The organism is Bradyrhizobium sp. 138 (genome assembly GCF_023074075.1).
GTDB lineage: Bacteria > Pseudomonadota > Alphaproteobacteria > Rhizobiales > Xanthobacteraceae > Bradyrhizobium.
The window spans coordinates 1-57197 of the sequence record NZ_JADPKT010000063.1 but is presented as its reverse complement, the minus strand read 5'-3'; the positions used below and the strand labels follow the sequence as shown (position 1 = coordinate 57197).

The window sequence follows — 57197 nt, the reverse complement described above, 5'->3', positions numbered from 1 at the left end:
TTGGCGCGCGGAATTCGAGCCGGTCGGTCGCGGTGACTTTTGCGCCGAGCTGTTCCAAAGCCAGCACATGCGTATCCAGACGACGGCGGCCGATGACGTCGCCGCCGGGGGGCGGCAGCATCACTTCGCCGCAGCGGGCGAGTAGGGGGCCCGCCAGCAGGATCGAGGCGCGGATGCGCACGCACAATTCAGGATCGAGGTCGGCGGCACGGATGCTCTTGGCGTGGATATGCAGCGTGTTGCGCTCGGTCCATTCGGCCGATGCGCCGACCGAGCGGATCAGCTCGACCAGCGTCTCGGTGTCGCGGATCCGCGGCACGTTCTGAAGCGTCACCGGATGTGAGGTGAGCAGCGCGGCGGCGATGATCGGCAGCGCCGAATTCTTGTTGCCGGACGGCTCGATCGAGCCCGAGAGCCGGTGACCGCCCTCGACGATGTATTGGATGGGCGCCACTTGATTCTCGCTGTCCTGTTGGGTGGGGCTGTTTCGGAGCGGAAACTACAGAGAATTGAGCGCGGGAGCAATTGCGCTGGCGGTGTCCGCCCGTCGGTCTGGAGCTTGTGGCAGGCGGCAGCCCTTAGAACAAGCCGATGATGTTCCCCACCACGTAGAGGATCGCGATCAGGATCAGCGCGCCGATCATGACGAAGGAGATTTCGATCGCGATGGCGCCGGTGCCGAGCGCGGCGGCGACGGCCGCCAGCAGCCGTTCTTCCCTGAAGATCAGCGAGAGGACCGAGAACAGGATGGCGAGCAGGCCGAGCGAGATCGCGGTGACCGACGCGGTTTCGCTCCAGCTTCGTCCCGCCGATTTCTCGACCTTCGGAGCCTGATACTCCACGCCCTTCACCTTGGCGATGACGCGGTCCTTGATGCGATGTCCGGTGTCGACGATCACCTTATCCGCCGGCGGCGGAGGAAACACGATCGGCACGACCCAATGCGGCAGCACCGCCGCCATCAGTGCCAGCACACCGACAATGCTGCCGATGATGCCGAGGCGGCGGGAAGGCACGGTGGAACTGGGCGTTGCAGAGGCGGTCATGGCGAAAGGGCTTCCCGGCCGGAATGGGCCAACGGGGTCATGCCACTTCGTCGCGATGACGGAAGGCAAGGTTCAGGGGCTGCGGCGGGCAAGCGAGACAGGAGACCGGGCTTTCAATCGCGGAACAAATTGATTGCGCCGCCCTCGCCTTTGACCTCGAAATACATGAGATCGATGTAGATCGCAGCTGCAAGAACCAGCGCTCGCTCATCTTCTGTCAGGCCGCGTTCCAAATACTCCACCAGAAAGTTGTCGCGGTCGGTGAACAGTTCGGCGCCGAGGCCGGACCATTTTTTCGCGACCCGCGCGTGCTCTCGTCCTCCGCGCATGAACGGAAAGGTCCACACGCGCCAAAACGGTGAAGTGACTTCGAGCACCACTCTTCCCTGCGCATCGTGCACATGGAAGATCTTGGTGAAAATCGAAAACTGGCGCTCGATGGTTCCTATCAGGCGACCGTCGCGCGAACGCAGCTCCAGACATTGAAAGAACCAGCGGAAGGGATGAATCCCCCGCATGACAGGCTGTCGCGCGTTGTCGAAAAAATGCACCTCAAAGGAGCGCCAATGTCCAAAGGCCTGGCGCCCCAGGAAACCGAGAATTCCCTTTTGCTGCTCGGCCGCATAGAGCAGATCGCGGCCATTTTCATCGCGGATGCGATACTTGTTGCGGGTTTCGAGACCGAAGATTTCGGCCAGTTCGAAGACCTGCTGCACGTACATTTGGCGCTGCTCGGCTAACATCGGCAACATTTGGCTGGGTCCTGTTCCGTGCTCCTCGCGCTGAGTGGAATTCGCGCCGGCAACGCCGCAGGCGGCACGTGGGTCATGCCAATTCGTCGCGGGGGCGGGCGGCTAGGTTCAGGATGGCGTCTTCTGCATCCGTCATGGCCGGGCTTGTCCCGGGCGTCCACGTTCTTTTTTCCGCGGAACAAGGCGTGGGTGGCCGGGTCAAGCCCGGCCATGACGCTGTTGAAGCGGGAAGCGCTAGATATCGATCGTCGCGCTCAGGGAGTGTTCCTGGATGAAGTCGCGGCGCGGCTCGACCACGTCGCCCATCAGCTTGGTGAAGATGTCGTCGGCCTCGTCGACCTCCTTGACCTTCACCTGCAGCAGCGAACGCACATCGGTATCCAGCGTCGTCTCCCAGAGCTGCTCCGGGTTCATCTCGCCGAGACCTTTGTAGCGTTGCAGCGAGATGCCCTTGCGGCCGGCTTCGGTCACCGCCTCGAACAGGTCGACCGGCCCATGGACCATGTGCTCGGTATCCTTCCGCCGCAGCTTGCCGGAGCGGGCATAGACGTCCTGGAGTTTCGTCGTGTACTCGTCGAGCTTTCGGGCTTCGGCCGATCCCAGGAAGGCGTCGTCGATCACAGCGGTTTCCTTGACGCCGCGCACGGTGCGCTCGAACTGGAAGCCCTGGCCTTCCACGTAGTGTCCGATCCAGCCGCGCTCGACCTCCTCGGCCTGATTGTCCAGCCGGCTCGCGATGTACTGTGCGGCGGCAGCGGCCTTCTCGGGATCGCCGTAGATCGATTTGTTCAGCACGCCGGTGATGGCGGCCTGCTCGATCACCTTGCGGTTATAGCGGCTGTGCAGATTGCGCAAAATGCTGCGAACCACGCGCGCGTCGTCGACCAGTGAGCGCAGGTCGCGGCCGGTGCGGTCACCGCCGGTGCCGGGAATGTAGACGCAGTCGTCGAGGCCGGCGTCGATCAGATAATCTTCCAGCGCCCGCTCGTCCTTCAGATACTGCTCGGACTTGCCGCGCGAGACTTTATAGAGCGGCGGCTGGGCGATATAGAGATAGCCGCCGTCGATGATGTCGCGCATCTGCCGGTAGAAGAAGGTCAGGAGCAGCGTGCGGATGTGGGCACCGTCGACGTCGGCGTCGGTCATCACGATGATCTTGTGATAGCGCAGCTTCTCGATCGAGAACTCGTCGCTGATGCCTGTGCCGAGCGCGGTGATCAAGGTGCCGATCTGCTCGCTGCCCAGCATCTTGTCGGGACGAACGCGTTCGACGTTGAGGATCTTGCCGCGCAGCGGCAGCACGGCCTGGAATTCGCGGTTGCGGCCCTGCTTGGCGCTGCCGCCTGCCGAGTCGCCCTCGACGATGAAGAGTTCGGACTTGGCCGGATCCTTTTCCTGGCAGTCGGCGAGCTTGCCCGGCAGCGAGGAGACCGAGAGCGGGCTCTTGCGCGTCAGCTCGCGCGCTTTTCGCGCGGCTTCGCGGGCGGCGGCGGCCTGGATCACCTTGCCGACGATCATCTTGGCTTCGCTCGGATGCTCCTCGAACCAGGCCTGGAGCGCCTCGTTGAGGACGTTCTCGACCACGGGGCGCACTTCCGAGGACACCAGCTTGTCCTTGGTCTGCGACGAGAATTTCGGATCGGGCACCTTCACCGACAGCACGGCGGTGAGACCCTCGCGGCAGTCGTCGCCGGTCAGCGCGATCTTTTCCTTTTTCGCGTTGGCCTCGGCATAGCCGTTGACCTGGCGCGTGAGCGCGCCACGGAAGCCGGCGAGATGGGTGCCGCCGTCACGCTGCGGGATGTTGTTGGTGAAGCACAGCACGTTCTCGTGGTAGCTGTCGTTCCACCACAGCGCGGCCTCGACGCCGATGCCGTTGGCCTCAGAGCGCACCATGATCGGCGCCGGCACGATCGCCTTCTTGTTGCGGTCGAGATATTTGACGAATTCCTCGACGCCGCCGGAATAGTGCATCTCCTCGCGCTTCTCGACCGCGTGACGCATGTCGGAGAGGGCGATGTTGACGCCGGAATTGAGGAAGGCGAGCTCGCGCAGGCGATGCTCGAGCGTCGCGAAATCATATTCGATGTTCTTGAAGGTCTCGCTCGAGGCCAGGAACGTGACTTCGGTGCCGCGCTTGCCCGGCGCATCGCCGACGACCTTGAGCGGTGCCACGGCATCGCCATGGGCGAACTCGATATAGTGCTCCTTGTTGTCGCGCCAGATGCGCAAGCCGAGCTTGCTCGACAGCGCGTTGACGACGGAAACGCCGACGCCGTGCAGGCCGCCGGAGACCTTGTAGGAGTTCTGGTCGAATTTTCCGCCGGCATGGAGCTGGGTCATGATGACCTCGGCCGCCGAGATGCCTTCGCCCTTGTGGATGTCGACGGGGATGCCGCGGCCGTCGTCGCGCACGGTGACGGAATTGTCGGCGTTGAGCACGACATCGACGCGCGTGGCGTGGCCCGCGAGCGCCTCGTCGATCGCGTTGTCGACGACCTCGTAGACCATGTGGTGCAGGCCGGAGCCGTCGTCGGTGTCGCCGATATACATGCCCGGGCGCTTGCGGACAGCGTCGAGACCCTTGAGCACGCGGATCGATTCCGCACCGTATTCGCTCGGATTGGAGGGCTCGTTTTCGGCAGCTTGCTGCCGAGCAGGTTCTGTCATGAGAGGCCTTCGAAATGTCGCCCGAATCAGCGGCGCAAAAGGCGCTGATTTGCAGGCTATTTGTGCCATGAAAGAGGGTTTGCGCCTAGCGCAAAGTATCTTCCGGCAACCCATTGGGAAGATGGGTGTTTTTGACCGATTTTCAAGGTCCGCGAAGGCCGATTCTGGGCGGTGCAAAAAGCGCGATTCGTGGCCCCGTTTTGGACCTCGAAGGCGTGGATTTTGCGGGCCGTTGGAGGGGCGTTCCGGGCTCCCTTGTGCCGCATTCACAGCTCGTCGTCATGCCCGGGACAAGCCCCGGCCATGACGATGCGGAGAAGCTGGGGGCGTAGCGCTAGTACATCTGAAGCGGCAGCACGTCTCCGCTCGGGCCCACCAACAGGCCCCAGGCCTCGCCAGCGGCGACGGTCAGGGCCTCGGTGCGGGCGGGCTGCCCGGGCAGGCGCAGCGCGTACTGGTACTTGCCCGGCGGCAGATCGAGCATCGGGCCTTTTGGCGATCGCGGGCCGCCGGCGCCGGCCGCGATCTTCACCGTCTGCTTGTTGATCGTCAGCGAGGCCTCGTTCGGTCCCATATTTCCGAGCATGAGCTTCGCCTGTCCCGCCTTCGGCATGATGTCGGCCTTTGCCGCCGCATCGGAATTCTTCTGCGCCAGATTGACCGTGGTCTCGCCCTTGGCGCGGCCGAGCTTGAGCACGGCCGGGCCTTGCGGCGAGGTGAAGTCGATTTGTGCGCGATCTGCGGATACCGCCGCGCCGTCGGTCTTTTCCTGCCAGCCGAGCTTGGGCAGCTCCGCACGATAGAAGGCGAGGACATCGTCGAGCGGCGCCGGAATGCTGGCGGTCAGCTCGCGGCGGAGCGGCGCCTCGCCGCCGGGGATCTTCGTGGTGGCAAACGATTTCGACGAACGCTGCGTCGGCACCGGCAGTTGCGAGTCAGAATCTGGCTTGAGCGGCTCGGAGGATCTGGCCTGTACTTCCACTTCCGCAGCGGCCGCAGGCTTGGCCGCTTCCGTCACCAGGCCCGATCCGTCGGCGCGGACATTCACCTTCGGACCCATCTGCATCACGGTCATCGAGATCGACTTGCCGCCCTTGGCGAACGCCATCACCGCCATGTTGGGCTGGTTGATGACGGAGGGTTGCTCCTTCCAGCCCGAGCTCTTCAGCGCCGTGCGATAGAAGCTGCTGAGCGCCTTCACGCTCGACGCCGAGGAGAATTCCAGTCGGCCGTCGCCACCTTCGAACTTCACGCCCTCGGCGTTTTCGGGCAGCGGCACCGGCGTCTTGCTGCCGGCGAGTGCGTTGAGCGGCGCGTCCGACAGGGAGGCGGCCTGCGACTTGCGTCTGGCCTCATCGGCGGCAATGAGCTGCTGAGCCGCACCCAAGGCATCGCCCAGGAACCTGTCGTCGGCCTCCTTCTTCGCCTTGGCGCGCGCGGCAAGCGCTGAGTCCTTCACCTGCGCGGTCAGGCTGATCATGGTGAAATCATATTTGCGACCGAGCCGCAGTACGCCGGTCTCTTCCGCCGAGGAGATCTTGATTGCGACTTCGTCACCGGGCGCGAGCGGCGCGCTGCCGTCCTCCTGCCAGCCGCGCGCGGCAAGCTCGCGATGATAGAAGGCGAGAACGGCGGGCAGCTCGGCGATCGCGGCGGCGCTGATCTCGCGCTTGTTGGAGCTTGCGCTGCCGAGGCCTCGCGCCGATTTGGTCGGCCTGGGCCGTGGCAGGCCGGCCATGTCATCATCGGCCTCGAGCTCTTGGGGCAGCGCGAACGGCGCCACCTTGATCTCGACATTGGTGCGGCCGTCGTCGCGGCGCATCAAGGTCAGCATCACCGGCTTCTGGTACATGTGTGAGGTGTCGCGCTCGGGGTGGTCGTAGAACGCGCGCACGCCGTTCGGGACGGTCTCGCCGAGATCGGCGTTCGGCCAGCGCGATGCCGTCTCAGGCGTGAGCTTGCGCCATCCCATCGCCGTCATGTCCTTCGCAAAGAACTCCGCGGTCGCATCGAGCGCGTCGGGCGCAATGCAGCCGAGATAGGGGCGGGTCTCGTCGAACACGAGATCGGTCGCGCCGTCCGGAAAGGGCACGTTCGCATAGATCCGGTTCGGCGTGTAGAACACGGCGGATTGATCGGGGCGCCCGCGCGCCTGGGTAAAAGAGACGCGCAGCCCATGCCGTCCCTTCTTGAAGGTCAGCGCGGCGCTCTTCTCGTCCAGCGGATACACATAGGGCACCCAGCCGTCGGCGCTCAGCAGCTTCTTCGTGGCGTCCGACGCGACGGCAAGGGCGGTCGGCACGGTGTAGATGACGCGATAGGTGTCGGGGTGCGAGGTATCCTCCACCGCGCCGTCCAGCCGCGGCAGGGTATGGACGTCGACGAAGCTTTCGTCCGCCGCGCCCGCGGGGCGCGATGTGCTCACCATTGCGAGAATGCCGCAGGCAAGCAGCAGCCATCTTGCCGGGACTTGCGCCCCGCGCCGGATCATCGGCATCGTCAAACTCCTGGATGTCGCGCGGGTCGTCCTGCCCTCGCGCAATGGCAGGCTGCGGCGCCGTCAGCGCGCGGCCTCAGACGAGAAGTCGCGGTGGGAACCGGAGAGGTTCAATGGGGCGCGCCCCGCGGCGCCAAAGCCTGAGCTGGGCGAGGCTCAGTACAGCTGCAGCGGCGGCCATGCATCACCATCGCGCCCGACCGTGAGCTCCCAGGTATCGCCGGCTGCGACGGTGAGGGTGTTGGTGGTGGCCAGACGGCCCGCCACGCTCAGTCCGTAGGAGTATTTGCCGGGCACGAGGTCCAGCGCGACCGCGTTAGTGCCGGCGACGCGCGGGATGGTTTGCTCGTTGATCTCGAGCACGGCTTCCTTGTCGCCGATGTTGCTGAACACCAGCTTCGCCTGGCCCGGCTCGGGCAGCACGTTCGCTTTGGTTGCGGTGTCCGCGTTCTTCTGCACGAGATGGACCGAGGTGCCGGAATCCTTGCGGTCGAGTTTCAACGCGGCCGGCCCCAGCGGCGAGACGAAGGCGAGCTGGACGTGGTCGGCGCCGATCACCGCGTCATCACGCTGTTCCTGCCAGCCGAGCTTTCGAAGCTCGGTGCGATAGAACGCGAGGACGTCGTTGAGCGCTGCGGGCACGGTGGCTTCCAGCCTGACTCGGAGCGGCGCTTCGACGCCCCGCATCAGCGTGGTGTGGATTCCTCTATAGGTGTAGCGGGTCGGTGCGGGCAGCCTGGCATCGGAATCCAGCGTGAGCGTCGTCGGAAACAGGTGCGGCAGCGAGGCGCCGGCGCTGGCCGCGAGCAGGCACATCGCAAGCAGGACGAGGCCGTACGCAAACATCCGCCATCGTGCCGGGGCTCGCGCCCCATGCCTCGCCGTCGTCATGCTCATGCTCCAAGAATATCGCGCGTGTCCGAGTTCGGCGCGATGGCCGCTGCCAGCGGCCTCAAGCAGCTAGTCGCTGACGGAACCGAGCGGGTTCAACCCGTCGGCCTATCGTCGGGCTGAGATCTGTCCGCTCTCGACGTCAAAGACTTCGCCGCCTGCGCCGATCTCGGCGAACGCAGCCGGGTCCGCGCCGGTCAGCCAGACCTGCGCGCCGAGCTTCTTCAGCTCGTCGAACAGCGCGGCGCGCCTGCTGGGATCGAGATGCGCGACGACCTCGTCGAGCAGCAGCAGCGGCACGATGCCGGTCATTTCCGCCACCAGCGTCGCATGCGCCAGCACGAGGCCGATCAAGAGCGCCTTCTGCTCGCCGGTGGAGGCATCGCGCGCCGGCATGTTCTTGGGTGCATAGACGACCTGGAGGTCGGTGAGATGCGGGCCCTCGGTGGTGCGGCCGGCGATGGCATCGCGCGGGCGGTTGTCGCGCAGGATCTGGCGGTAGCGGTCCTCGACCGATGTCGCGGTCTCCTGCAGCAGCGCGTTCTCCATCCAGCCGTCGAGCGCGATCTGCGCCGAGGGAAAGGCGGAGGCCTGCGCGCGCGCATTGAGCATGCCGGTCAGCCTCGCTGCGGTCTGGCCGCGCGTTGCCGCGACCGCAACCGCGAGCTCCGCGGTCTCGCGTTCGATCGCGTCACACCAATGGTCGTCGTAATTGCGGGTTTCGAGCAGGCGGTTGCGCGAGCGCAGCGAGCGTTCCAGCGCGGAGATGCGGCTGGAATGATCGCTGTCGATGGCGAGCACCAGGCGGTCGAAGAAGCGCCGCCGCTCGGACGCCGCGCCCATGAACAGCCCGTCCATCGCCGGCGTCAGCCAGACCATGCGGATGTGGTCGCCGAAGGATGCGGCTGACCCCACCGGCTCGCGGTCGATGCGGCAGCGCCGGCTTACCGCGCTGTCGGGCCGCGGCGCATCGATGCCGGTGCCCAGCGTCGCCAGCCCCAGCGCGCCCTCGACCTGTGCCGACACCGCCCAGGAGCCGTCGCCCTGGTTGTCGGCGACGTCTTCCAGCGTCGCGCGCCGCAAGCCCCGTCCCGGCGACAGAAACGAGATCGCCTCGATGCAATTGGTCTTGCCGGCCCCATTCGGCCCGACCAGCGCCACCATGTCGGCCGCCGTCTCGAGCCCCGCCGCCCGATAATTGCGAAAATGCGTCAGCGTCAGGCGATGAATGCGGGAGGGGGTCATGTTCTATTCATCATGGGCGCGCGCTCCCTCCGGGAGCATGCCGTAGGGTGGGCGAAGGCGCGCTCTGTGCGCGCCGTGCCCACGCCTCGCCGCGATCCGGGCCGCTGCATGGTGGGCACGCTTTCGCCTTCGCTCTTCGAGCTACGGCGCAGGCTTTGCCCACCCTACGGCTGCGATGGTTGGTCGAGAGAGCGTCCCTCACACCCGCATCGGCATCAGCACGTACAGCGCGCTCTTGTCGTCGCGGTCTTGCACCAGGGTCGGCGAGCCGGGGTCGGCGAGCTTGAGCGTTGCGACGTCGCCTTCGATCTGGGCGGCGATGTCGAGCAAATAGCGGGAGTTGAAGCCGATATCGAGGGCGTCGGAGGCGTATTCGACTTCCAGTTCTTCGGTCGCGCTGCCGGAATCCGGATTGGTCACCGACAGCACCAGCTTGCCCGGCGCCAGCGACAGTTTTACCGCGCGCCCGCGTTCGCTGGAGATGGTGGAAACGCGGTCGACCGCGTTCTCGAAATCCTTCTTGTCGACGACGAGCTCCTTGTCGTTGCCTTGCGGGATGACGCGGCCGTAGTCGGGGAAGGTGCCGTCGATCAGCTTTGAGGTCAGCACGACGTTGCCGATCGTGAAGCGGATTTTGGCTTGCGACAGCTCGATCGTCATCTCGGCGTCGGTGTCCTCGATCAGGCGCTGCACCTCGCCGACGGTCTTGCGCGGCACGATCACGCCGGGCATGCCCTCGGCGCCCTTGGGCTGCACCAGATCGAGCTGGGCGAGGCGGTGGCCGTCGGTGGCGACGCCGCGCAGGGTGGCGGCCTTGGCGGTGCCGGCGGCGTGCAGATAGATGCCGTTGAGATAATAGCGCGTCTCTTCGGTCGAGATCGCGAACTGGGTGCGGTCGATCAGCCGCTTGACGTCCTTGGCGGCGAGCGAGAAGGAATGCGACATGTCGCCGGCGGCGAGATCCGGGAAATCGTTCTCCGGCAGGGTCTGCAGCGTGAAGCGCGAGCGGCCGGCGCGGATCGCGAGCACGGCGCGGTCGCCGTCGGCCTCCAGCACGATCTGCGAACCATCCGGCAGCTTGCGCACGATGTCGTAGAACATATGCGCCGGCACCGTGGTGGAGCCCGCGGTCGCGGTTTCCGCCGGCAGCGTCTCGGTGACCTCGAGATCGAGGTCGGTCGCCTTCAGCGACAATTTCGCGTTCTCGGCGCGGACCAGCACGTTGCCGAGGATCGGAATCGTGTTGCGGCGCTCGACCACGCGGTGGACATGGCCCAGCGACTTCAGGAGTTGCGCGCGTTCGACCGTAACCTTCATTGCACTACTCGCCCGATCCCCAAGGAAACACAACGTTTGAGAAGGCCGGACGGCGGGACGCGCGCCACGGCACCGAAGACCCCGGAAAGCCGGATCATCCAGCCGATATGACCAAAGCTGTCAGGGTCGCGCAAGGTGGCTTGGATGGCCCCCGGATTCAAGAGATCGGAGCCAGTTCCCCACGATTTACCGCCCAAAAACCAGGGCCGCCGCCAAGGCAAACGAAGTCCGCCGCCCAGGCGAGGCCGGGGCGGCGGGAATGGCAGGAGCGCCTTAGGCGTTTATTCCTGAAGCTGGCGCTTCAGCGACTCCACTTCCTCGGAGAGCGCAGTGTCCTTGGAGACCAGGGCCTCGATCTTGCGCACGGCGTGCAGCACCGTGGTGTGGTCGCGTCCGCCGAAGCGGCGGCCGATCTCGGGGAGCGAGCGCAGCGTCAGCGTCTTGGCGAGATACATCGCCACCTGGCGCGGGCGGACCACGTTGGCGGTGCGGCGCGAGGAGAGGAGGTCGGAGCGGCTGACATTATACTGCCGCGCCACCACGCGCTGGATGTCCTCGATCTTGATCCGCTTCGGCTCCTGCGGCCGGACCAGGTCGCGCACCTCATGCTCGGCCATTTCCAGCGTGACCGGCCGGTTGTTGAGTTTCGAGTGCGCAAGCAGACGGTTGATCGCGCCTTCGAGGTCGCGGCCGTTGTGGGTGATGGCGCGCGCCAGATAATGCAGCACCTCCTCGGGCACCTCGAACGTCGCATGATGGGCGCGGGCCGCCGCGACACGCGACTTGAGAATGCCGTGGCGCAGCTCTTCGCCGAGCGAGCCCATCTCGACCACGAGGCCGCCGGCGAGCCGGGAGCGGACGCGGTCATCGAGGCTTTCGAGGTCGGACGGCGGCCGGTCGGCCGCGATCACGACCTGGCGGCCGGCATCGATCAGCGCGTTCAGCGTGTGACAGAACTCGGCCTGGGTCGACTTGCCCTGCAGGAACTGGAGATCGTCGATCACCAGCACGTCGATGCCGCGCAGCGCCTCCTTGAAGGCCAGCGCCGTCTGCGTCTTCAGCGCGGCGACGAAGCCGTACATGAATTTTTCCGCCGTGAGATACAGCACCTTGCGCTCGTTGCCGGAATTGCCGGCCCAGGTCACCGCCTGGAGCAGGTGCGTCTTGCCGAGCCCGACGCCGGCATGGATGTAGAGCGGGTTGAACATCACGGGGTCGCCGCGACGACCCTCGGCAACCTGGCGCGCGGCCGCATGCGCCAGCGTGTTGGAGCGGCCGACGACGAAGCTCGCGAAGGTCAGGCGCGGATCGAGCGGCGAGCCGCCGAGCGCATCGTGATTGGCCGAGACCGGCGCGGTCGCGGTGGAGCGCAGCTCCAGCGTGGGTGCGCGGCGCGTCTCGACCGGTGCCGGGGCTTCCTTCTGCACCACCGGGCGCACCGCGGAGCGGACCGTGAGGTCGATGCGATGCACTTCCGGCATCTCGGCCTGCCAGCACGACAGCACGCGCTCGGCATAATGGGCCTGGATCCAGCTCTTCAGGAAGCGGGTCGGCACCGAGAGCCGCACGCTCTCGTCCTGCACGCCTTCCAGATCCATGCGCGCAAACCAGCTCGTGTAGACGTCCTCGCCAACACTCGAGCGCAGCCGACCCTTCACGCGTGACCAGCGATCCTGTTCCATTGTCATCGTCAGAAAACTTCTCTTGAGAGATATAGTTGCGTTGTGAGCGCCATGCAGGGTTTCCTGCAGGACCCCTCAGCAGGGTCCCTGGAATGGCGCGACCTCAAAGCGAGTCCATCGTCAGGCATGGCTCAACCGTCCGGCGGGAACGCCGCGTCAGATCAGCGATGTCAGAGATGGAGGGGTCGCGAGGTCAGCGCGTACTCGGCGCTCGGTCACACGCGGAAGGCTGGTGATCAGACAGATCTGGGACGGCATCGTTGGAATGCGAAACGTGCTTCAATACCGCGTTGAGTCCGTAAGACATGATACCTCCCCATCCTGCCGTGATCGCTCACGACAAGGTCCTGCGTGTCTTGACGACAGCCGCGCCGTACTCCTGCGCGGATGCCTGCCGATGTACTGGTCGTCCGCTCGACTTCGCCGCCTTTTGCGTGCCGGGGTAGCGTTGCGATGTCTCTCATATGCGCGTTGCACGACGCGGGAAGATCCCGCTTGGAGACATTCAGACAAAGAGCTACCATTCCCATATTGCTATGGGTTGTGAACCGACATCGCTTGTTGAAGCGTCGCCTACGTGCACACCGCCGCCGATTTGCACGCTCGCCCCGTTTCCTAAACCGCGCTGGTCTGAAGATCGTGGGCGCCGCTGACGACTAAGGAATACACTATGCAGAAAGACTCGCAACGAAATTGATTCACACTTGAGGCACCAAAAAACTTGACCTCGGTTAACGCCGCGGACGAGTTGTTCACAGGCTCCGAAGCAAGTTTTTGGATTCGTGCACAGAATCGAGAACGCCACGCCTCATGTGACAATTCTCAGCCACCGCCAAAATTTTTTAACAAATTCGTCACGCACCCGACGCGCGGGTGAATTTTCCAAACGCTTGCGATCACTATGTCGATAAGTGATTAGCGAGACATCGTTTTTTGAGTCTCATTTTACAGGGTAACTCCCGCCCGGTGTGCATTCCTGTGAATCTACGGTGTGTAGAACTTTCGTCGCCCGCGGATTCAATTCGAGTGCGCAGCGCAGGGGTTTTTTGCAACGCGGTGATAGCTCCCGCTGCGGCAAAACATCGGCAGGTAGAACTACGGAACGAAGCATAGCGCAGGCGGAGCAAACCTTCCAATCGCAGATCGACTGCGGCGTGACCGCGTGCGTGAATATGACAGGCAACAAAAAAGCCCGGCGCGATGCCGGGCTGTTTGACGCGTGCAATGTTCGATCGATCAGTCGACCGACCGGTCCGCCGTTATTTGGCAAGCTTACTTGGCGAGCTTGGCGATCTGCGCGGTGAGACGCGAGACTTTGCGGCTGGCATTGTTCTTGTGAATGATGTTGCGCTGGGCGGCACGCATCAAGGCGGGCTCGGCATTCGCCAGCGCCTTCACGGCAGCGGCGCGGTCGCCGGTCGCGATGGCTTCTTCGACGTTACGCACGGCACCGCGCATCTGGGTGCGGCGCGACTTGTTGACGGCGGTGCGGCGGGCGATCTTGCGCGTCGCTTTCTTGGCGGAAGTGGTATTGGCCATGGTCTCAATATCCTTTGCGGGTACCGGTCGCGTCTTGGTCGGGTAGCGCCGGCTTGCTTGACCGCGTAATCGACGCTCGGATTTAGGGTGTTCGGTTGCTGGGCTGTCCCCGGAACATGAGGCCTCAAAGAGCCTCTAAGCTCAATGGGTCTGCAACTGCTCAAAGAACAGCGGCGGCAGGATTGCGCCCGCCGCCAGTTGGCGCCCTTATAGAGAGGGTCTTGCGCACCGTCAACGCTTTCCGGGCTGGAAAAGCGGCCCCGGGGCGCTCCAGGGAGCACGGTAACGCCCTGAAGAGGTTGAATTTCTGCCGTCTCCCGGTTATTGGCTGGCGGCGTTTTGTCGGGTCCTCCGATCGGACGACCATATAAGGTGGGGCATGATCCGCGGCTTTTTCCGACTGATTGGGCTGTTGCTGCTCGCCGGCGGGTTCATCTTCATGGTCTATGACGGCGCCCGCTGGGTGGCCGACCAGACCTTGCGGTTCACCCGGTTCGGCCAGTTCTGGAACGACATCAATCAGGCCAGCCAATTGGCCTTCCGCACCTGGGTCGAGGCCAAGGCGCCCTGGCTCTGGACCTCGGTGATCCGCCTGCTGCTGGATCAGCCTGTCTTTGCCGTCCTCGGCATTCTCGGCATCCTGCTGATGATCCTGTTCCGGCCGCGGAAACCGCTGATCGGCTATTCCCGGGATTGATCTTCAATTCCCGCCGGGAGCGCTGCGGAGGCGCACGGCGTAACAACGCTGCCGACGCCCACGTAGAGCCCTATGTTCCCACCTGATCGCGAGCACGCCGCTTGAGCATCTGGCTCAGGCGACGGACAGCTCGCCTCCGGAGATCCATCATGTTGTTCATGCGCAAGTCCACCGCTTTGCCGAGCGCAACTGAGGCGCTGCCCGGCCGTGCGCAAGCCATTCCGACCGCGACAACCCATTTCGTCAACGGCAGCAGGCTCAAGCCGCCTTATCCCGCCGGTCTCGAGCAGGCCGTGTTCGGGCTCGGCTGTTTCTGGGGCGCCGAGCGCAAATTCTGGGAGCTCGGCGATGGCATCCATACGACTGCTGTCGGCTATGCCGGCGGTCACACGCCGAACCCGACCTATGAAGAGACCTGTTCGGGCCGCACTGGCCACACCGAAGTGGTGCTGGTCGTGTTCGATCCGAGCAAGATCTCCTACCAGGCGCTGTTGAAGACGTTCTGGGAGAGCCACAACCCGACGCAGGGCATGCGTCAGGGCAACGATTTCGGCACGCAGTACCGAAGCGCGATCTACACGTTCAGCGATGCGCAGAAGAAAGCGGCCGACGAGTCGAAGGCACTCTATCAAAAGGCGCTCGCAGCCAGAGGCCTCGGTGCCATCACCACCGAGGTCGCGCCATCAGGCGAATTCTATTTCGCCGAGGATTACCATCAGCAATATCTGGCGAAGAATCCCGCCGGCTATTGTGGCCTCGGCGGCACCGGCGTGTCCTGCCCGATCGGTGTCGGCGTGAGCGGGTAGGCCAGCCACGAAGGTGGTGCACCTCTCCCGCTTGCAGGCGGGAGAGGTCGCTACGCTCGAAGAGCGTGGCGGGTGAGGGTTCTCTCCCCTGAGAGACAGTCCCATCGCGGAGACACCCTCTCCCCAACCCTCTCCCGCAAGCGGGAGAGGGAGCGCACCGCGCTCACGGCGGTCGTCGCGTTGGCCCTCGCAACGCTTTATTAACCATAATCGGTGCATCACTGGAGCCGTCTCGTTTCGAGGGATAGGTCCGGTGCCAGTTGCACGCGCGTTTCGATCGTCGATCTCGGCAGTGGTCTTGGCAGCGTCCGCCGCGCTTGCCCTTGGCGGCTGCATGCAGACTGCCGGCCCCGTCGCGATGGTGCAGCCGCGCGCCGATCTCGACTCCATGGCCTATGGCCAGCCCTATCGCGCACCGCAGCCGGTTGTCGTGGCCGATGGCGGCGGCGCCATTGGCGCGCTGCGCAATTCCTTTGCCGCTTCGCCTGCGCCCATGCCGGTCGGCTATGCCGCGCCGATGGCGGCGCCGGCGCGCTATGACGCCTCCTACCATCTCGATGCCGGCGACAAGCTTCGCGTCGTGGTCTACGGCCAGGAAGGCCTCACCAACAGTTACGCCATTGACGCCGGCGGCTCCATCACGATGCCGCTGATCGGCGCAGTGCCGGCACGCGGCCGCACCACGGCGGGCCTTGCCGGCGAGATCGCCGCGCGCCTGCGCAACGGCTACATCCGCGAACCCTCGGTCGCCGTCGAGATCGAGGCCTATCGCCCGTTCTTCATTCTCGGCGAAGTCACGGCCCCCGGCCAGTATCCCTACGTGCCGAACATGACGGTCGAAAGCGCGGTCGCGATCGCCGGCGGCTTCTCGCCGCGCGCCAAGCGCGACGTGGTCACCATCACGCACACCGAGAATGGCGGCTCCATGCGCGCCGTAGTGCCGCTTGGCACCCCCTTGAACCCCGGTGACACTGTGTTCGTCGCCGAGCGCTGGTTCTAGCTCAGCGTCTGAAATCCAGCCGTCCGTTCGGAAAACATCCGTCGATCCTGTCAGCGTCGACCACGAGCCCGACCCAGGGACATGTGATCGCCGGCGTGGTCAGGTTGATGTATTTCCCGACTAGGCGCCCGGCGCCGTCACGCGCGGCGTCGATCAGCCCGTGGCGACGACCGTCGTCCCAGTCGAAACGCAGATAGACCCGGCTCCCTGCAATGCGGACCTCCGCGCGCCCCTGCTTCCACGTCTCCGGCGTATCGCCCGCAATGGTCGGATCGGCGCCGCCATTCCAGCGGCTCGCCCAGAGACCCTCGATCGGATCTGATGGTGCTGCGATCGCTGCCCACGCCACCGCATTGCCGTCTGCCGCATCGCCGGCCAGCATGGCAGTCGCGGCATAGTCCACCACGTCGGAATCATCGGGCGCGGGCACGTCCATGGTTCCGAACGGATTGCGGATGACGAGGTGCGTGATGGGTTGCTGCATGGCGATGTCCCGGCGTGAGTTGGCTTGATCGGCCAGCTCTATCGCCGGGCGACAAGATGCAGCCACCCGATTTCTGCTTTGAGCGAGCAGGCGCTACTTCGCCAGATGTTTCGCGAAGAACTCCATGCTGCGCGGCCAGGCGATGTCAGCGCTGGCCTTGTCGTAGCTCGCCCGCTCGTCGCAATGAAAGCCGTGCTGCGCGCCCGGATAGACGAAGACCTCCACGTCCGGCCGCTTCGCCTTGATGGTCTCGACGTCGGTCAAGGGGATGCCGGCATCCTTCTCGCCGAAATGCAATTGCGTCGGCACTTTTGGCGTCTCGTCGGCAAAGCGCACGACGGCGCCGCCGTAGTAACCGATTGCGGCCTTCAGGCCGGTCAATCGCGTCGCCGCGACGAAGGCGACGCTGCCCCCTAAGCAAAAGCCGATGATGCCGACCGGGCCGACGCCTTGGACCGCGTCGATCGCCGCCTGCGTGTCGCGCAGCATCGCGGTCCAATCCGGACTGGCGACGAATTTGCGTGCCTCAGCGACCTCGTCGGGCGAATAGCCCGACTGGAAGCCCGGCGCGGTACGGTCGAAGATCGCCGGCGCGATCGCGGCATAGCCTTCGCCGGCGAGGCGGTCGCAAACCGAGCGGATGTGGTGATTGACGCCAAAGATCTCCTGGATCACCACCACCGCGCCCTTCGGCGTGCCTGCGGGGTCAGCGCGATAGGCGCCTAGCTGGAAATTGTCGGATGCCGTCAGTTTGATGTCTTGTCCCACGCGGGTTGTCCTTCTTGGTTGTCAATCCGAATTTCGTGCTCTCTCTCCTCATCCTGAGGAGCGCGTCAGCGCGTCTCGAAGGATGAAGGCCGAGATGCGGCAGCGGGGCCTTTCATCCTTCGAGACGCTTGCTGCGCAAGCTCCTCAGGATGAGGGGCAGCACCTATTCCCACATCCAGTTCTCGCCGTAATCCTCCTTCCATCCTGCCAGCTGTCCGTGGCGGAATTGCAGGAACAGGCGGTGGCGGTAGGGGATCAAGCCGCTGCCGCCGATGTTGCGCAAAGCGAGATAGATTTCGTTGCCGGGGCGCCCGCGCACATATTGCAGCTTCTGCCCGAGGGCGCGGGCGGTCTGCTCCGCATCCATGCCGAAGGCGAGCGGAATGTTATTCGACAAGGTCGCGACGAAAGGCTGGCGCGACGGCACCGCGCCGAATGGTTCGGCCTGCGCAGATATCGACAGCAACATCGTGGCCGCAGCCAGCATCATCAGCTTCATCGCCTACGTCCTTGCCTGATCGATCTATGCCGGCAAGTTCTTCAGGAAAGGCTCGACGGCGTCAACAAAAGCCTTGGGCTGATCGATGTTGACGGCGTGACCGGCGGCGGGGATCACGATTTTTTGTGCGCCGGGGATTTTTGCGGCCATGTAATCGGACGCCGCGAGGAACGGCGTGTCGTCGGCGCCGACCACGATCAGGCAGGGCACCTTGATGTCGGGAAGCAGCTCGATCACGCGGGCGTCGCGCTGGGTCAGCATGCCGCGCGCGGCGAGCGCCAGTCCCTTGGCGTTGCGATGGCTGGCGGCGGCGCGCTCACGCGTTGCCGATTTCAGGACGTCGAGGCCTTCGCGGTCGAGCCGGTCGGCGGTGGCCAGCGCCCGCGCATTCCAGGCCTCGCGCGCGTCGTCCTTCCTGAAGCCCGGGCCGGTGTCGATGATCAGCAGCGCGCGGGCGCGCTCTGGATAGGTCCGATAGAACGCGAGCGACATGTAGCCGCCGAGCGACAGCCCGCCGATGATGGCGCGCTTCGCTCCGACGGCGTCGAGGATCGCCGCCATGTCGCCCACCGTGAGCGCTTCGCTGTAGGCGTCCGCATCATCGGGATAATCGGACTGCCCGTGGCCGCGCATGTCCCACAGGATCAGCTTGTGCTCCTTCGCCAGCGCATCGACCTGGCCATGCCACATCGCCGACGTCGATGAGTAGCCATGCGTGAGCAGCAATGGCGGCCCGTCGCCATGAACATCGTAGTAGATATTGACGCCGTCCCGATTGATCCTCGGCATTGCTTCCGCCCTTTCTTTTTCTTGTTCACTCTAGCGACGATGACGGTGCGCCCTCTCTCCGTGCAGAAGGGACGTTGGCAGCGAGCTTGCTTCACCTCACTTCCTCATAGTCTAGCCTGCCAAGTTACCTGGAAGAAACTGCCTCGTGGCGGTGGCGCTCGATGTTGCGTCCAGTCGCTGCGCCGGCGCCGTTGGCGCGGCGCACAACGAGCGAGTGCAGAGCTGACTTGTTTCGACTCATTCCAAATTGCATTTGCCACGGCAACCAAACCCGATCATTCTCGCGGGCAAGGCGGGCGCCGGCCCGGTGGGCGTCCGCCATTCAAGTTGCCGCCGTAAGCGGCTTCATGCACCGGCAGGGGAAGACGCCTATGCCAACACTCACCATCAACGGGCGGAGTCTGTCCGTGGATGCGGCGAACGACACGCCGCTCCTCTGGGCGATCCGCGAGCAATTGCAGATGACCGGCACCAAGTTCGGCTGTGGTGCCGGGCTGTGCGGTGCGTGCACCGTGCATGTCAACGGCGAAGCCGTGCGCTCGTGCCAGACCATGCTCAGTGACGTCGCCGGCAAGAAGATCACCACCATCGAAGGCCTCTCCGCCAAGGGCGATCATCCCTTGCAGAAGGCGTGGATCGCCGAGCAGGTGCCGCAATGCGGCTATTGCCAGTCCGGGCAGATCATGCAGGCGGCCTCGCTGCTGTCGAAGAATCCCAATCCGACCAAGGAAGAAGTGGTCGCGCATATGGACGGCAATCTCTGCCGCTGCATGACCTATTCGCGGATCCAGAAGGCGATCATGCGCGCCGCATCCGAGATGCGCACCGCGTCGGCCACCTCCACCGAACGGAGGCCCACATGAACGAGCACGTCAAGAACGTCACCCCCGCGACGGCCTATCTCAGCCGCCGCTCCTTCCTCGTCGGCACCGCCGCGACCGGCCTCGTGCTAGGCTATGCCGGCGTCCCCGGCATCGGCGAAGCGCTCGCTGCGCCCTCGAATTTCGAGCCGAGCGTGTGGTACGCGATTTCGCCCGACGGTCTCGTCACCGTGACCTGCGGCAAGGCCGACATGGGCCAGCATATCGCCTCCACCATGGCGCAGATCGTAGCCGAGGAACTCGGCGCGAAATGGAGCGACATGCGCGTCAATCTCGCCTCCAACGATCCGAAGTTCAACGATCCCGTTCTGGGCGCGCAGATCACCGGCGGCAGCTGGTCGACCATGATGAACTTCGATGCCATGAGCCGGGCGGGCGCCGCGGGCCGCATGGCTCTGACGGAAGGCGCGGCCGCCGCGATGGGCGTGCCGGCGTCCGAGCTTACGGTGCGCGATTCCATGATCGTGCATCCGAAGTCGAAGAAGCAGATGTCGTTTGCCGACGTGGTCAAGAGCGGCAAGGCGACGAAAACCTTCACGCCGGACGAGCTGAAGGCGATCAAGCTGAAGACGCCGGATCAATACACCATGATCGGCGTCTCGGTGCCGCAACTCGACATTCCCTCCAAGACCAACGGCACGGCCAAATACGGCATCGACGTGATGCTGCCGGGCATGGCCTATGGCGCGGTGGTCACGCCGCCGGTGCGCTTCGGGGCCACGGTGAAGTCGGTCGACGACAGCGCCGCCAAGAAGGTGCCGGGCTTCATCAAGGCCGTCACCCTCGACGACAAGACGGGCACGACGTCCGGCTGGGTCGTTGCGGTCGCCAGCACCTATGCCAACGCCAAGAAGGCGGCGCAGGCGCTCAAGATCGCTTACGACGGCGGCCCGAACGCGAAGGTCTCGAGCGAGTCGCTGCTCGACGAGGCCAAGCGGCTTCAGAAGCTGGAGGATTCCGGTCAGTTCTTCGTCAAGGACGGCGATCCCGCAGCGGCCCTTGGCTCCGCGGCCAAGGTGGTAGAAGCGGAATACACCACCAGCATCAACATCCATGCGCCGCTGGAGCCGATGAACGCCACTGCGGAGTTCAAGGGCGACATCCTGCACATCTATTCCGGCAACCAGTTCGCAACGCGCTCCGGCGCGATTGCAGCGGGCGCAGCCGGGATCGATCCGAAGTTCGTGGTCATGCACCAGATGTGGCTTGGCGGCGGCTTCGGTCGGCGTCTCGATGCTGACATGATGATTCCCGCGGTGCAGGCGGCGAAGGCGGTCGGCAAGCCGGTCAAGGTGATCTACACGCGCGAGAACGACATGACGATGGATTTCTCGCGTCCGCTCACCTACCAGAAAGTGAAGGCCGGCGTGGACGGTGACGGCAAGCTGGTCGCGCTCAGCCACGACGTGGTCTCGGCCTGGCCGACCGCGCGCTGGGGAATCCCTGATTTCCTGACGCCCTCGGTCGACAAGAAGGGGCCGCTCGACAGCTTCACGGTCAATGGCGCGGACTTCTTCTACACCGTGCCCAACCATTATGTGCGCGCGATCAAGAACGAGCTCGCGCACAACGCGACGCCGTCCGGCCAGCTGCGTTCGGTGGCGCCGGGCTGGACCTTCTGGGCGGTCGAAAGCATGATCGACGAGATCGCGGCTGCCACGGGCAAGGATCCCGCGCAGTTCCGCATCTCGTTGCTCGACGGCGCCGGCAAGAACGACGGCGGCGCGCAGCGCCTGCGCAACACGCTGCTCGCCGCGATGGGACTGTCGGGCTATGGCACCAGGCAATTGCCGAAAGGCGAGGGCATGGGCGTTGCCTGCGTGTCGTCGCAGGAGCGCGCGACCGCGAGCTGGACGGCATGCGTCGCCCATGTCGCGGTGGCGCCGTCAGGCGCGGTCACCGTGAAGAAGCTCACGGTCGCAACCGACGTCGGCACCCAGGTGCATCCCGACAACATCCGGGCCCAGGTTGAGGGCGCGGCGCTGTGGGGCCTGTCGCTGGCGATGTACGAGAAGGCGACGCTGAAGGACGGTGGCATCGAGCAGACCAATTTCGACAGCTACACGCCCTTGCGCATGAGCCAGACGCCGGAGGTCGCGATCGCCGTGATCGCCAATGGCGAGAAGGCCACCGGCGTCGGTGAGCCCGCGGTGACGGTGGTCGCCCCCGCCATCGGCAATGCCATCTTCAACGCCAGCGGCGCCCGCGTGCGGGCACTGCCGATCACGGCGGAGGCCGTGAAGGCGAGCATGAAGGCGTAAGCCGAGCCGCGATTGCCGAATGAGATGATCCGCCGGAGGGCAGCCTCCGGCGGATTTGTTTTGAGGTTTGGTCGAGGTCGTCATGCCCGGGACAAAGTCCGGCCATGACGAAGAAAATTCCCCTTATTCATCAATGCCTGCTCTACTGTGCATGGGGTTGTTTTCGCGTTTTCGAAGTTCCGCCCCGGAACCCGAATCCCTAAAATTGCACCCAATCCCCGAAGGTTCCATTGAGCACGCCTCTTAAGGGCCAGAGAACCTGATCCGGCTTAGGCTGTGGCCAAATCCAGTCCCATGCTTTGGGGTAGTCATGAACGCGCTAGCCAAAACCGCCGCCAAACGCCGGCTTCTGCTCGCCTCCGACCGAAGCGATGAGAGCACCGAGCTAGCCAGCATTTTGAAGGCGGTCGGCGAGGTCTCGACGGTGTCGACCGAGGCGATCCCCGCACAGCCAGCGCGCGATCTCTCCGGCCTCGTGGTCGATATCAATTTGCGCTCGCCCGAGAGCGTGCAGCGGGTGCGCAACAAGCTGCGCGGCGATGCCTATCGGTCGATGCCGCGGCTGTTCGTGCTGGCGGACGCCCTGCATCACGGCACCATGCAGGCCTGGGCGCTGGGCGCCACGGATACCATTTCGCGGCCGCTTCAGGCCGACGCCATCCTTCAGCGCATCCGCGCCGCCTTCCCTGACACCGCCGCCTATGACGCGACCGACCGCGGCAAGACGCTCAACCGCGGGGTCGATGCGGCGCATGCGGTGCTGAAGAAGATGTTCGAGAAGCTGCCGCTCGGCGTGCCCTTGACCTTCGACGATGTCATCGCCGCGGAAAGCAAGATCCTGAAGGCGATCAAGCACTCCTCGCTGCGCGAATGGCTCACTACGGTGGGCTGCCACCATGTCGGCAGCTATCGTCACTGCCTGTTCGTCACCGGTTTCGCCGTCGCCTTCGCGCAACATCTCGGCATGCGCGAGGACGACCAGCGCCGCCTGACCCGCGCCGCGCTGCTGCATGACGTCGGCAAGGCCTTCGTTCCCTCGGCGCTGCTCGACAAGCCGGGCAAGCTCACCGACGAGGAGATGGCCGAGGTCCGCCAGCATCCGCGCCGCGGCTATGACGCGCTCGCAGCCCAAGGCGGCTTCCCGCCGGAGATGCTCGACGTCGTCTTGCATCACCATGAATTCCTCGACGGCAGCGGCTATCCCAACGGCCTGTCGTCGAACCAGGTCAGCGACATCGTGCGGGTGACGACGATCGTCGACATCTACGCCGCGCTGGTCGAGAAACGCGCTTACCGCATGCCCTTCACGCATTCCCGTGCGTTCGGGATGATGGAAAGCATGGGCGGCAAGCTCGATCAGCAGCTGTTGCAGGCCTTCCGCCCGGTGGCGCTGGGATCGTTCTGATTACGGTGCCGTAGGGTGGATTAGCCGAAGGCGTAATCCACCAACTTCGTTCGGCGATTGCAGAAGCATGGTGGGTTACGCCTGCGGCTAACCCACCCTACGCGCTTCCTCACCCCACCATCTTCCTCAACTCCGCCTTCGCGACCTTCTCCAGCGTCGAGCGCGGCATGTCGTCGACGAACCGGATCTCGCGCGGCACCTTGAAGTCGGCAAGGCTGTTGCGGCAGGCGGCCATCACGCGATCATGCAGGTCGGGCGCAGCGCCCGCGACGCCGCCCTGCGGGATGATGAAGACGACAGGCACCTCGTCCAGCATCGGATGCTTCTTCGCCACGACGGCCGCCTCGCGCACGCCCGGCACCACCGCGATCACCTGCTCGATCTCGGAGGCCGCGACGTTCTCGCCGCCGACCTTCAGCATGTCCTTGGCGCGGTCGCCGAACCTGATGGTGCCGTTCGCGAGACGCTCGACGCGATCGCCGGTCAGGAAGAAGCCGTGCCCGTCAAAACTCTCGCGCGTCGCCTTTTCGTTATGCAGATATTCGGCGAACAGCGACAGGCCGGGGATGCCCTTGATCGCGAGATTGCCGGTGCCGCCGACTTCCGTCGGCCGGCCGTCGTCGTCGGTGATGCGGATGACGTATTCCGGCGCGGCGCGGCCGATCGACATCGGGATGTTGGGTTGGTCGACCTCGCCGATGATGCCGTGGGTGATGGTCTCGGTCATGCCCCACCAGCCGATCATCTTGACACCGAACGCGGCAAAGGCCGGCGGCTCGTTGATCGCGGTGCCCCACAGGCGAAACTTGTGGTCTTTCGGGATCTCCTGCTCGAGCAGCGCCTTCATGCAGAACGGTATCGTCGAGGTCCAGGTCGCGCCGTGCTCGCGCGCGACGCCCCAGAACCGGCTCGCGGAGAAGCGCGGCTGGATCACGCAGCTGGCGCCGACCCACAGCGTCGCCAGCATGGAATAGGCGAGCGCGTTGGTATGGAATAGCGGCAAGTAAGCCTGGTGCACGTCGCCTTCATGCAGGTCCTCGTGCGCGGCGTTGATCTTGGCGCCCCACAGCGCGTTGGCATGGGTCCACAGCACCGCCTTCGGCCGCGAGGTCGTGCCGGAGGTGTACTGCACGCTGCACGGCGCGAGCGGGTCGGTGGGGCGGCAGGGACGATTGGCGCTGTCGGCGAACAGGGATTCAAAGCTGTCGCCGCGCGAGACAGCTTGTGCTGGCGCTGTACCCGCATCATGCGAGGTTACCGCCATCCAGCTTATGTTGCGGCAGTTCTGCGCGACGGCTTCCGCATAAGCCGGCTGCGTGATCGCGGCGACTGCGCCGCAATGATCGGCAAAATACGCGATCTCGGCCGGCGCCGATCGGGTGTTGGTGGTGACCGCGATGGCCCCTAACTCGACGCAGGCAAACCAGGCCAGCATCGCCTCGATGCAATTGTCGAGATGAATGAGCACATATTCGCCCGGCTTGATGCCGCGTCGCGCCAGCCCCGCCGCGAGCGCGCCGACCCGCTCGTGAAATTCGCCATAGCTCCAGCGCCGCGCCGGCGCATCGAACGGCGCCCAGATCAGGAACGGATGATCACGCCGGACCTCGGCGCGCATCTTGAGCAACCAGGGCACGTCGAGCCCGTCGAATGGGCCGACGATTCCGGCTGAGGTCTGTTGAAGTGGCATGGCGTCTCCCCCGTGCAGCCTGCATCTTGCCGGCGGCTGTCTTTGGATGATTGCGTCTTCCTGCCATCGGACGGCGCGGGGCGCAAATCGGGGGGCAGTCCGCGCTGTCTCCCCGTCATTGCGAGGAGCCCTTGCGACGAAGCAATCCAGACTGCCACCGCAGAGACCGTCTGGATTGTTTCGCTGCGCTCGCAATGACGGTCTCCGGAGCGGGCAGCGGTGGCCCTATTGGCCGCCGTCCGCATACGACGAAATCTCGATCAAACTGCCATCCGGATCCCGGCAATAGACCGAGCGCAGCGTTCCGCGGGCGCCCTGCCTCGGGCCTGGCCCTTGCTCGATCGCGACGCCGTGGGCCTGCAAATGCGCCACCACCTCGTCGGGCGCAGCGGAGGTGAGGAAGCACAAATCGTCGCTGCCGGCGGTCTGGTGGTCCGCGGTGAACCACTCCACCTTGTCGGCATCGCGTTGCCGGACGTTGATCCTCTGGTTACCGAATTCAAGGAAAGTCCGCGGCGCTTTGCCGCCGCCGGGATCGAACACCTTGACTTCCATGCCGAGAATCCTGCGGTACCACTCCGCGGTGGCCGCGACGTCGGCGACGTTGATCACGAGATGATCGAGGGCGTGGACCTTGACCGGCATGCCTTATCCTTTCGTCGCGATGCGCCAGCCGCACTTTCCGCCTGCAGCAAGCTTTGTTACAACCCGCCCGGCGCCAGCTTCAAGACATCTGGCTTCAAGAACAACACGTTGGGAGAACCCTTGAGATGATCACTCGCCGTACCGCGCTGGGCCTGCTCGCCGCCAGTCCGCTTGCAGCCACCCCGCTGTCGAAGGCCTTTGCCGCCGATTATCCGGCCCGGCCCGTGAAATGGGTGGTCGGCTATCCGCCCGGCGGCGCCACGGACATCCTGGCGCGACTGATCGGCCAGCGGCTCTCGGAAAAGCTCGGCCAGCAATTCGTGATCGAGAACAAGCCGGGTGCCGGCAACAATATCGCCACCGAATCGGTCATCAATGCCGAGCCCGACGGCTACACGCTGCAGCTGATCAACCCGGCCAACTACATCAACGCCTCGCTCTACAAGAATCTCAAGTTCAACTTCGTGCAGGACATCGCGCCGGTCGCCTCGTTCCAGCGCGTGCCAAACGTGATGACCGTCAACAAGGACGTGCCGGCCAAGAACGTCGCCGAGTTCATCGAATACGTGAAGGCCAATCCCGGCAAGGTCAACATGGCCTCGTCCGGCAACGGCACCTCGGTGCATCTGTCCGGCGAGATGTTCATGGCCATGACCGGCTGCAAGATGCAGCACGTGCCCTATCGCGGCGCGGCGCCCGCGATCACCGATATGCTCGGCGGCCAGGTGCAGGTGATCTTCGACAACATGCCCTCGATCATCCAGCATATCCGCTCCGGCTCGCTTCGCGCCATCGGGGTCACCACCACGGAACGTTCGCCGCAGCTGCCCGACGTGCAGCCGGTCGCCGACACCGTCAAGGGCTATGAGGCCAGCGCATTGTTCGGCATGGGCGCGCCGAAGAACACGCCGAAGGAGATCATCGCCAAGCTCAACGCCGAGGTCGCCGCGGTGCTGAAGGAGCCCGACATGACCAAGCGCCTGGTCGAGCTCGGCGGCGAGCCGCGGGTGCAGACGCCCGAGGCGTTCGGCGAGGAGATCAAGGCCGAGACCGAAAAATGGAGGAAGGTCGTCGAGTTCGCCGGCCTGAAGGTCGAGTAGCGATCTTGTGATCGTGAGGATAGGAGCCCTGCCGTCTGGCAGGGCTTTTTTCTTGCGTGCTTTGTTTCGTTGACCTGGAATAAGACGCGCGCTGCGGACGGCTTCGCCACCGTCGCGCTCTACTGATCGCGCTTCATACTGATCGCAACCTGATCACGCAGTCGTGCGGACCTGCGCCCGCGGGTCCGGGCTTGACGCCTTTCCACGCGCGGCTATACTAAACCATATGGTTAAGTATAAGGACGAGACGCTGGACCGGACCTTTGCCGCGCTATCCGACCCGACGCGGCGTGCCCTGCTGGCACGTCTCGGTGAGCAGGATGGCCTGTCGGTGAGCGACCTGGCCGCGCCGTTTCCGGTCTCGCTGCCGGCGATCATGAAGCATCTCGACGTGCTCACGGATGCGGGCCTGATCGTGCGGGAGAAAACCGGGCGCACGGTCGCCTGCCGGATCACCGCGCAGCCGATGGAGCAGGCGATGAACTGGCTCAATCGCTATGCGCAGTTCTGGTCTCACAATCTCGATCGTCTCGCCGCTTTCGTGGAGGAAGAGAAATGGCCAACGCAGCCGCCAACGCCGCCGAACGCGCGGCAGAACGTCCAAGCCTCACGCTCACGCGCCGGCTCCGCGCGCCGCCGGAAAAGGTCTACGCCGCCTGGACGCAAGCCGCGCAGCTAGCGCAATGGTTCGGGCCGCCGAACATGAAGCCGGCGACGCTTCAAGCCGAGCTCGACGTCCGCGTCGGCGGCCATTATCGCATCAGCTTCACCCGTGACGACGGTGAATATTTCGAGGCCGGCGGCCTTTATCGCGAGGTGGTGCCGAACGAGCTTCTGGTCTTCACCTGGGCCTGGCATTCGACGCCGGAACGCGAATCGCTGGTGACGATCTCGCTGAAGCCGGACGGTGTCGGCACCTTGATGATCTTCCATCACGCCCAGTTCTTCGACGAGACCGCACGCGACAACCACCAGCGCGGCTGGAGCTCGTTCCTCGACAAGCTCGATGCTTTCGTCGCCTGACACCAAGGAGATAGCCATGCAGCAACATCAGATCGTCTCGCGCGAGCAATGGATCGTCGCGCGCAAGGCCCATCTGGCGCGCGAGAAGGAGCTCACGGCGGCCCGTGAGCGCCTCGCCGAGGAGCGCCGCGCCTTGCCCTGGGTCAAGGTCGACAAGGCTTACGAATTTGACGGGCCGAATGGCAGGATGTCGCTCGGCGACCTGTTCAAAGGCCGTCCGCAGCTCGTCGTCCAGCATGTGATGTTCGCACCCGACTGGGACGCGGCCTGCAAGAGCTGCTCGTTCTGGGCCGACGGGTTCGAGCGCATGGTGCCGCACCTGGCCGCGCGCGACACCACCATGGTCGCGGTGTCGCTGGCACCGAGCGCAAAGCTCGAGCGCTTCAAGAAGCGGATGGGCTGGAGCTTCGATTGGGTCTCCTCAGGCAGCAACGACTTCAACCGCGACTACGGTGTGACGTTCTCGCAGGAAGAGATCGAGGCCGGAAAGCCGATGTACAATTTCGGCACCACGCCCATCTACGGCCCCGAATTGCCTGGCATCAGCGTGTTCTACCGCGGCGAGGCCGGCGAGATCTTCCACACCTATTCCTGCTTCGCCCGCGGCCTCGACATGATGAACGCCGCCTATCAATATCTCGACCTCACGCCGCTCGGCCGTCACGAGGAGGGCCTGCCCTATCCGATGGACTGGGTCCGCCTGCGCGATCAATACGAGCCGCAGGCGGCGAAGGCAGCGTGCTGTCACGGATGAGGAGGCATGCGGCCAGCCATATCACTACCGCTTCGCATCCGCCTGTTCCGTGCCGGTGCACGAGATCAGCATCGTGTAGGCGCGGGCGTTAGCGGCGATGTCGGTGGTCTTCAATTCACCCTTGGGCTCCGCGGTCTGGTAGGGCACCACGGAATTGTCGAGGAAGTCGCGCAGCGCGCCGGTCTTGATGGCGAAGTTGATGTTCTCGGTCAGCTGCCCGGTCTCTTTGATCATTCTGAGTGCGTTGAGCTTGGCAACGATGACGCCTGCGACTTGGCCGGACATGTCGAACAACGGGCCTCCACTGTTGCCCGCTTGAACAGCCGCGCTGATCTGCAAACGCCCCGTGTGATTGCGGAAGCCGCTGAGTGAACTGACGATACCCGTCGTCACGGTCAGGTCGGAGGAGAGATAGCCGTGCAGCGGGAAGCCGATCGCCACCACGGAATCGCCGGAGTGCATCGAGCGGTCCCGGATCTTCGCGAAATCCTTGAATGCTGTTTTCGCCGGCGCTTGCAGCAGCGCGAGATCGTTTGTCGCATCGCTGGAGACAACCCGCAGCACCATCGAGGCCTCACCGGCGAGATTGCCCTTGATATCCCCGGTGCAGCTGTCGATCACATGACTGTTGGTGACGATATGTCCATTGGGACTGACCACAAAGCCCGTGCCGGTGAAGGTCCCGGTTCGTCCCGGCTTGGTGGGAGGCGCACCTTGCTTGTCGCCGGCCACTGCAGGCTTCGTTGCAGCCTTGGCGAAGTCGCCGGCCTTGTCGAGCCCGTCGGCTTTCACCTTGCTCACGCAATTGGCCAGTGCGGCGATGACCGGCCCGGTCGATGTCAGATCGAAATTCAGAACGGCGCGGCCGGCCGTCGCCACCATCAGGCTCGCCTTCTGAAACGTACGCACGACATTGAGCGGCATGATGGCCGTGAGCATGTTGGACTGATACGCCGTGGCGTACAGCCTGGCTTGCTCCTGCCCGTCAAAGGTGACGTCGATCGCGGCGTTCTCGCCCTTGTTGAAGCGGTAGCTGGGATTCGCAAAGGCGAGCGACCAGGTGCCGGCTGCATTTTGGCTCACGACGAGGATGACGCCGTTCGCATAGGGCGTCGTCGCCGCGCAATGGGAGAAGGCGCCCGTCTGGTCATTGCTGAAGGCGCCGCCGATCCAGTTGCCGACATTGACGCTGCCGAACGGTCCCGCCGCATGCGCGGCTCCGGCGATACCCACCTGCAACAAAGACGCGACGATCAATGATTTAAGCCACATACCAGCCCCCGGACGCTTTTGGTTGCATCTTATCTGCGGGAACAGGCGCCGCGCAACCGACAGTTGTTCGCTCCGATCGGAATCCTGGCGATGGCTTTCAGGCTTGCGTTTACTTTGCAGTCCGGTATACTTTGCGATACAAAGTGACGGGGCAGGCAGTCCCCGGCGAGCATGGGCGGAGCGGCGTTGCCAATGCGTGATCTCGACAAGGCACTGGCCGACATCGTGACGATTCGCAGCCAGATTGCGGCCGGCACGGCGTTCCGTGGCTACGGCCCGGCGACGATGGCCGCGACCGGCGCCGTCGCGCTCATCACCGCGATCCTGCAATATTGGCTGCTCGGCGATCCCACCAATGAGCCGCTCGGCTTCTTCTTCGGCTGGTTCATCGCCGCCGCGCTGTCCGGCCTGGTCATCGGGATCGAGATGCGCGCGCGATCGCGCCGTCATCATTCGGGTCTGGCAGACGCCATGATCCACCAGGCGGTCGAGCAGTTCCTGCCCGCAGGCGTTGCCGGCGTGTTGCTCGCGGTGGTGATGTGGAAGTTCGCGGGCGAGACGCTGTGGCTGCTCCCGGGCCTGTGGCAGATCCTGGTGTCGCTCGGCATTTTCGCCTCAATTCGTTCGCTGCCGCGCACCGTCGCGTTCGCCGGCGCCTGGTATTTCGTGTCCGGCTTTTCGGTGGTGGTGCTCGCGAGCCAGACCCACACGCTGTCGCCATGGACCATGGGCCTGCCCTTCGTGATCGGGCAATCGATGATGGCGGGCATTCTGTATGTCGCATCCGGAGACCATGATGTCGAAGACTGACAGCGCACCCTTCTCCTACGAAGGGCTGGACCGCGTAATCCACGAGAAGGCGAGGCTCGGGCTTCTGACCTCGCTGATGGCGCACCCCAAGGGGCTGGCCTTCGCCGATCTCAAGCAGCTCTGCGGCCTCACCGACGGGAATCTCAGCCGGCACCTTGCCGTGCTCCAGGAGGCCGGCCTCGTCGAGGTGACCAAGGGCTATGAGGGCAACCGCCCGCACACCACGTGCCGCCTCACCAAGGCCGGACGCCGCCGTTTCCTCGACTATCTCGCCGTGCTCGAACGCCTGGTGCGCGACGCCGCCAAGGCGGCCGGCCGCGAGGCGCCGTCGCTCGGCCGCCTCGGTATCGCCTCGACCTGATCCTCCCCCTTTTTGACCGGAGACTTTGCAATGCAAAGTGATGCGTCCCGCAACGAGAAGCTTCATGTCGGCATCATCATGGACGGCAACGGCCGGTGGGCGACGCGGCGCGGGCTGTCGCGCGTGCGCGGCCACGAGGCCGGCGTCGAGGCGATCCGCCGTATCGTCGAGGCCGCGCCCAAGCAGGGCATCAGCACATTGACGCTCTACGCCTTCTCCACCGACAATTGGCGCAGGCCGAAGGCCGAGGTCGCCGCACTGATGACCTTGCTGCGCTTCTATCTCGGCAATGAGGTGCAGAGCCTGGTCAAGAACGGTGTGCGCCTCACCGTGATCGGCCGCCGCGACCGCCTGCCCGACGGCATCGCCACTGCGATCGCGCGCGCCGAGGAAGCCACCGCCCAGGGCAGCACGCTGCACCTGCGCATCGCGGTCGACTATTCCGCGCGCGATGCCATTCTCAATGCTGCGGCGAAGGCGGCCGCGCTCTCCAGCATCACCCGCGAGGCCTTCTCGCAGCTCGTCACCGGCGAAGCCGGCTTGCGCGACGTCGATCTCATCATCCGCACTTCCGGTGAGAAGCGGCTGTCGGACTTCCTGCTCTGGGAAGGCGCCTATGCCGAGCTGCACTTCACCGAGCGGATGTGGCCCGAGTTCGACGCCAGCGATCTTGCCGCTGCCCTGGCCTCCTTCCATGGCCGCGAGCGTCGCTTCGGCGGCCTTCAGGCGATCATGCCCGAAGAGGTGCCGTCGCTCTCGCGGGTGTGATGCGCGCGTCATAAATGGTACGCGCGTTGATTTGCACCTGGCACGGATCCTGCTCTAGTCTCCAACGACGCGGCGTCCGCAGCGATGGGAGCTTTCTACGATGCGCGCAGTTCTGGATTATTGCAGCGGCGGGACGGAGCGGAAGGTCGAGGCCGGTACGCTCATCGTGACCGAGGGCGGCACCAGCGGCCATCTCTACGTGCTGATGCAAGGCAAGCTCGAGGTGCTCAAGGGCGAGATGGTGGTCGCCACCGTGACCGAGCCCGGCGCAGTGCTCGGCGAGATGTCCGTGCTGCTGGGCCAGCCGCACACCGCAACGGTGCGGGCCTGCTCCGACGCGATCGTCTACGAATTCGAGGATGCCGCCTCGTTCCTCGAGAAGCAGCCGGGCGTAGCCCTGCTGATCGCAAAAATGCTGGCGCAACGGCTTAATGTCGCCAACACCTATCTCGCCGATCTCAAACGGCAATATGCCGGCCACGGCACACATCTGGCCATGGTCGGCGAGGTGCTCCAGAGCATGATCAACCTGCCGCCGCTTAAGGTTTCGCCAGGCTCGGATCGGCAATCTGATCCAAGAATGTGAGCCAGTCGGGCGGCGCCTCGATCGACGCCGCGGGCCGCTTCAGCGGCGCATTCAGGTCGATCCACTGGGCCACGCCGGCCGCAAGCCAGAACGCCTTGTCCGCGTCGCGGTCCAGCACGATGTAGGTCGGCGGCCGGCCCGGCTGCAGGCCGGTGTTGAAGATCCAGCTCTCGCCCAGCCGGTCGAACCACGAGCCGGCGGTGATGAACGGCGACTGGTGCACATGGCCCGAGATCACCATCGACGGCTGGTGCTGCATGATCCATTGCCCCAGCTCGACGTCGCCGAAGAAGCGTTTGCCGCCCCAGCTCGTCGGTGAATCCGCCGGCGGCGCGTGATGTGCCCAGATCCAGCGTCGCGGCCGGTTGGCCGCGGCATCGCGCAACTGCGCGACCAGACGCTGTTTGACCAGCGGCCCGTCCCACCACGGGCACACCGTGAACATCGTATCGCCGATGGTGAGGCTGTCGCCGTCGCAGGCGATGCCGAGCTCGCGCACCTCCGAGATCCACCGTGCGATCTTCTCGCCCTCTGCATTGCGCTCGTCGAGATCATGATTGCCGGAGCAGAGGATCACGCGGGTCTTCGCGGCAAGCAGCGCGAGGTATTTCTTCACCACCACGATCTGGGCTCGAAAATCCACCATCGAGCCGATGTCGAGCGCGTCTCCCGCAAAGATCACGAGGTCGAATTGCGGTGCCGCGCTGACCAGCCAGTCGAGCTGCGGCAGCGAATAGTGCAGATCGGCCACGACGAGGCAGCGCATTGGAAATGTCCGCGAAAGAGCGAAAATGTCAGGGAATTCCGGGCCTCATGAAGCAAGAAGCGGACCAGCATGGCCGCTTCGCCGCGCCAATCATCATCGGACTGGACCGTTTCGTTGAATTCTGATGTCGTGGCGCGCCCTCAACCGCTTGTGTCCGCATGACCCCCTTCAAGACCATTCGCGCCCGCGCCGAGAAGCGCAAGGGCGGCCCCAAGGCACTGGAGAAGCTGATGCCGGCAAAGCCCGACCTGAAGCGTCTGGCCAAGCTCGGCGACGATCGCATTCTTGCCGAGATGACGAAGCGTGTGTTCTGCGCCGGCTTTGCCTGGAGCGTGATCGATTCGAAATGGGATGGCTTTGAAGAAGCCTTCCTGCATTTCCAGCCGGCCAAGCTCAGCTTCCAGCCGGAAGACTATTGGGAAGGTCTTTTGCGCGACGCGCGTATCGTGCGCAACGGTGCCAAGATCATGTCGGTGCGCGACAATGCAGGCTTCGTGCAGGAGATCGCGAGGGCGCATGACAGCTTCGGCAAGTTTCTGGCGAAATGGCCCTCATCCGACCAGATCGGCCTGCTCGATCTCCTGACCAAGCGTGGCAGCCGTCTCGGCGGCAACACCGGCCAGATGCTGCTGCGCTTCGTCGGCTGGGATGGCTTTGTTACGTCAAAGGATGTCGTCGCGTCCTTGCGCGATGCAGGCCTCGACATTGCAGAAGAGGTCAAGTCGAAGGGCGATCTCGCCAAGGTGCAGGCGCAGTTCAACGCCTGGGCCGAGGAGACCGGCTTGCCCTATACCTATCTGTCACGCATCTGCGCGCTGTCGGTGGGTGAAAACCGCAGCGAGTAGCGCGAGCCGCCGATTGGTTCATCACACGGACAGATCGTGTGCATCTTGTGGCGATCTCGTGCCGCGAGCGCGGCGGACGCAGCGCGCGATCACAAAATACATTTCACGGGAACATTTGTGCGCAGCACCTGTTCGGAGTTGAGCCAGGCGGACAAAGGTGCAGGGAACGCGCGCCCCCGCCCGGGCCAATGAAACCGGAGACAGAAACGGAGCAGCTCATGAAGCTCACAACCGAACAGGTGAAGCAGACCGTCAACCAACTCGGCGCTCAGGTGCTGCCCGACGAACATCCGGCCATGCCGCAGCTCAACAGCATGTTCGGCGAGCACACCTTCTTCGTCGACGAAATGGGCCTCAAGGTCCTCGAGCCCACGGCTTCGCTCGGTGCCGACCGCGAGAGCGGCGAAGTCGTCAGCCTCGCCGATTGGGGCGATTCCGACCTGACGCGCCTGATGGCGCACGAGCCGGAGCCGACCGGCGTGATCGTGGTGTTCGAGCACGTCAGGCATTGAGCCGGCCCGAGCCGGACATATTGAGACACGTGCGCCACGGTGGTGAAATGCGGATCGCTGCCGTAGCGCGCGGCTTTGCTGTGCCTGGGTCACGGCAGCGGACCTCCGTTGTCTTGCCAGCGAGCCTGGTGTGTCGATCGTGTCATCCGCCACGGACGTTGCGTGCGTAGCGCCACATGTCTCCGCGACAGGCCGGAAACAGCGCGACGATCGCAAGCGAGACCGCATACGATAGACAGAAGCAGGCTGCCAAGTCGGCAATCCCTCCAATCGAATGCGCAAGCAGCCAGCGATGGAGCAGGCCCACAGTCACGACGGAAGCGGGGGCGCCGGCGAGATGAGGGCCGATCACGTTGATGAGGTCTCGATGACGCACCGGGCCGCTTCGCCCAATCAGCCACCACAGGATGGGCGTGCGCACGCATTCGCTGATCGAATATGCACTGGCGACGCCGATTGGTCCGAACGGCAGCCCGGATATGAAGGCGAGAATCGATGTTGAGACATTGAACAGACCCCAGCGCATGTATTCCTTGGCGCGGCCCTGGCTGAGAAACAGCCAGGTGGCGGGACTGTTGCTGGTCTGCAGCAGCCCGGCGATGCTGAGGGCGACGAAGATCGGTGCAGCCTCGCTCCATTGGCCGCCGAGCAGAGTTTCGACAAGCGTGTCGGCGGATGCGATCATGAAGGCGACGCCCGGCAACACGAGGAGGAACGCCGGCAGCACCGCGCGACGGAACGAATCACGATAGCGCTCGGGCTCCTTCAGCAGGGCCGACAGCGTCGGCAGCATGATCCGCACCATCGGGTTGCTGACTTGCTGAAGCGGAAACAGCAACAGCCGGTAGGCGCGGTTATACGCGCCAAGCGAGGCTGTGCCCCAGACCTTGCCGATCAGCACCCCGTCGGTGTTGCGGGAAAGGAATTCCGCAAGATTGTAGCCGGTCACGCCGAACCCGAAGCTCAGCATGTCGCGTGCGGCCCTGATCGAGCCGGGTCTCGACGGCAGCCATCCCGAGCTCAACCACGCGCCGCCCGCGAGCACCAGACCCGATGTCAGGCTGCCGGCGAGGATCGCCCAATAGCTGTGATAGACGAACGCGACGGCGACCGAGGTCAGCAATCCGGTCAATGCGGCCGCGGATTCCAGCCCTGCCAGCGTCCAGAATCGCATCTGGCGCGTCAGCAACGACAGATGCTGAACGTCAGCGCCGCTGAGCAGCAGCGTGACGCTCATGGCCGAGGTCAGCGGGGCGAGATTGGGTACGCTGTAGAACCTGGCGACAAGTGGCGACAGCGCCACCTGAGCGAACGCCAGGACCGCGCCGACCGAGAGGTTCACCCAGAATAGCGCGCTCAGTTCGGTCTGGGTCAACTCGCCCTTCTGCACCGTTGCATGTCCAAGGCCCAGATCCTGGAACAGCACCGCGAAGGCGAGCACCGGCGAGGCCATCGCATAAGTGCCGAAGTCGACTGGCGTCAGCAGGCGTGAGAGCAGGATCACGGATCCGGTCTGTGTCGCGACACGCACGACCTGCGTGACGATCGCGGCGAGCGCACCTTTCCGTACGTTCCGGGACTGCTCGTCCTCGGAGAAATGCATGTTGAGTTGAGTCACGATCAGCTCCTCGAGCGGCGAACAACGAAACTTCAGGCGCAGTTCGAAAGCGAGACGGTGAATCCAACGACGAATTATCTTTCTGATTTCATGCGAGGCGCGCTTCACGCATGTGCGATCAACCGGACGCTCACAAGCGCGGATCACCGCGCGAGAGGAGATATCGAGGCTGTCGCACGTGAGCAACGTCGCGAAACGCCGACGACTATCCGTCAGTACATGTCATTTGAATGGCGCGACCAAGCTGCGTTCTCAAAAAAACTTTGCGTCGATCGCACTCGAACGAACAGCAATGGAATGCATCTTGCTCAGCGCAGCGCGTCGAAATTGAAAACGAGGATGGTCTGTCAGCTTCACGTCAGACAGTGCCTCGAAGGTCGACACGGAGCCGCTCGCAATAGTGTCAAACCTCGAGTCTTCGCGGTTCTCTTGCAATGTGTTCTTCAGTGGGAATCTCGATGACAATCTGAATTCCGGGATCCGTCTCGAGTCACGCGCCTTGCTCAAATGCCCAATGTCAGCTGCGGCTCCGGCTCGTCGCCGGCCTGGAGAGCAGACAACGATACGCCGAGGAGCCTGACGCGCTTTGGCAGCGGCATCTCGGCCTCGAGCAGGCCGCAGGCCAGCCGCTCCAGCTCATTCCGTCCCGCAACCGCCGCTGCGACGGATCTGCTGCGCGTGATGATCTCGAAGTCGGCGAATTTGATCTTCAAGGTAACGGTGCGGCCGCGATTGCCGGTCGCCTCGCAATGGCGCCAGACCTTGTCGACGAGAGGTTTGAGCTCGGCGGCCAGCGCGCCATATTCGGTGAGGTCGGTCGAGAACGTGGTCTCCGCGCCGATCGACTTGCGAATTCGGTCGGCCCGCACCGGCCGCTCGTCGACGCCACGCGAGATCCAATAGTAATAGGCGCCCGACTTGCCGAAATTCGCGTTCATGAACTCCAGCGACTGATTGCGGATGTCGAGACCGGTGAACATGCCGAGCGCGTTCATCTTCGCACTCGTCGCCGGGCCTATCCCGTGGAACTTGCCGACGGGCAGCGTCTCGACGAAGGCGGGCCCCATCTCCGGCGAAATCACGAACTGACCGTTGGGCTTGCGATGATCGGAGGCGAGCTTGGCCAGAAACTTGTTGTAGGAGATGCCCGCCGACGCGTTGAGCCCCGTCTCGGCCTTGATCTTCTCGCGGATCCGCAGCGCGATGTCCCGCGCCAGCGGGATGCCTTGCAGGTTTTCGGTGACGTCGAGATACGCCTCGTCCAGCGACAGCGGCTCGATGACGGGCGTGTGCTCGGCAAAGATCTCGCGGATCTGCCGGGAGATCGCCTTGTAGATCTCGAAGCGCGGCTTGACGAAGATCAGCTCGGGACATTGCCGCTTCGCCGTCACCGACGGCATGGCGGAGCGAACGCCGAATTTGCGGGCCTCATAGCTGGCGGCCGCGACGACGCCGCGCTCGGCAGAGCCCCCAACCGCAACCGGCTTCCCGCGCAGCTCCGGATTGTCGCGCTGCTCCACCGACGCATAGAAGGCATCCATGTCGATATGGATGATCTTGCGTACCGGCGATGGTGCGCCGGTGACCGTGTCGGAATCGCTCATGGACAGATGATACAATCCGGCGAAGCGAAGCGCGAGATTGTGACCAACTCGATCCTGCCCCGCGCTTCGGAGGCACCAGACCGAATCAGTTTCATTAGGGAGTTATCCGTCTCCCGGGCTTGTGAGTGGCAAGCACGGCCGCGCCACCTAATATGAGCCTGCGGAGGACAGCCCATGCAACACAGCTCCGAGCTCATTCACACGATGCGTCAAGCGCTGGAGACCGTGATGGCGAACGTACCGGCCGATCAGTCGGTGTTCGGCCTGAAAGCGGCCGTCGCCGAATGCATCCTGAAGGCAGCCGCACACGGCCAGACGTCATATGACGGGCTGGTGGCGTCGGCGTCCGACCAGTTGCAGGCGATTGTCGCGATGCTGACATAGGCGCCGGTGCCATGATGGGGCAGCCCACCACTTGCGCCGACCTGCAGATGTTCGACGCCCTGCGAAATTGCACTCGGTCGGCTAAGCTGCCTTCGGCTTGTTCACAGTTTCGATCCGGTCGAGTATCTTGCCGAGATCGCGCTTGGCGATCTGAACATCATAGTCCGTCTGCAGATTGAGCCAAAGCTGCGCCGTCGTGCCGAGTGCTTTGCCGAGCCGCAGCGCCGTATCGGCCGTAATGCCGGTCTGCTCGCCGGCGATCCGCTCGATCCGAGTCCGAGGCAAGCCGCAGACCTTGGCAAGAGCCCCCGCCGACATCTTGAGCGGAACGAGGAATTCCTCCCGCAGAACCTCGCCGGGATGCATGGGCTTGAGCTTCTTGGTCATTGCGGCGTTCCCTTAATGGTAGTCCACGACTTCGACCTCCGCCGGGCCTTCCAGCGTCCAGACGAAGCACACGCGGAATTGGTCGTTGATGCGGATCGAGTGTTGCCCCTGGCGATCGCCCACGAGCGCCTCAAGGCGATTGCCGGGAGGCGACCTCAAGTCGCCAAGATCGCCCGCGGCGTTGAGGTAGCGCAGTTTCCGGCGCGCCACCTTGACCAAGTCGGCCGGAAAGCCCTTCGGGCTTTCGCCGTTGAAGACGGCTTCGGCGGTTTTGTCCCGGAAGCTTCTGATTACAGGGTTATCTGTATCATCTAATGATACAAATATCAAGAACGTACGTATCAGCCACTGATACAGTGCAATCTCGGCCCGTCCCGCAGCTATCCACTCCCTGCCTATGCACCGACTTGCTGGCCCAGCATGGCCCGTCTGAGGTGCTCTGACCGGTGGCGGAGTTTCAGCGGTTATCGGTGGCTCGTTGCTCGCTTGCCGGCGACAATATCGCGCAAAATCGCGAAGTGGCGCGCTGCGGCCGATGAAGATGGGCACTACTGTTTCGCTATACCCCTATGATGCAGCGGCCACCAACGCGATCCGGCCGGATAACCAGCGACGGACTACGATCTTGCGCTACGCCTAATGGGCGGCTGTCTTCCCGATTCCGCTGGTGGTCCGGTTACCCCTCGATAGCGGCCCTTTCGATCAATCGCAGGATCGACGTGATGGGCCAAAAACCGGAAGTAACGCATCATTCATTCGAATCGGCACGCCGCGACAATCGCGTACAGCAATTTCGCGACGCTGTACCCAATATCTTCCCGCGTTAAACCCATGCGCAGGATCACCAGCTTACGCGAGGGAATGATGGCGATCACCTGGCGGAGGTGCCCTTGCAACATGAAGGTGTCGGCCGGGAGCTTGAATCCTTGGCCCCGCGCTAACCAAACCCCTCCACGGCCGTAAACGGGGCCATGCCCCCGGTCGGACGCTGGCACGGGTGAACGCATATAATCGACGAACCCACGAGGCAAAAGCTGTTGGCCGTTCCATTCTCCGCCCAATCGTAACAACTCGCCGAGGCGCACCCAATCATGCGCATTGGCGAAGAGAAAGGCTTCGCCGAGGAATGTGCCTGAACGATCGGCCTCAAGAACAGCGCTGGCCATGCCCAACGGCTTGAACAATCGTTCGTGCGGATACGCTCGCGCGTCCGCTCCAACCGCGTTCTGCCAGAGCCGGGCCAACAGGACGGACGAGCCCCCGGAATAGTTGAACTTCGTTCCAGGCGGGGCGACAAGCGGACGGTCCCTCGCGAAAGCCGCCGCATCATTTGCGAGATTCTCCAACCCGTCAGGGTCGGGAGAATCACCATCTTCACTCCATTTCAATCCGCTTGTCATGGCCATCAAGTCGGCCACCGAGATGTCCGCGCGCGCGTCGCCGGCCCACTGCGGAAACAGATTCTTCCGATCGAGCGAAAGTTTTCCGTCCTCGATCGCCATGCCGGCCAAGACGGCGTTCACGGTCTTCGTCATCGACCAGCCCTGCAAGGGCGTCGAAGCGTTGAAGCCTTCGCCGTAGGTTTCACCAATGATGCGCCCGTCCTGGACCACGACGATCGCTCGCATGCCCGGCCCCTGGAGAGCCGGATCGTTCAGCGCCGCCAGCAAATGCGTGCCGTCGGACAATTGTGCGCTCTCGCCGATCGGCCAGAGCGCATTGGGTTTCGCTGGCACTGAAGGTGGCGCGGTGTAGTCGAGGATTTCATTCTTCGAGACCAGCGTGCAACCGCGCCCCTCCTGATATTGGGCGTAGCGGTGGGCGAACAGGCCTCTATATGCTGCCTCGACACGCTGGTTGGCGACATCCACGTTGATTGTCAGACGCTTGACGATACGGGGAAGCGCATGCGACACGTCGGTTCTAATTACCGCATCCGCATCGCGTTTGGCGATGAACACGTTCGAGCAAACTATCTTTGCCGCATAAGCCGAGGCGGACACGAGCCCATCGGGCGGGGTGAAGGTCAGCCAGACGCTGAATGCCAAAGCGCCGAGAAACACAATTGCGACAAGGACTTTTAATATTTTCAGAGCTCCACGCATGCTTGCCCGACTCGTCTCAAATGAGCGCTGACTACACGCAACATGGACGTAAACTGCGAAAATTCAACTCAAAGTAGGGCTGAGTTTGGCCTTCTTTGATGTCCGGGTTGAGTCATTCGCGTCGGCATTGCCGTGTCCGCCTTCTGGTCCACTATCGACAATACCCGACCTTGCCGACCGAGAGCTGGGTGTGGATCTCGACCGATTGGGACGCAAGATAAAAGCGACGGTGTCGCTCTGTGCCATCCGGGGTCGTAAGTGTTTGTCTGCACATTGTTTCAGATGGCACTGCAGCGGCACCGTATGAAGCGGTCTGGTGCCGCTCGAAGCGAGAAAGCATTCGAAATCGAGCGCCATCGTTCGCAGCATCGCGTCTTGTTGCGCGTGCTCGGCGGGATGTCCGGCCACGCGATCATGGCTTGCGGTGCGCGATTGCGCGCACGTTGCAGAGGACGCACGAGGTCGGAGCACTGCAGCGTGATGTGGCGCGCACTTCGGCTGTTCAGTGGATCGGCCAAGCTTGCCACATGGCTTCCTCGCAAGAATCGTAGCCACTGCATGTGACGGGGGCGTGCTATTCGACGATCTCTATGACTCTGTCGCCGCGCCGGCTCGACCTGGCCGTCGACGAGCGAGGCGCGATCGAACGACATTGACGGATGACTGGCCAGATGATTTGCCGGTGACCGAGGCCGAGATTGCCGTGTTCGTGGCGCGGTTTGGCGAGTCGTTCGACCAGCCGCTTCCGCACCACCGTCTGGGGAAACGCATGACTGCATCGGTTTAGGCGGACGATACCTTGTCGGCGAGCTCATCTTGGCATATGTCAATGACATATGCCAAGGGGAGATAGCCGTGGCGGAACAAAGGCACGTCAGATTATTCCGCAATGGCCGCAATCAAGCGGTCCGTATTCCTGTTGAGTTTGAACTGCCGGGCGACGAAGCGATCATGCATCGTGACGGCGATCGTCTTGTGATTGAGCCCGTGCGTAAGCGCGGACTCGTCGCCTTGCTGAAGACGTTGAAGCCGCTGGAGGATGGTTTTCCCGAGATTGAAGACTCGGTGCCGGCGCCGGAGAAAGTGTTTTGACCCGCTACATGCTGGACACGAACATCATTTCCGATCTGATCAGAAATCCACAGGGTAGGGCCGCGAAGCGGATCGCCAGGGTCGGCGAGGATAACGTCTGCACCAGCATCATCGTCGCGGCGGAGTTGCGCTACGGATGCGCCAAGAGCGGCTCGCAACGGCTGCTCAAGGCAGTCGAAGACCTACTCAGCGAGATCGACGTGCTTCCGTTGGATATCCCCGCCGATGCCCAATACGGCGGGATCCGCGCGGAGATGGAAACGGCCGGAAAGCCGATCGGCGGCAACGATCTGCTAATCGCAGCTCACGCCCGTGCGATCGGCGCCGCCATCGTGACCGCCAACACCGACGAGTTCGGGCGTGTTCGGGGCTTGAAGGTTGAGAATTGGTTGGCTTGAGAAAGTCAACCAGCCGATGAGGGCTTTGTGCATGCTCCTCGCCGCGTCGAGCGTCAAAACGGCAGGTTTCGGAGTGCCCAGGCTTGTACCGAAGTGGCGCACCCGACACGATTCGAACGTGTGACCTTTGCCTTCGGAGGGCAACGCTCTATCCAGCTGAGCTACGGGTGCAGTTGCAGGTTCATTTAGCCGATTGGCGGGGGGCGGGCAACCGCTTCGCGGTATCGAGCTTAAGCTGATTTGCGCCGGAAAGGGCCCGGAACCGCTGCGGCCTCCCGGCCGAGGGCGGCGAATTCGGCCAGCACCCGTTCGGCGCAAATGACGCGGTTGCGGCCGAGGCGTTTGGCGACGTAAAGCGCCTCGTCGGCCGCGCCGAGCAGCCGGTCGGGGCCGCCGTCGGCGCCGCTGGGGACGTGGCTGGCGACGCCGAGGCTGAGGGTGACGTGGTCGCCGGCGCCCGCGGCGCCGTGGGCGATCGCTAAGGCCATCACGGCGCAGCGGATCTCCTCGGCGACGGTGCAGGCGGTGTCGCAGTCCATGTCCGGCAGGATCAGCGCGAACTCCTCTCCGCCATAGCGGCTGGCGAGGTCGAGTGGGCGTACGGCATGCCGGCTCACAGTGGCTGCGACCGCGCGGAGGCATTCGTCGCCGGTCTGATGGCCGTGCCGGTCGTTGAACAGCTTGAAATGGTCGACGTCGACGAACAGCAGCGCCAGCGGTTTCTGCGTGCGCTGGGCGCGGGCCCATTCGCTCATCAGCATCTGGTCGAAGGCGCGGCGGTTCGACAGGCCGGTCAGCCCGTCCTTGGTGGCGAGCTCCTTCAGCGCCATCTCGGCGCGCTTCTGGTCGGTGAGGTCGCGCAGCGTCTCCACCACCGCGATCAAATGGCCGGCCTCGTCGTGGATCGGGCCGGCATCGATGGCGAGATAGAGCTGGCTGCCGAGCTTCGGCATCACACACCAGTTCTCCGCGGAAAAGCCGAGGCCGTTATGGCCGCGCGCGGCATATTCCGAATAGAACTCCGGCAGCTGCTCGGGCCGGTCGAGCGCGACGAGGTCGGCAAGGCAAGGGCGCCTGGTCTCGTAGAAGGCCTGCCAGTGCTTGCTGGTGCCGATCACTTCCGAGGCGGCGACGCCGGTCAGCCGTTCGCAGGCCCTGTTCCAGATCACGACGCGGCGCTTCGGGTCGATCACGAAGGTCGGCACCACCAGGTGCTGCATCAGCCGCACCGCGTAGGAATCCGCGACATCGACGGACTTCGTGGAGCTCTTGCGCGACTTCACCATCACGCCACCGCCGCCACCGGCACGGCACTGCCGGAGCCGAACAATTTCCGCACCTCGTTCGCCGGCTTCGGCGGGCTGAACAGATAGCCCTGCATCTGGGTGCAGCCGAGCGCACGCAGCAGGTCGCGCTGCGCCTCGGTCTCGACCCCTTCGGCGACCGTGGTCATGCTGCTGGCAGCCGCGATATTCACCACCGCCTGCACGATCACGGGTGCGCCGCTCGCCTCCGCGATGTCGGCGACGAAGCAGCGGTCGATCTTGATCTTGTCGAACGGGAAGCGCTTGAGATAGCTGAGCGAGGAGTAGCCAGTGCCGAAATCGTCGAGTGCGATGCGCACGCCGATCGAGCGGAGCTGATGCAGGATCGAGAGCGCAGCCTCGTCGTCGCGGATCAGCACCGCCTCGGTGATCTCGAGCTCGAGCCGGCGCGGGTCGAGCCCGGAGGCGGCGAGTGCGCCCGCGATCCGCAGCGCCAGCGTGTCGCATTTGAGCTGCACCGGCGACACGTTGACTGCGACGCGCACATGCGCTGGCCAGGTCGCGGCCTCGTTGCAGGCCATGCGCAGCACCCAGTCGCCGAGCTCGTTGATCAGGCCGGTATCCTCGGCGACCGGAATGAACTCCGCCGGCGACACCATGCCGCGCTCGGGATGGCGCCAGCGCAGCAGCGCCTCGCAGCCCGAGACTTCGCCTGAGCGCAGGTCGACCAGCGGCTGATAGTGAATCTCGAAGCCGCCGTTCACCAGGGCCTGGCGCAAATCCTGCTCCATGCTGAGGCGCGCCTTGGCGCTGGCATCCATCTCCGGCTCGAAGAAGCGGTGGGTGCGGCGGCCCTCGCCCTTGGCGCCGTACATCGCGAGGTCGGCGTTCTTGATCAGCTGGTCGAGATCGGCGCCGTCCTGCGGCGCCAGCGCAATGCCGATGCTGGCGTCGGTCGAGAGCTGATGGCCGAGGCAATGACACGGCTGGCGGATCGCCTGGTAGATCCGCGTGACGAAGGACAACACATCCGCGGAGGACTGAATCCCGGTCTGGATCACGGCGAACTCGTCGCCGCCCAGCCGCGCGATCAGGTCGCCCTGCTTGAGGCAGCCGCGGAGACGGCCGGCAATCGCCTTCAACAGCTCGTCGCCGACGTGGTGGCCAAGCGAATCGTTGATGCCCTTGAATTCGTCGACGTCGATGTAGAGCAGCGCGAACTGTTCACCGCCGGCGGCCTTCGCCAGCTCGCGTTCGATCTGCTCGCGGAACAGGGTGCGGTTCGGCAGGTCGGTCAGCGCATCGTAATGCGCCATATGCGCGATCTTCTCGTCGGCGCGACGGCGCTCGGTGACGTCGTCGATGACATGGATGAGGTAGCGCGGCTCGCCGGCTTCATCGCGAATGCCGATCCGGGTCGACGTGATGTAGCGCAGGCCCATGCCGGGCATCTGCCAGGCGTGCTCGTCCTTGAACAATCCCTTGGCCGATGCCAGCGCCCTGCTGTCGTCGTCGGTGATGTGGGCGGCCGACCCTTCGGGGAAGATGTCGAAAGCGGTCTTGCCGACGACGTCCTGGCGCGACTGGCCGAACAGCTGCTCGGCGACGCCGTTCAGCAGGAGGTATTGCCGCGTGCGGGCGTCCTTCACCGTGATCTGCGAAGGGATGTGGTCGATGATCTCGCGCAGGAAGGTGTAGTTGCGATCGCGTTCCTGCTCCAGGTTGCGGCGCTCGGTGATGTCTTCGATCGTGGCGACCCATCCGCCCTGTGCGAGCGGCGTATTGATGACCTGGAAGGCGCGGCCGTTGGCCAGCTGATGGGTCAGTGTCGAGACCGTGCCTTCGCCGACGACCCTCATGACCGCGGCGCAAAACGCCTCGACGTCACCGTCGAACGCGCCGCGCTCCTTGCGATGATACATCGCCTCACGGAGGTGACAGCCGGGCTTGATGACGTCGTGCGACAGGCCGAACATGTCGGCGTAGCGGCGGTTGCAGGTGACGATGGTGCCGCTCGCGTCGTACAGGACCAAGCCTTGCGACATGTTGTTGATGGCGGTGTCGAGCCGCAGCCGCTCCGCCTCGATTCGCTGCTGGGCCTCGCGGTTCTGCCGGTTGATCTGGCGAATGATCAGATAGAGGATCAGCGCGATGATTGTGGCCGAGAGCGTCGCCGTGATCACCATGAAGCCGGTCTGCTGCCGCCAGTCCGCAAGCGCCGCTGCCATGGTGTTGGTGGCGATGATGACCAGGGGGAAATGCGTCAGTGACGCGGCGGAGCCGAGCCGCTCCTCGCCATCGAGCGGGCTCCTGACGCGAAGCGTTTTCTGACCGCCCTCGCTCAGCACCTTCTGCATCAGCGGCGCATCCTTGAAGCTCCGTCCGATCAGCTCCTCGCGATGCGGATAGCGCGCAAGCATCTTGCCCTCGCGATCGAACAGCGAGATGGCCGTGCCCTCGGCAAGCGCGACGGATGCGAAATAGTGCTGGTAGCTGTCCGGATCGATCCGGCGGACCATCGCGCCGAGGAAGGTGCCGTCCGCGCCGTTCAACCGGCGTGCGACGACCGTGGTCCATTTTTTGATGATGAAGCTGCGGACGGATTCGAGCAGCACTGATTCGGATTGCGGATTCGTCTTGAAGGTCTGAAAGTAGGCCCGGGATGAAATGTTGATCTTGGGCAGCGGCTGGGCTCGTGACCAGTTGATCAGCTCGCCATCGGCATCGTAGATCGCGATATCGCCGAGATAGGACACGGAGCTGATCTTGCTGCGCAGCATCTGGTTCGCCGCGGATCCCGACATGCGCTCGCGAAAAAGCGCTGGCGAGGTGATCTCCGCCAGATTCATCTGCACGATCAGATCGGCGGCGACGACGTCGGCATCTTCGAATTGCTGGTCAAAGTGCCGCGCGATCAGCTGCACCGTGTTTTCCAGCTCGCGCTCGCGATTGACCAGGGTGCGCTCGCGAAACTCGCCGACGGCCACGGCAGTCACGGCGAAGATGCCCGCGACCAGCAACGCGCCGCACAGGGTCAACCACAGGACAGGACCACGCCGCGCCAAGACCTCCCAGCCGTTCCTCGCGGCTAGAGATATTCCGGCTGCCATCGTGGAAAAGACCTGGCGCATTCCCCCTCCCTGGAGGACCAGGAATACACCGCACAAATGGCCTAAGCCTTAGGAAAGCCAGTTACTTAAGCATTAATCCGAAATCGCGTCCGCAAGCCGCGGGGCGGGAATTGCGCCGCGGTTGTGCGGCGTGCAGCAGCCGCTGCGCTGCATCGTTAACCGCGGCTTAATGGGGGCTGTCGCCGCTCTTGCCGCCGGCGGGGTTACGCAGCCGTCCGACCACGCCGGTCGGAAAGAAGTAGACGCTGGCGATGAACAGCAGCCCGAGCCACAGCAGCCAGCGGTCGGGATGCAGCAGCCCCGGCAGCAGCGGCAGGCCGGCTTCCGATGCGGCCGTGGAGGCGACGCCCATCAGCGACTGCAGATAGTTCTGGGCGAGGATGAAGATGCTGGCGCCGATGATCGCGCCGTAGATCGTGCCCATGCCGCCGATCACGACCATCAGCAGGATGTCCAGCATGATCGAGAAGCTGAGCGAGGTATCGGGACCGGCATAGCGCAGCCACAGCGCGTTCAAGATGCCGGCGCCGGCGGCGACCAGCGCGGCGAGGCAATTGGCGTAGGTCAGATGGAACACCGTGCGGAAGCCGAGCGCCTCGGCGCGAAAACGGTTCTCGCGGATGGCCTGCAGCACGCGCCCGAACGGCGAGTTCACGACGCGCAGCAAAGCGAGGATCATCACGGCCGAGACGGCGAACACCAGGTAGAAGGTCAGGATGCGGCCGTTGATCTCGAAGCCGAACAGGTTCTTCGAGATCAGCACCGTGCCGGGACGCAGCAGCTCGGGCAGCTGAAAGCTGCGTCCGTCCTCACCGCCGGTCAGCCAGGACAGCTGCGAGGCGAGGACCTGGAAGGCGGAGGCGACCGCGAGCGTGATCATGGCGAAGAAGATCGCGGCGACGCGCAGAGAAAAGAGCCCGATGGCGAGCGCGAGCAGGGCTGCGAGCGGCAGGCCGACGACGATGCCGGTTGCGACCGCGGCCCAATTGGGGCCCATCCCGTACAGCGCGATCGCGATCGCGTAGCTGCCGATGCCATAGAACATGGTGTGGGCGAACGACACCGAGCCGGTGTATCCGAGCAGGAGATCGTAGGAGGCGACCAGCGCGGCGAAGACGCAGATCTTGGCTGCGACGTTCAAGGCCTTGGCGCCCGGGAACAGGAACGGCGTCGCCGCCAGCGCCAGGATGATGACGACGAGAACGAGCGTCAGGACGCGGCTGCGCGGCGGGTCGCCGGAGAGGATCATCATCGGCTGGTCACCGCATAGAGGCCGCGCGGCCGCCACATCAGAATGGCGACCATCAGCAGGATGTTGGAGACGAGGGCGAGTTTCGGCACCAGGAAGCCGCCGTAATTGGCGACCATGGCCACGAGGATCGCGCCGATGAAACAGCCGCCGATCGACCCGAGCCCGCCGATGATGACGACGATGAAGATCAAGACGGTGAGGTCGTCGCTCATGGAGGCGTGGACCTGCTCGCGATAGAGCGCCCACATCACGCCGCCGAGGCCGGCAAGCGCGGAGCCCGTCATGAACACGCCGAGGAATAGGCGGCGGATGCGATAGCCGAGCGCCTCCACCATCTCGCGGTTCTCCACGCCGGCGCGGATCAGGAGGCCAAGCTTGCTGCGATTGAGCACGAGCTGGATCGCGATGAAGATGGCAAGGCCGATCAGCGTCGCCAGCACGCGGTATTTTGCAATTGCGACATCGCCGAAGATGAAGGAGCCTCGCAGCGAGGTCGGCAGCGGCATCGGGATGATCTGCGGGCCCCATAGCGCATAGAGCGTCTGCTCGGCGACGATCAGGCCGCCGGTCGTCATCAGGATCTGCTTCAGATGCTGGCCGTAAACGGGGAGGATCAGCACGCGCTCGACGACCAGGCCGAGCGCGCCCGATACCGCCATCGAGAGCAGCGCGGCCGGGGCGAGCACCGCGAGGTTGATCCACAGCGAATCGGCCTGGATGGAGGCCGCGAACGGCGCCAGCACCAGGGTGGCGACATAGGCGCCGACGGCGATGAAGGCGCCGTGGCCGAAATTGAGCACGTCCATCAGGCCGAACACCAGCGTCAGGCCCGAGGCCATGATGAAGATCATCATGCCCATGGCGAGACTGGCGGCGGTCAGCGTCAGCCAGGAGCTGGTCGATCCAATCAGCGGGATCATGAGCAGGGCGAGCGCGACCGGCAGCAGGATCGGCGCGATGTCGCGTTTCGGCTTCGGCAGCGGATCATTTGCGGCAAGTTCAGTCACTGATGTGCCTCCAGGCTCAGGCCGAGCAGCCGCTCCTGCAGCGGCACGTCGGCGGCGAGCGCCGCCATCTCGCCGCGATGAACGATGGTGCCGTTGTCCATCACCAGCACGTTGTCGCCGAGCTCGCGGGCGGCAAAGAAATTCTGTTCGACCAGCAGGATCGTTGCACCCTTACGCTTGATCTCCCTCATGCACTCGATCAGCGCCATCACGATCGCGGGCGCCAGGCCCTTGGTCGGCTCGTCGATTAGCAAGAGCTTGCGCGGCTCGATGATGGCGCGCGCGATCGACAGCATCTGTTTTTGCCCGCCCGAAAGGCTCCCGGCACGCGACAGCCAGAACCGGCGCAGCGCCGGGAAGAAGCCAAAAATCCAGTCGAGCTGGGTGTCGTCGAGCGGGCCGTCGCGCGCGGCGAGGACCAGGTTCTCCTTCACCGTGAGGTCGGAGAATACCGCCATGCTCTCCGGCACGTAGCCGACGCCGAGCCGCGCGATGTCGGGCGTGGCACGGCTTTCGATGCGATCGCCGGAAAGGCTGATCTCGCCGCTGGAAGCCTGCCACAGGCCCATGATGGTGCGCAGCGTCGTGGTCTTGCCGGCGCCGTTGCGGCCGAGCAGCATCGTGACCTGCCCCTGCGGGACCGCGAGGTCGATGCCCTGGAGGATGTGGTAGCGGCCGATATGGGTGTGCACGCCGGAGAGCTTGAGCAGGTCGGTCATGCGACGCTCTCCGCGTTCTTGGGGGCGACGCCGAGATAGGCTTCCTGCACGATCGGCGAGGCGATCACCTCGGCCGGCGGCCCGTCCGCAACGAGTTGTCCGTTGTGCAGCACGATGATGCGGTCGGCGAGCGAGCGGACCACGTCCATCTTGTGCTCGACCAGCAGGATGATCTTGCTCCTGTCCTGCTTCAGCTGCGCGATCAGGTTGAGGACCACAGGCACCTCGTCGATGCTCATGCCGGCGGTCGGCTCGTCGAACATGAAAACCTTCGGCTCGAGCGCGATCATCAGCGCCACCTCGAGCTTGCGCTGGTCGCCATGCGACAGCGCGGTCGCGGCGACGCCGCGGCGGCTGCCGAGCGCGACCTGGTCGAGGATGGCGTCGGCGCGTGCGATCAGGTCGCGGCGGACCATCCAGGGCCGCAGCATGTCGTAATGGGTGCCGCTGGCGGCCTGCACCGCGAGGCGAACGTTCTCTTCCACGGTGAGGTTCGGAAAGAGATTGGTGAGCTGGAAGGCGCGCCCGAGGCCCGCGCGGGTCCGCAGCGGTGCGGACTGCTGAGTGATATCGGTGCCATCGAACAGGATGCTGCCGCTCGTGGCGCGCAGCTGGCCCGAGATCAGATTGAAATAGGTGGTCTTGCCGGCGCCGTTCGGCCCGACGATCGCGGTGAGCTCGCCCGGGCGGAACGTGCAGGTGACGTTGTTGACCGCGACATGGCCGCCGAAGCGGATGGTGAGGTCGCGGGTTTCGAGGGTGAGGGTCATTGAGAATCTACAAATGATGAAACGGCGATATATCCGCGGGCGCGGTGCGCTCCCTCCCCCGCTTGCGGGGGAGGGCTGGGGAGAGGGCTATCTCCGCAGGCGAGAACCCCCAAGAGGTGAGAGCCCTCTCCCGGCCTCTCCCGCAAGCGGGAGAGGTGAAGCAAGAAAGGTCACCGCTTGTTGCGAACCGGAACGTCCATGTCCTCGATCTTCAGCTCGCGCACCGGCTCGAGCACGGCCCAGGCGACGTTCGGATCGACCTTGACCTTGAAGTGATACATGCTCTGCAGCGCCTGATGGTCTTCTTTCCGGAACACCATCTTGCCCTTCGGCGTGTCGAACTCCAGGCCTTCCATCGCACTGATCAGCTTCTCGGTGTCGGTCGACTTGGCCTTGGTGACGGCGGCGACGACCGACATCGCGGCGGCAAACCCGCCCGCGGTGAAGAAGTCCGGCGGCGCGTTGAAGCGCTTCTGGTGTTCGGCGACCAGCCAGTCGTTCACCGGGTTCTTCGGGATCTCGTAGAAATAATAGGTCGCGCCTTCCATGCCGGGCAGGCCCTTATAGGCGGCGAGCGCCGGCAGGATGTTGCCGCCGGTGGAGAGCTCGATGCCGTAGCGCTTCGGGTCCATGTCCTGGAGCTTGGCCAGCGGATTGCCGGCGCCGGCCCAGATCACCCAGATCACCTTGCGGCCGGGCTTGTCCTTCAGCGCGTCGAACAGGCGCTGGCCGACGGCGGTGAAGTCGGTGGTTGAGGTCGGGGCATATTCTTCCGCAGCGAGCGTCGCGCCGGTCTTGGCGAGCGCCTCCTTGAAGGCTGCGACGCCGTCGCGGCCGAAGGCGTAGTCCTGCGCCAGCGTCGCGACGGTGACGCCTTGCTTGCCGATCGCGACCGCATTCGAGATCGCGTCCTGCGAGGAGTTGCGCCCGGTGCGGAAGATGTAGCGATTCCACTTCTCGCCGGTAATCTGATCCGCGACCGCGGGCTCGACGATCAGCACTTTCTTGTTCTCTTCGGCGACCGGGAGGATGGCGAGCGCGGCGGCCGACGAGGTCGTGCCGATGGCGATGTCGGCCTTGTCGTCCTGATAGGCTTCGGCGAGCGCGGCCTTGGCGAGATCCGGCTTGCCCTGGTCGTCCTTGGTGATGACGACGATCTTGCGGCCGTCGAGCGTCATGGTGCCCTTGGTGGCGTATTCGAAACCCATTTTCAGGCCGGTCTCGGTCTGCTTGGCGTAGGCTTCGAGCGGACCGGTCTTGCCGTAGATCAGCGCGATCTTGAGATCGTCGGCCCGCGCGGAGGTGCCCGCGCCGAGCGCGAGGATGGTTGTTGTTATGATGAGTGATCGACGCACGATGGTCCCTCCTGATTTAAAGTTTCTCGGCAACAGCGATTTGCATAACACTACGAACATTGCAATTGAACCTTCCGGCCGAGCGCGTCGGCCTTTCGAACCTGCATCATTTTTGGGCTCGCCGCGCGCTGCCGGCGCCTTCGGCCTGACGCCGATCCGACTGCGCCTCATCAGCGCTTTCGAAAATATGCGGCGCGACGCCGCGCCTCTCCAGGGCTTCGCCGAGCTTGATGCGCAGGAAGCCCGACGTGGTGTAGCGCGACACGCCGGAATAGAAGCGGTCGACCAGGCTGCGCACCATGGCGGAATAATCATCCATCAGCTCCGGCAGGATGGAAAAATTGTCATAATTGACGATGGCGTAGACCCGGCGGCCGAGCGGAGCGAGCCTCGCTTCGACGATATCAGCGATGGTGTCGATCTCGGCCTTGCTGCGCAGCGGATAGCGTTCGAGATTGACGAAGAACAGGTTCTGCTGCTCGTCCAGCGTGAAGCGCTGATCGAGCGGAATGGTGAGCAGGCGCTCGCGCAAATCCATCAGGCCTTCGCCGAAGATATGTACGTCCATCAAGGCGGGATCGCGCGGGATCAGCGGCTTGAAATCCATCAGGCGCAGAATGTCGCGCTCGATGTCGATGCCCGGCGCGACCTCCGTGAGCTCCAGCCCGTCGGGTCGCAGCTCGAAAACGCAGCGCTCGGTGACATAGAGCGTGCGCTGCTTGCGCGCGGCCGCGAACGGGCCGCTGAAGGTGACGTGCTCGATGCTATCGACGAACTTGCGCGACTTGGCCTCGTCGAGGATGACGAGCTTGCCGTCCTTCACCGCGATGCGCTGCTTGCCCGCGCCGAAGGTGCCGACGAAGATGACCTCCTTGGCGTTCTGGCTGATATTGATGAAGCCGCCGGCGCCGGCAAGCTTCGGCCCGAACTTGCTGACATTGAGATTGCCGGCGCGATCGACCTGGGCAAGGCCGAGGAAGGCGACGTCGAGGCCGCCACCGTCGTAGAAGTCGAACTGATAGGGCTGGTCGATGACCGCCTGGGTGTTGATCGCCGCGCCGAAATCGATGCCGCTCGCGGGAATGCCGCCGATCACGCCGGGCTCGGCCGTCAGCGTGATGAGGTCGATGATCCGCTCTTCGTTGGCGACCGAGGCGATGCCCTCGGGCATGCCGATGCCGAGGTTGACCACGCTGTTGGCCTTCAGCTCCAGCGCGGCGCGCCGGGCGATGATCTTGCGCTCGCTGACCGGCATCACCGGTAGCGAGGCGGCACGGACGCGGATCTCGCTCGAGAAAGCCGGATTATATTGCGTGCCGAAGGTCTGCCAGTGGTTCTCTGGCCTTGCCACCACGACGCAGTCGACGAGGATGCCGGGAATCTTGACCTGGCGCGGATTGAGGCTGCCGGCCTCGGCGACGCGTTCGACCTGGGCGATGACGATGCCGCCGGAATTATGCGCCGCCATGGCGATGGCGAGCGCCTCCAGCGTCAGCGCCTCCTTCTCCATGGTGAGGTTGCCGTCGGGATCGCCTGTGGTGGCGCGGATGATCCCGACGTGAATTGGAAACGTCTTGTAGAGCAGGCAGTCTTCGCCGCCGATCTTGATCAGCTCCACCATGTCCTCGGTGGTGCGTGCGTTCAGCTTGCCGCCGCCCTGTCGGGGATCGACGAAGGTGCCCATGCCGACGCGGGTGACATGGCCGGGCCGGTGCGCGGCGATGTCGCGGAACAGATGCGTGATGACGCCCTGCGGCAGGTTATAGGCCTCGATCTGGTTCGCGATCGAGAGCTGCTGCAGTTTCGGCGCAAGGCCCCAATGTCCGCCGATCACGCGCCGGACCAGGCCTTCATGCGCGAAATGATTGAGGCCGCGATCCTTGCCGTCGCCCTGGCCGGCCGCATAGACCAGCGTCAGGTTGCGCGGCTTGCCCTGCGTATAGGGCGCATCGCCCTCATGGGAGAGATAGAGCTCCTCCAGCGCGATCGCGATCTCCTCGGCAAAGCCGATGCCGACGAAGCCGCCGGTCGCCACCGTGTCGCCGTCGCGGATCAGCATGACCGCTTCGGCCGCCGTGACGACCTTGCCTTTCTCGGAATTGCGCAAATAGGGCAGAGCTGGGTGATGGCTCACGGCGTTCCTCCCGATCCGTTCGACCGCATGCCGTTGTTGGCGATCTTATCGCGAGGAGCAGCCGTGGAACAGCGTGCTCCTCGCGACGGACGACATGATCAGGACATTCAGCCCTGAACTATTTTGCGTGTTTCGGTGGCGAAATAGACCGACACGATGGTGATGAGCGCCAGCCCGATCATGTAGAGCGAGATCGGCCAGGTCGCCGGCGCGTACGCCGTCATCAATCCCGTCGCGATCAGCGGCGACAGCGCGCCGGCGAAGATCGAGGCGAGGTTGTAGCCGAGCGAGACGCCGCTGTAGCGCACCTTGGTGCCGAACAACTCCGACAGGAAGCTTGCTTGCGGCCCGTACATCGCGGCATGGCCGATGGCGAGGCCGAGCACGATCGCGATCCAGGCATATTGCGGGTTCCTGGTCGCCAGCAGCATGAACAGCGGGAACGACATCAGCGCCGAGAACACCGCGCCGAAGATGTAGATCGGCCGCCGCCCGACGCGGTCGGACAGCGCGCCGAAGACCGGAATGGTGAAGGTCTCGATGGCGGCGCCGATCAGCACGCCGTTGAGCATGTCCTGCTTGTTCATGCCGAGCGATTGCGTGGCATAAGCGAGCACGAAGGTCGCATAGATGTAGAAGAAGCCGTTCTCGGCGAAGCGCGCGCCCATCGCCAGCAGGATGTTCTTGGGATACATCCTGATGGCCTCGAGGATCGGCATCTTCACGTCCTGCTTGGTGTCCTTGACCTTCTGGAACTCCGGGGATTCCGCGATGGTGAAGCGGATCCAGAGGCCGACCAGCACCAGCGCGATCGAGAACAGGAACGGGATGCGCCAGCCCCACGCAAGGAGCTGCGCGTCGGTCAGCATCGCCGACACCACCGAGAAGACCAGCGTGCCGAGCACGAGGCCGAGCGGCGCCCCGAGCTGCGGCCAGCTGCCATAGAAGCCCTTCTTGTCCGCCGGCGCATGCTCCACCGCCATCAGCACCGCGCCGCCCCATTCGCCGCCGAGGCCAAAACCCTGGATCAGGCGGCAGGTGACGAGCAGGATCGCCGCCCAGATGCCGGCGGTCTCGTAGGTCGGCAGGAATCCGATGGCCGCGGTCGCCGCGCCCATGATCAGCAGCGTCAGATAGAGCATGGTCTTGCGGCCGATCTTGTCGCCGTAATGACCGAACACGACGCCGCCGAGCGGGCGCGCGATGAAGCCGAGCGCGTAGGTCGCGAACGCCAGCAGCGTTCCCATCATGGGGTCGAAGGTCGGAAAGAACAGCTTGTTGAAGATCAGCGCCGCGGCGGTGCCGTAGAGGAAGAAGTCGTACCACTCGATGGCGGTGCCGATCAGGCTCGCGGTGGCGACCGTGACGTGCGAGGGCTGTCTCGCCTGAAGCTGATGGACCGAGATCGCTTCACTCATCTTGCGTCCTCCCTGTTGCGAATGCGCATGTGCAGCACGCGTCATTGTGCAAAGCGAAGAGCAAGGTCCGCGCCAGATGCGGAGGGTTTGCGCAAACTGGCTGAAAACACGGCAAATTCCGCAATTGCAGGCGGACCGAGCGGCGCAACGCCGTGTCCGGAATCCGAGACTCCGGACAGGCCCGTGTCTCGAAACTCAGACGGAGGCTGGTCCCGCGGCGAGGCCGAACTTGGCGAGCTTCTTGTAGAAGGTCGCGCGCGAGATCCGCAGCATCCTGGCGGCCTCGGAGATCTGGCCATTGCTGGCGGCGAGCGCCTGTTCCAGCGTGTGCTTCTCGAACTCGGCCTCGGCCTCCGCATAGGGCACCACCAGCCCGGCCGGTCGCTCGGGCGCCGTGGGCCTGACCTCGGCGCCGACGGGGAGGATGCGAACGAAATCGTCGCCGGTCAGCCGGCCGGAATCGCTGAGAATGAGGGCCCGCTCCAGGATGTTGCGGAGCTCGCGGACGTTGCCCGGCCAGTCATAGCGCGCCAGCGCGGCGAGCGCGCTCGGCGTGATCTTCGCCTTGACGTAATCGCCGGAAGCGCTGATGTCCTCGAGCAGCCGGGCGCAGATGTCGGGGAGATCATCCAGGCACTGGCGCAGCGGCGGCAGGTCGATCGAGAGCACGTTCAGCCGGTAATAGAGATCGGGCCGGAACGCGCCGTCGCTGACGCGCTTGCGCAAATCCACATTGGTCGCCGCGACCACACGCACGTCGACCTTGGAGATCTTGTCCGAGCCGAGCGGCTCGATCTCGCGCTCCTGCAGCACGCGCAGCAGCTTGGCCTGCAATTGCAGAGGCATCTCGCCGATTTCGTCGAGAAACAGCGTGCCGCCGTCGGCGATGCGGAACTTGCCCTCGCGTCCCCTGCGATCGGCGCCGGTATAGGCGCCCGGCGCGGTGCCGAAGAACTCCGACTCGATCAGCGTGTCGGGTATGGCGGCCACATTGACGCTGACGAACGGCTTCTCTGCGCGCGTGGAAGCGTTGTGGATCGCCTGCGCCAGCATCTCCTTGCCCGTTCCGGTCTCGCCGGTCAGTAGCACCGTGACGCTCTGCCGTGCGGCGCGGCTTGCCAACGCCTTGGCCTGCGCGATTCCCGGCGTGGTGCCGACGTAATCGGCGAAAGTGAAACGGGCGGCGCGGGCGTTGGACAATTGCCGCCGCGCCAGCCGCAGATCGCTCTCGAGCTGGGCGACGCGGGCGAGCAGCGGCTTCAAGCTCTCCAGATGATCGTAGAGCACGAAGCCGATCGCGCCGATCACCGTTCCGTTCTCGTCCTCGATCGGCATGCGGGTGACGACGAGCTGCTCGCCGCCGAGCTCCATGATGTCGAGCAGGATCGGCTCGCCGGTCTCGGCCACCTTGCGCATCAGGCTGTTGGGGATGACCTCCTCGATCGGCCGGCCGATCGCCTCGCTGATGCGCTTGAGGCCGAGCGCGGCGAGATATTTTTCGTTGACGTAAACGACCCGTCCGCCGCGGTCGATCGCGATCGCGCCCTCGCAGAGCTGTTCCAGCCGCTCGAACAGCGTCTCCATCGCGCGCGCACGGAGATAGGTGGGGTCGCTGATCGAGGAGGAAGTTGCGGACATGACATGCCTTGCGGGAGGCCCGCCCGTTTATTAGCAAAAGGCCAGCAATTTCAAAGCGGGAAATGGAGGTATGCCGTTCGCGCCTCAGGATGACGGGACTGGCAAGGTCGCCCCCTGTGTCGCCCTCTGTCAACCCGCTATCACAAAAATATTCCACTTTACCGAAATTCGGTTTTATCGTATGTGTCGCCCATCCCGGCTCACCAAGAGGGGCGATCTCGAGGTCGTCTTGATCGCGAGCCGGGCTTGCGGTGGACGCGGCAGCGTCGGCATGAGAGGTGCGGGCAGGGCGGGTAGTCCCTGTGAGCCCGAGGCTTCGTGCAGACGAGCGGCGCTGTCAGGTTCGTCTCGCCTGTAAGTTTCCGGCTTCGTCGACAGGGCTGGAAATACTGCGGCGACATGGCGGGCCGTGCGTACGGCAAAACCGTGTGGTCCTGGCCGTCGTTGCCACGGTCAAGTCCAGCGAAGATGCGAGCGAGCCCAACCGGGCAGACTGCATCATCCAATTCGCGGGGCGAGGGAGGCCAGAAGGAAAGTTCGGCTCCCGGGAGATCACGGC

51 protein-coding genes, 1 tRNA gene and 1 pseudogene (1 of these 53 running past the window's edge) are annotated in these 57197 nt (G+C 64.3%); 19 read left to right on the top strand and 34 right to left on the bottom strand.

Annotation, left to right across the window (positions count from 1 at the left end; all coding sequences use genetic code 11):
• The 10 genes from murA to rpsT all read right to left on the bottom strand — a co-directional run.
• Positions 1-454, bottom strand: the start of a protein-coding gene (gene murA / locus IVA79_RS20440) for a UDP-N-acetylglucosamine 1-carboxyvinyltransferase (RefSeq protein ID WP_247556006.1). Its footprint begins 842 nt before the window's first position; only the first 454 of its 1296 coding nucleotides appear in the window; the start codon lies at positions 452-454; the stop codon falls past the left edge of the window.
• A gap of 124 nt (positions 455-578) precedes the next feature.
• Positions 579-1046: a hypothetical protein gene (locus IVA79_RS20435; protein WP_247556004.1), complete on the bottom strand. Its 468-nt coding sequence runs from the start codon at positions 1044-1046 to the stop codon at positions 579-581.
• Positions 1047-1159: 113 nt separating this feature from the next.
• Positions 1160-1798: a phospholipid scramblase family protein gene (locus tag IVA79_RS20430; protein ID WP_247556003.1), complete on the bottom strand. Its 639-nt coding sequence runs from the start codon at positions 1796-1798 to the stop codon at positions 1160-1162.
• A gap of 234 nt (positions 1799-2032) precedes the next feature.
• Positions 2033-4468, bottom strand: coding sequence for a DNA topoisomerase (ATP-hydrolyzing) subunit B (gyrB, locus tag IVA79_RS20425; RefSeq protein ID WP_247556001.1), 2436 nt, complete (start codon positions 4466-4468; stop codon positions 2033-2035).
• Positions 4469-4802: 334 nt separating this feature from the next.
• Complete coding sequence (locus IVA79_RS20420; protein WP_247555999.1) at positions 4803-6965, bottom strand: hypothetical protein; 2163 nt, start codon at positions 6963-6965, stop codon at positions 4803-4805.
• A 156-nt stretch (positions 6966-7121) separates the two neighbouring features.
• A complete protein-coding gene (locus IVA79_RS20415) occupies positions 7122-7856 on the bottom strand; it encodes a hypothetical protein (protein WP_247555997.1) in 735 nt (244 codons plus the stop codon).
• A gap of 108 nt (positions 7857-7964) precedes the next feature.
• Complete coding sequence (gene recF / locus IVA79_RS20410; RefSeq protein WP_247555995.1) at positions 7965-9101, bottom strand: DNA replication/repair protein RecF; 1137 nt, start codon at positions 9099-9101, stop codon at positions 7965-7967.
• Positions 9102-9299: 198 nt separating this feature from the next.
• Positions 9300-10418, bottom strand: coding sequence for a DNA polymerase III subunit beta (gene dnaN / locus IVA79_RS20405; protein WP_247555993.1), 1119 nt, complete (start codon positions 10416-10418; stop codon positions 9300-9302).
• Positions 10419-10699: 281 nt separating this feature from the next.
• On the bottom strand, positions 10700-12106 hold the full coding sequence (gene dnaA / locus IVA79_RS20400) for a chromosomal replication initiator protein DnaA (protein WP_247555991.1): 1407 nt from the start codon (positions 12104-12106) through the stop codon (positions 10700-10702).
• A gap of 1266 nt (positions 12107-13372) precedes the next feature.
• The gene (gene rpsT, locus IVA79_RS20395; RefSeq protein WP_018319466.1) at positions 13373-13639 is read right to left on the bottom strand and encodes a 30S ribosomal protein S20; all 267 of its coding nucleotides are present in this window, start codon (positions 13637-13639) and stop codon (positions 13373-13375) included.
• 379 nt (positions 13640-14018) lie between these two features.
• Between rpsT and IVA79_RS20390 the strand changes: the two genes are divergently transcribed.
• The 3 genes from IVA79_RS20390 (at position 14019) to IVA79_RS20380 (ending at position 16142) form a co-directional block, all read left to right on the top strand.
• Positions 14019-14336 carry a hypothetical protein gene (locus IVA79_RS20390; RefSeq protein ID WP_247555989.1) on the top strand — a complete coding sequence of 106 codons (318 nt, stop codon included), beginning with the start codon at positions 14019-14021 and terminating at the stop codon, positions 14334-14336.
• A 149-nt stretch (positions 14337-14485) separates the two neighbouring features.
• Positions 14486-15142 carry a peptide-methionine (S)-S-oxide reductase MsrA gene (gene msrA, locus IVA79_RS20385; RefSeq protein WP_247555987.1) on the top strand — a complete coding sequence of 219 codons (657 nt, stop codon included), beginning with the start codon at positions 14486-14488 and terminating at the stop codon, positions 15140-15142.
• Positions 15143-15395: 253 nt separating this feature from the next.
• A complete protein-coding gene (locus IVA79_RS20380) occupies positions 15396-16142 on the top strand; it encodes a polysaccharide biosynthesis/export family protein (protein WP_247555985.1) in 747 nt (248 codons plus the stop codon).
• A gap of 1 nt (position 16143) precedes the next feature.
• Here the strand turns inward: IVA79_RS20380 and IVA79_RS20375 are convergent, their stop codons facing one another.
• The 4 genes from IVA79_RS20375 to IVA79_RS20360 all read right to left on the bottom strand — a co-directional run bounded on the left by IVA79_RS20375 (position 16144) and on the right by IVA79_RS20360 (position 18682).
• Positions 16144-16626 carry a hypothetical protein gene (locus tag IVA79_RS20375; RefSeq protein WP_247555983.1) on the bottom strand — a complete coding sequence of 161 codons (483 nt, stop codon included), beginning with the start codon at positions 16624-16626 and terminating at the stop codon, positions 16144-16146.
• A gap of 93 nt (positions 16627-16719) precedes the next feature.
• Entirely contained in the window at positions 16720-17394 is a 675-nt protein-coding gene (locus IVA79_RS20370; protein WP_247555981.1) for a dienelactone hydrolase family protein, read from the bottom strand.
• 163 nt (positions 17395-17557) lie between these two features.
• On the bottom strand, positions 17558-17893 hold the full coding sequence (locus tag IVA79_RS20365; protein ID WP_247555979.1) for a hypothetical protein: 336 nt from the start codon (positions 17891-17893) through the stop codon (positions 17558-17560).
• A 24-nt stretch (positions 17894-17917) separates the two neighbouring features.
• Complete coding sequence (locus tag IVA79_RS20360; protein ID WP_247555977.1) at positions 17918-18682, bottom strand: alpha/beta fold hydrolase; 765 nt, start codon at positions 18680-18682, stop codon at positions 17918-17920.
• 371 nt (positions 18683-19053) lie between these two features.
• On the opposite strand from IVA79_RS20360, the gene IVA79_RS20355 reads away from it, so the two are divergent.
• The 3 genes from IVA79_RS20355 to IVA79_RS20345 all read left to right on the top strand — a co-directional run bounded on the left by IVA79_RS20355 (position 19054) and on the right by IVA79_RS20345 (position 23229).
• Positions 19054-19545 carry a (2Fe-2S)-binding protein gene (locus tag IVA79_RS20355; protein ID WP_247555975.1) on the top strand — a complete coding sequence of 164 codons (492 nt, stop codon included), beginning with the start codon at positions 19054-19056 and terminating at the stop codon, positions 19543-19545.
• Positions 19542-21824: a molybdopterin cofactor-binding domain-containing protein gene (locus IVA79_RS20350; protein ID WP_247555973.1), complete on the top strand. Its 2283-nt coding sequence runs from the start codon at positions 19542-19544 to the stop codon at positions 21822-21824. The genes IVA79_RS20355 and IVA79_RS20350 overlap by 4 nt, the downstream gene beginning before the upstream one ends.
• A 310-nt stretch (positions 21825-22134) precedes the next feature.
• On the top strand, positions 22135-23229 hold the full coding sequence (locus IVA79_RS20345) for an HD domain-containing phosphohydrolase (RefSeq protein WP_247555971.1): 1095 nt from the start codon (positions 22135-22137) through the stop codon (positions 23227-23229).
• Between the two features lie 109 nt (positions 23230-23338).
• Here IVA79_RS20345 and IVA79_RS20340 read toward each other — a convergent pair whose 3' ends face one another.
• The gene (locus IVA79_RS20340) at positions 23339-24919 is read right to left on the bottom strand and encodes an AMP-binding protein (protein ID WP_247555969.1); all 1581 of its coding nucleotides are present in this window, start codon (positions 24917-24919) and stop codon (positions 23339-23341) included.
• 225 nt (positions 24920-25144) lie between these two features.
• Positions 25145-25564: a VOC family protein gene (locus IVA79_RS20335; protein ID WP_247555967.1), complete on the bottom strand. Its 420-nt coding sequence runs from the start codon at positions 25562-25564 to the stop codon at positions 25145-25147.
• Between the two features lie 125 nt (positions 25565-25689).
• Here IVA79_RS20335 and IVA79_RS20330 point away from each other — a divergent pair, with 125 nt between their 5' ends.
• The 4 genes and pseudogenes from IVA79_RS20330 to IVA79_RS20315 all read left to right on the top strand — a co-directional run bounded on the left by IVA79_RS20330 (position 25690) and on the right by IVA79_RS20315 (position 28441).
• A complete protein-coding gene (locus tag IVA79_RS20330; protein ID WP_247555964.1) occupies positions 25690-26664 on the top strand; it encodes a tripartite tricarboxylate transporter substrate binding protein in 975 nt (324 codons plus the stop codon).
• 226 nt (positions 26665-26890) lie between these two features.
• Positions 26891-27343, top strand: a complete 453-nt coding sequence (locus tag IVA79_RS20325; RefSeq protein WP_247555960.1) for a metalloregulator ArsR/SmtB family transcription factor — start codon at positions 26891-26893, stop codon at positions 27341-27343.
• An 8-nt stretch (positions 27344-27351) separates the two neighbouring features.
• Positions 27352-27687: pseudogene (locus IVA79_RS20320) on the top strand (SRPBCC domain-containing protein); the annotation flags it as partial.
• Positions 27688-27703: 16 nt separating this feature from the next.
• Positions 27704-28441 carry a thioredoxin family protein gene (locus IVA79_RS20315; RefSeq protein WP_247555956.1) on the top strand — a complete coding sequence of 246 codons (738 nt, stop codon included), beginning with the start codon at positions 27704-27706 and terminating at the stop codon, positions 28439-28441.
• Positions 28442-28465: 24 nt separating this feature from the next.
• Here IVA79_RS20315 and IVA79_RS20310 read toward each other — a convergent pair whose 3' ends face one another.
• On the bottom strand, positions 28466-29713 hold the full coding sequence (locus IVA79_RS20310; protein WP_247555954.1) for a serine protease: 1248 nt from the start codon (positions 29711-29713) through the stop codon (positions 28466-28468).
• Positions 29714-29905: 192 nt separating this feature from the next.
• Here IVA79_RS20310 and IVA79_RS20305 point away from each other — a divergent pair, with 192 nt between their 5' ends.
• The 4 genes from IVA79_RS20305 to IVA79_RS20290 all read left to right on the top strand — a co-directional run bounded on the left by IVA79_RS20305 (position 29906) and on the right by IVA79_RS20290 (position 32238).
• Positions 29906-30523 carry a hypothetical protein gene (locus IVA79_RS20305; protein WP_247555952.1) on the top strand — a complete coding sequence of 206 codons (618 nt, stop codon included), beginning with the start codon at positions 29906-29908 and terminating at the stop codon, positions 30521-30523.
• Complete coding sequence (locus tag IVA79_RS20300; RefSeq protein WP_247555950.1) at positions 30510-30884, top strand: transcriptional regulator; 375 nt, start codon at positions 30510-30512, stop codon at positions 30882-30884. Before IVA79_RS20305 ends, IVA79_RS20300 begins: the two co-directional genes overlap by 14 nt.
• A 30-nt stretch (positions 30885-30914) precedes the next feature.
• Positions 30915-31652, top strand: coding sequence for a di-trans,poly-cis-decaprenylcistransferase (locus IVA79_RS20295; RefSeq protein WP_247555948.1), 738 nt, complete (start codon positions 30915-30917; stop codon positions 31650-31652).
• Positions 31653-31752: 100 nt separating this feature from the next.
• Positions 31753-32238 (top strand): cyclic nucleotide-binding domain-containing protein, encoded by a 486-nt coding sequence (locus tag IVA79_RS20290; RefSeq protein WP_247555946.1) that lies wholly within the window; start codon positions 31753-31755, stop codon positions 32236-32238.
• Here IVA79_RS20290 and IVA79_RS20285 read toward each other — a convergent pair.
• Positions 32192-33004 (bottom strand): metallophosphoesterase, encoded by an 813-nt coding sequence (locus tag IVA79_RS20285; RefSeq protein WP_247555945.1) that lies wholly within the window; start codon positions 33002-33004, stop codon positions 32192-32194. The two genes, IVA79_RS20290 and IVA79_RS20285, sit on opposite strands and share 47 nt — an antisense overlap.
• Before the next feature lie 158 nt (positions 33005-33162).
• On the opposite strand from IVA79_RS20285, the gene IVA79_RS20280 reads away from it, so the two are divergent.
• The gene (locus IVA79_RS20280) at positions 33163-33849 is read left to right on the top strand and encodes a DNA-3-methyladenine glycosylase I (RefSeq protein WP_247555942.1); all 687 of its coding nucleotides are present in this window, start codon (positions 33163-33165) and stop codon (positions 33847-33849) included.
• Positions 33850-34067: 218 nt separating this feature from the next.
• Positions 34068-34361: a hypothetical protein gene (locus IVA79_RS20275; RefSeq protein ID WP_247555939.1), complete on the top strand. Its 294-nt coding sequence runs from the start codon at positions 34068-34070 to the stop codon at positions 34359-34361.
• A gap of 142 nt (positions 34362-34503) precedes the next feature.
• On the opposite strand, the gene IVA79_RS20270 is transcribed toward IVA79_RS20275, so the two are convergent.
• Positions 34504-35979, bottom strand: coding sequence for a lipopolysaccharide biosynthesis protein (locus tag IVA79_RS20270; RefSeq protein ID WP_247555937.1), 1476 nt, complete (start codon positions 35977-35979; stop codon positions 34504-34506).
• 503 nt (positions 35980-36482) lie between these two features.
• The gene (dinB, locus tag IVA79_RS20265) at positions 36483-37583 is read right to left on the bottom strand and encodes a DNA polymerase IV (protein ID WP_247555935.1); all 1101 of its coding nucleotides are present in this window, start codon (positions 37581-37583) and stop codon (positions 36483-36485) included.
• 174 nt (positions 37584-37757) lie between these two features.
• On the opposite strand from dinB, the gene IVA79_RS20260 reads away from it, so the two are divergent.
• A complete protein-coding gene (locus IVA79_RS20260; protein ID WP_247555933.1) occupies positions 37758-37967 on the top strand; it encodes a hypothetical protein in 210 nt (69 codons plus the stop codon).
• A gap of 81 nt (positions 37968-38048) precedes the next feature.
• Here IVA79_RS20260 and IVA79_RS20255 read toward each other — a convergent pair whose 3' ends face one another.
• The 3 genes from IVA79_RS20255 to IVA79_RS20245 all read right to left on the bottom strand — a co-directional run bounded on the left by IVA79_RS20255 (position 38049) and on the right by IVA79_RS20245 (position 40459).
• A complete protein-coding gene (locus tag IVA79_RS20255; RefSeq protein WP_247555931.1) occupies positions 38049-38354 on the bottom strand; it encodes a HigA family addiction module antitoxin in 306 nt (101 codons plus the stop codon).
• A 12-nt stretch (positions 38355-38366) separates the two neighbouring features.
• Positions 38367-38684 carry a type II toxin-antitoxin system RelE/ParE family toxin gene (locus IVA79_RS20250; protein WP_249816098.1) on the bottom strand — a complete coding sequence of 106 codons (318 nt, stop codon included), beginning with the start codon at positions 38682-38684 and terminating at the stop codon, positions 38367-38369.
• Positions 38685-39106: 422 nt separating this feature from the next.
• Positions 39107-40459: a serine hydrolase gene (locus tag IVA79_RS20245; protein WP_247555929.1), complete on the bottom strand. Its 1353-nt coding sequence runs from the start codon at positions 40457-40459 to the stop codon at positions 39107-39109.
• An 855-nt stretch (positions 40460-41314) separates the two neighbouring features.
• Between IVA79_RS20245 and IVA79_RS20240 the strand changes: the two genes are divergently transcribed.
• Both IVA79_RS20240 and IVA79_RS20235 read left to right on the top strand, forming a co-directional pair.
• Positions 41315-41551: an AbrB/MazE/SpoVT family DNA-binding domain-containing protein gene (locus tag IVA79_RS20240; RefSeq protein ID WP_247555927.1), complete on the top strand. Its 237-nt coding sequence runs from the start codon at positions 41315-41317 to the stop codon at positions 41549-41551.
• A complete protein-coding gene (locus IVA79_RS20235; RefSeq protein ID WP_247555925.1) occupies positions 41548-41949 on the top strand; it encodes a type II toxin-antitoxin system VapC family toxin in 402 nt (133 codons plus the stop codon). Before IVA79_RS20240 ends, IVA79_RS20235 begins: the two co-directional genes overlap by 4 nt.
• A 94-nt stretch (positions 41950-42043) precedes the next feature.
• On the opposite strand, the gene IVA79_RS20230 is transcribed toward IVA79_RS20235, so the two are convergent.
• The 11 genes from IVA79_RS20230 to IVA79_RS20180 all read right to left on the bottom strand — a co-directional run bounded on the left by IVA79_RS20230 (position 42044) and on the right by IVA79_RS20180 (position 56638).
• Positions 42044-42120, bottom strand: a tRNA-Arg gene (locus IVA79_RS20230).
• A 59-nt stretch (positions 42121-42179) separates the two neighbouring features.
• Positions 42180-43235, bottom strand: coding sequence for a diguanylate cyclase (locus tag IVA79_RS20225; protein ID WP_247556536.1), 1056 nt, complete (start codon positions 43233-43235; stop codon positions 42180-42182).
• On the bottom strand, positions 43235-46345 hold the full coding sequence (locus tag IVA79_RS20220; protein WP_247555923.1) for an EAL domain-containing protein: 3111 nt from the start codon (positions 46343-46345) through the stop codon (positions 43235-43237). The genes IVA79_RS20225 and IVA79_RS20220 overlap by 1 nt, the downstream gene beginning before the upstream one ends.
• Positions 46346-46511: 166 nt before the next feature.
• On the bottom strand, positions 46512-47597 hold the full coding sequence (locus tag IVA79_RS20215; protein ID WP_247555921.1) for a branched-chain amino acid ABC transporter permease: 1086 nt from the start codon (positions 47595-47597) through the stop codon (positions 46512-46514).
• A complete protein-coding gene (locus IVA79_RS20210) occupies positions 47594-48604 on the bottom strand; it encodes a branched-chain amino acid ABC transporter permease (RefSeq protein ID WP_247555919.1) in 1011 nt (336 codons plus the stop codon). Before IVA79_RS20210 ends, IVA79_RS20215 begins: the two co-directional genes overlap by 4 nt.
• The gene (locus IVA79_RS20205; RefSeq protein WP_247555916.1) at positions 48601-49323 is read right to left on the bottom strand and encodes an ABC transporter ATP-binding protein; all 723 of its coding nucleotides are present in this window, start codon (positions 49321-49323) and stop codon (positions 48601-48603) included. Before IVA79_RS20205 ends, IVA79_RS20210 begins: the two co-directional genes overlap by 4 nt.
• Positions 49320-50093: an ABC transporter ATP-binding protein gene (locus IVA79_RS20200; RefSeq protein WP_247555913.1), complete on the bottom strand. Its 774-nt coding sequence runs from the start codon at positions 50091-50093 to the stop codon at positions 49320-49322. The genes IVA79_RS20205 and IVA79_RS20200 overlap by 4 nt, the downstream gene beginning before the upstream one ends.
• 170 nt (positions 50094-50263) lie before the next feature.
• On the bottom strand, positions 50264-51448 hold the full coding sequence (locus IVA79_RS20195) for a substrate-binding domain-containing protein (protein WP_247555911.1): 1185 nt from the start codon (positions 51446-51448) through the stop codon (positions 50264-50266).
• 106 nt (positions 51449-51554) lie between these two features.
• A complete protein-coding gene (locus IVA79_RS20190; protein ID WP_346658199.1) occupies positions 51555-53582 on the bottom strand; it encodes an acyl CoA:acetate/3-ketoacid CoA transferase in 2028 nt (675 codons plus the stop codon).
• Between the two features lie 107 nt (positions 53583-53689).
• On the bottom strand, positions 53690-55000 hold the full coding sequence (locus IVA79_RS20185; RefSeq protein ID WP_247555909.1) for an MFS transporter: 1311 nt from the start codon (positions 54998-55000) through the stop codon (positions 53690-53692).
• 195 nt (positions 55001-55195) lie between these two features.
• A complete protein-coding gene (locus tag IVA79_RS20180) occupies positions 55196-56638 on the bottom strand; it encodes a sigma 54-interacting transcriptional regulator (protein WP_247555907.1) in 1443 nt (480 codons plus the stop codon).
• Between the last annotated feature and the right edge of the window lie 559 nt (positions 56639-57197).

Coding starts and splice junctions, on each gene's coding strand:
- IVA79_RS20435 (WP_247556004.1), bottom strand. CDS start 1,046: ATGACCGCCTCTGCAACGCCCAGTTCCACCGTGCCTTCCCGCCGCCTC.
- IVA79_RS20430 (WP_247556003.1), bottom strand. CDS start 1,798: ATGTTGCCGATGTTAGCCGAGCAGCGCCAAATGTACGTGCAGCAGGTC.
- gyrB (WP_247556001.1), bottom strand. CDS start 4,468: ATGACAGAACCTGCTCGGCAGCAAGCTGCCGAAAACGAGCCCTCCAAT.
- IVA79_RS20420 (WP_247555999.1), bottom strand. CDS start 6,965: ATGCCGATGATCCGGCGCGGGGCGCAAGTCCCGGCAAGATGGCTGCTG.
- IVA79_RS20415 (WP_247555997.1), bottom strand. CDS start 7,856: ATGACGACGGCGAGGCATGGGGCGCGAGCCCCGGCACGATGGCGGATG.
- recF (WP_247555995.1), bottom strand. CDS start 9,101: ATGACCCCCTCCCGCATTCATCGCCTGACGCTGACGCATTTTCGCAAT.
- dnaN (WP_247555993.1), bottom strand. CDS start 10,418: ATGAAGGTTACGGTCGAACGCGCGCAACTCCTGAAGTCGCTGGGCCAT.
- dnaA (WP_247555991.1), bottom strand. CDS start 12,106: ATGACAATGGAACAGGATCGCTGGTCACGCGTGAAGGGTCGGCTGCGC.
- rpsT (WP_018319466.1), bottom strand. CDS start 13,639: ATGGCCAATACCACTTCCGCCAAGAAAGCGACGCGCAAGATCGCCCGC.
- IVA79_RS20390 (WP_247555989.1), top strand. CDS start 14,019: ATGATCCGCGGCTTTTTCCGACTGATTGGGCTGTTGCTGCTCGCCGGC.
- msrA (WP_247555987.1), top strand. CDS start 14,486: ATGTTGTTCATGCGCAAGTCCACCGCTTTGCCGAGCGCAACTGAGGCG.
- IVA79_RS20375 (WP_247555983.1), bottom strand. CDS start 16,626: ATGCAGCAACCCATCACGCACCTCGTCATCCGCAATCCGTTCGGAACC.
- IVA79_RS20365 (WP_247555979.1), bottom strand. CDS start 17,893: ATGAAGCTGATGATGCTGGCTGCGGCCACGATGTTGCTGTCGATATCT.
- IVA79_RS20360 (WP_247555977.1), bottom strand. CDS start 18,682: ATGCCGAGGATCAATCGGGACGGCGTCAATATCTACTACGATGTTCAT.
- IVA79_RS20355 (WP_247555975.1), top strand. CDS start 19,054: ATGCCAACACTCACCATCAACGGGCGGAGTCTGTCCGTGGATGCGGCG.
- IVA79_RS20350 (WP_247555973.1), top strand. CDS start 19,542: ATGAACGAGCACGTCAAGAACGTCACCCCCGCGACGGCCTATCTCAGC.
- IVA79_RS20345 (WP_247555971.1), top strand. CDS start 22,135: ATGAACGCGCTAGCCAAAACCGCCGCCAAACGCCGGCTTCTGCTCGCC.
- IVA79_RS20340 (WP_247555969.1), bottom strand. CDS start 24,919: ATGCCACTTCAACAGACCTCAGCCGGAATCGTCGGCCCATTCGACGGG.
- IVA79_RS20335 (WP_247555967.1), bottom strand. CDS start 25,564: ATGCCGGTCAAGGTCCACGCCCTCGATCATCTCGTGATCAACGTCGCC.
- IVA79_RS20330 (WP_247555964.1), top strand. CDS start 25,690: ATGATCACTCGCCGTACCGCGCTGGGCCTGCTCGCCGCCAGTCCGCTT.
- IVA79_RS20325 (WP_247555960.1), top strand. CDS start 26,891: ATGGTTAAGTATAAGGACGAGACGCTGGACCGGACCTTTGCCGCGCTA.
- IVA79_RS20315 (WP_247555956.1), top strand. CDS start 27,704: ATGCAGCAACATCAGATCGTCTCGCGCGAGCAATGGATCGTCGCGCGC.
- IVA79_RS20310 (WP_247555954.1), bottom strand. CDS start 29,713: ATGTGGCTTAAATCATTGATCGTCGCGTCTTTGTTGCAGGTGGGTATC.
- IVA79_RS20305 (WP_247555952.1), top strand. CDS start 29,906: ATGCGTGATCTCGACAAGGCACTGGCCGACATCGTGACGATTCGCAGC.
- IVA79_RS20300 (WP_247555950.1), top strand. CDS start 30,510: ATGTCGAAGACTGACAGCGCACCCTTCTCCTACGAAGGGCTGGACCGC.
- IVA79_RS20295 (WP_247555948.1), top strand. CDS start 30,915: ATGCAAAGTGATGCGTCCCGCAACGAGAAGCTTCATGTCGGCATCATC.
- IVA79_RS20290 (WP_247555946.1), top strand. CDS start 31,753: ATGCGCGCAGTTCTGGATTATTGCAGCGGCGGGACGGAGCGGAAGGTC.
- IVA79_RS20285 (WP_247555945.1), bottom strand. CDS start 33,004: ATGCGCTGCCTCGTCGTGGCCGATCTGCACTATTCGCTGCCGCAGCTC.
- IVA79_RS20280 (WP_247555942.1), top strand. CDS start 33,163: ATGACCCCCTTCAAGACCATTCGCGCCCGCGCCGAGAAGCGCAAGGGC.
- IVA79_RS20275 (WP_247555939.1), top strand. CDS start 34,068: ATGAAGCTCACAACCGAACAGGTGAAGCAGACCGTCAACCAACTCGGC.
- dinB (WP_247555935.1), bottom strand. CDS start 37,583: ATGAGCGATTCCGACACGGTCACCGGCGCACCATCGCCGGTACGCAAG.
- IVA79_RS20260 (WP_247555933.1), top strand. CDS start 37,758: ATGCAACACAGCTCCGAGCTCATTCACACGATGCGTCAAGCGCTGGAG.
- IVA79_RS20255 (WP_247555931.1), bottom strand. CDS start 38,354: ATGACCAAGAAGCTCAAGCCCATGCATCCCGGCGAGGTTCTGCGGGAG.
- IVA79_RS20245 (WP_247555929.1), bottom strand. CDS start 40,459: ATGCGTGGAGCTCTGAAAATATTAAAAGTCCTTGTCGCAATTGTGTTT.
- IVA79_RS20225 (WP_247556536.1), bottom strand. CDS start 43,235: ATGGTGAAGTCGCGCAAGAGCTCCACGAAGTCCGTCGATGTCGCGGAT.
- IVA79_RS20220 (WP_247555923.1), bottom strand. CDS start 46,345: ATGCGCCAGGTCTTTTCCACGATGGCAGCCGGAATATCTCTAGCCGCG.
- IVA79_RS20215 (WP_247555921.1), bottom strand. CDS start 47,597: ATGATGATCCTCTCCGGCGACCCGCCGCGCAGCCGCGTCCTGACGCTC.
- IVA79_RS20205 (WP_247555916.1), bottom strand. CDS start 49,323: ATGACCGACCTGCTCAAGCTCTCCGGCGTGCACACCCATATCGGCCGC.
- IVA79_RS20200 (WP_247555913.1), bottom strand. CDS start 50,093: ATGACCCTCACCCTCGAAACCCGCGACCTCACCATCCGCTTCGGCGGC.
- IVA79_RS20185 (WP_247555909.1), bottom strand. CDS start 55,000: ATGAGTGAAGCGATCTCGGTCCATCAGCTTCAGGCGAGACAGCCCTCG.
- IVA79_RS20180 (WP_247555907.1), bottom strand. CDS start 56,638: ATGTCCGCAACTTCCTCCTCGATCAGCGACCCCACCTATCTCCGTGCG.